51 protein-coding genes, 1 tRNA gene and 1 pseudogene (1 of these 53 cut by a window edge) are annotated in these 57,193 nt (G+C 72.1%); 19 read left to right on the top strand and 34 right to left on the bottom strand.

The genetic code is table 11. The features are described 5' to 3' along the window. Positions 1-417: the 5' portion of a hypothetical protein gene (locus tag P3T29_RS02780; protein ID WP_280714595.1), read on the bottom strand. Its footprint begins 75 nt before the window's first position; the window shows 417 of its 492 coding nt (coding positions 1-417); its start codon is at positions 415-417; its stop codon lies beyond the left edge, outside the window. Between the two features lie 28 nt (positions 418-445). Next, a complete protein-coding gene (locus tag P3T29_RS02775) occupies positions 446-1,009 on the bottom strand; it encodes a DoxX family protein (protein ID WP_280714594.1) in 564 nt (187 codons plus the stop codon). Between the two features lie 126 nt (positions 1,010-1,135). Here P3T29_RS02775 and P3T29_RS02770 point away from each other — a divergent pair, with 126 nt between their 5' ends. After that, complete coding sequence (locus P3T29_RS02770; RefSeq protein WP_280714593.1) at positions 1,136-1,450, top strand: barstar family protein; 315 nt, start codon at positions 1,136-1,138, stop codon at positions 1,448-1,450. Here the strand turns inward: P3T29_RS02770 and eda are convergent. From eda to P3T29_RS02755, 3 genes and pseudogenes are all read right to left on the bottom strand, one after another. After that, on the bottom strand, positions 1,431-2,078 hold the full coding sequence (eda, locus tag P3T29_RS02765) for a bifunctional 4-hydroxy-2-oxoglutarate aldolase/2-dehydro-3-deoxy-phosphogluconate aldolase (RefSeq protein ID WP_280714592.1): 648 nt from the start codon (positions 2,076-2,078) through the stop codon (positions 1,431-1,433). The two genes, P3T29_RS02770 and eda, sit on opposite strands and share 20 nt — an antisense overlap. Continuing rightward, positions 2,075-2,448 (bottom strand): annotated as a pseudogene (locus P3T29_RS02760) (amidohydrolase family protein); the annotation flags it as partial. The pseudogene P3T29_RS02760 and the gene eda, both read right to left, overlap by 4 nt. A gap of 20 nt (positions 2,449-2,468) precedes the next feature. Next, complete coding sequence (locus tag P3T29_RS02755; RefSeq protein ID WP_280714591.1) at positions 2,469-3,749, bottom strand: alanine racemase; 1,281 nt, start codon at positions 3,747-3,749, stop codon at positions 2,469-2,471. A gap of 129 nt (positions 3,750-3,878) precedes the next feature. On the opposite strand from P3T29_RS02755, the gene P3T29_RS02750 reads away from it, so the two are divergent. The 4 genes from P3T29_RS02750 to P3T29_RS02735 all read left to right on the top strand — a co-directional run bounded on the left by P3T29_RS02750 (position 3,879) and on the right by P3T29_RS02735 (position 6,789). After that, a complete protein-coding gene (locus P3T29_RS02750) occupies positions 3,879-4,910 on the top strand; it encodes a sugar kinase (RefSeq protein ID WP_280714590.1) in 1,032 nt (343 codons plus the stop codon). After that, complete coding sequence (locus P3T29_RS02745; RefSeq protein ID WP_280714589.1) at positions 4,907-5,656, top strand: IclR family transcriptional regulator; 750 nt, start codon at positions 4,907-4,909, stop codon at positions 5,654-5,656. Before P3T29_RS02750 ends, P3T29_RS02745 begins: the two co-directional genes overlap by 4 nt. 23 nt (positions 5,657-5,679) lie before the next feature. Then, positions 5,680-6,081: a RidA family protein gene (locus tag P3T29_RS02740; protein WP_280714588.1), complete on the top strand. Its 402-nt coding sequence runs from the start codon at positions 5,680-5,682 to the stop codon at positions 6,079-6,081. A 66-nt stretch (positions 6,082-6,147) separates the two neighbouring features. Then, positions 6,148-6,789 carry a MarC family protein gene (locus P3T29_RS02735; RefSeq protein ID WP_280714587.1) on the top strand — a complete coding sequence of 214 codons (642 nt, stop codon included), beginning with the start codon at positions 6,148-6,150 and terminating at the stop codon, positions 6,787-6,789. Between the two features lie 9 nt (positions 6,790-6,798). On the opposite strand, the gene P3T29_RS02730 is transcribed toward P3T29_RS02735, so the two are convergent. After that, positions 6,799-7,233, bottom strand: coding sequence for an Lrp/AsnC family transcriptional regulator (locus tag P3T29_RS02730; RefSeq protein ID WP_280714586.1), 435 nt, complete (start codon positions 7,231-7,233; stop codon positions 6,799-6,801). A 187-nt stretch (positions 7,234-7,420) separates the two neighbouring features. On the opposite strand from P3T29_RS02730, the gene P3T29_RS02725 reads away from it, so the two are divergent. After that, positions 7,421-8,266, top strand: a complete 846-nt coding sequence (locus P3T29_RS02725; RefSeq protein ID WP_280714585.1) for a tryptophan 2,3-dioxygenase family protein — start codon at positions 7,421-7,423, stop codon at positions 8,264-8,266. A gap of 34 nt (positions 8,267-8,300) precedes the next feature. Further along, positions 8,301-9,527, top strand: a complete 1,227-nt coding sequence (gene kynU / locus P3T29_RS02720; RefSeq protein ID WP_280714584.1) for a kynureninase — start codon at positions 8,301-8,303, stop codon at positions 9,525-9,527. On the opposite strand, the gene P3T29_RS02715 is transcribed toward kynU, so the two are convergent. The 6 genes from P3T29_RS02715 to P3T29_RS02690 form a co-directional block, all read right to left on the bottom strand. Further along, positions 9,502-12,603, bottom strand: a complete 3,102-nt coding sequence (locus P3T29_RS02715) for a TIR-like protein FxsC (RefSeq protein WP_280714583.1) — start codon at positions 12,601-12,603, stop codon at positions 9,502-9,504. The two genes, kynU and P3T29_RS02715, sit on opposite strands and share 26 nt — an antisense overlap. After that, positions 12,593-13,600, bottom strand: a complete 1,008-nt coding sequence (locus P3T29_RS02710) for a MoxR family ATPase (protein ID WP_280714582.1) — start codon at positions 13,598-13,600, stop codon at positions 12,593-12,595. Before P3T29_RS02710 ends, P3T29_RS02715 begins: the two co-directional genes overlap by 11 nt. Positions 13,601-13,616: 16 nt before the next feature. Then, positions 13,617-15,422 carry a trypsin-like peptidase domain-containing protein gene (locus P3T29_RS02705; RefSeq protein WP_280714581.1) on the bottom strand — a complete coding sequence of 602 codons (1,806 nt, stop codon included), beginning with the start codon at positions 15,420-15,422 and terminating at the stop codon, positions 13,617-13,619. A gap of 14 nt (positions 15,423-15,436) precedes the next feature. Further along, positions 15,437-15,778: a CU044_2847 family protein gene (locus P3T29_RS02700; protein WP_280714580.1), complete on the bottom strand. Its 342-nt coding sequence runs from the start codon at positions 15,776-15,778 to the stop codon at positions 15,437-15,439. Positions 15,779-15,923: 145 nt separating this feature from the next. Further along, on the bottom strand, positions 15,924-16,412 hold the full coding sequence (locus tag P3T29_RS02695) for a choice-of-anchor A family protein (RefSeq protein ID WP_348532787.1): 489 nt from the start codon (positions 16,410-16,412) through the stop codon (positions 15,924-15,926). Beyond that, on the bottom strand, positions 16,405-16,617 hold the full coding sequence (locus tag P3T29_RS02690; protein ID WP_280714579.1) for a hypothetical protein: 213 nt from the start codon (positions 16,615-16,617) through the stop codon (positions 16,405-16,407). Before P3T29_RS02690 ends, P3T29_RS02695 begins: the two co-directional genes overlap by 8 nt. Positions 16,618-16,849: 232 nt before the next feature. Here P3T29_RS02690 and P3T29_RS02685 point away from each other — a divergent pair, with 232 nt between their 5' ends. Beyond that, complete coding sequence (locus P3T29_RS02685; RefSeq protein ID WP_280714578.1) at positions 16,850-17,338, top strand: DUF2269 family protein; 489 nt, start codon at positions 16,850-16,852, stop codon at positions 17,336-17,338. A gap of 26 nt (positions 17,339-17,364) precedes the next feature. Here P3T29_RS02685 and P3T29_RS02680 read toward each other — a convergent pair whose 3' ends face one another. The 5 genes from P3T29_RS02680 to P3T29_RS02660 form a co-directional block, all read right to left on the bottom strand. After that, complete coding sequence (locus P3T29_RS02680; RefSeq protein WP_280714577.1) at positions 17,365-18,240, bottom strand: amidohydrolase family protein; 876 nt, start codon at positions 18,238-18,240, stop codon at positions 17,365-17,367. Continuing rightward, entirely contained in the window at positions 18,233-19,861 is a 1,629-nt protein-coding gene (locus tag P3T29_RS02675; RefSeq protein ID WP_280714576.1) for an isovaleryl-CoA dehydrogenase, read from the bottom strand. The genes P3T29_RS02680 and P3T29_RS02675 overlap by 8 nt, the downstream gene beginning before the upstream one ends. Continuing rightward, positions 19,845-20,477 (bottom strand): TetR/AcrR family transcriptional regulator, encoded by a 633-nt coding sequence (locus P3T29_RS02670; protein ID WP_280714575.1) that lies wholly within the window; start codon positions 20,475-20,477, stop codon positions 19,845-19,847. The genes P3T29_RS02675 and P3T29_RS02670 overlap by 17 nt, the downstream gene beginning before the upstream one ends. A gap of 136 nt (positions 20,478-20,613) precedes the next feature. Then, positions 20,614-21,474, bottom strand: coding sequence for a serine protease (locus P3T29_RS02665; protein ID WP_280714574.1), 861 nt, complete (start codon positions 21,472-21,474; stop codon positions 20,614-20,616). A 99-nt stretch (positions 21,475-21,573) separates the two neighbouring features. After that, positions 21,574-22,212, bottom strand: coding sequence for a TetR family transcriptional regulator (locus P3T29_RS02660; RefSeq protein ID WP_280714573.1), 639 nt, complete (start codon positions 22,210-22,212; stop codon positions 21,574-21,576). Positions 22,213-22,325: 113 nt separating this feature from the next. Between P3T29_RS02660 and P3T29_RS02655 the strand changes: the two genes are divergently transcribed. Together P3T29_RS02655 and P3T29_RS02650 are read left to right on the top strand one after the other, a co-directional pair. Beyond that, on the top strand, positions 22,326-22,478 hold the full coding sequence (locus P3T29_RS02655; RefSeq protein ID WP_280714572.1) for a hypothetical protein: 153 nt from the start codon (positions 22,326-22,328) through the stop codon (positions 22,476-22,478). A gap of 20 nt (positions 22,479-22,498) precedes the next feature. Beyond that, positions 22,499-22,762, top strand: coding sequence for a DUF4190 domain-containing protein (locus P3T29_RS02650; RefSeq protein ID WP_280714571.1), 264 nt, complete (start codon positions 22,499-22,501; stop codon positions 22,760-22,762). 84 nt (positions 22,763-22,846) lie between these two features. On the opposite strand, the gene gcl is transcribed toward P3T29_RS02650, so the two are convergent. Both gcl and P3T29_RS02640 read right to left on the bottom strand, forming a co-directional pair. Next, positions 22,847-24,628: a glyoxylate carboligase gene (gene gcl / locus P3T29_RS02645; RefSeq protein ID WP_280714570.1), complete on the bottom strand. Its 1,782-nt coding sequence runs from the start codon at positions 24,626-24,628 to the stop codon at positions 22,847-22,849. 484 nt (positions 24,629-25,112) lie between these two features. Then, entirely contained in the window at positions 25,113-26,033 is a 921-nt protein-coding gene (locus P3T29_RS02640) for an undecaprenyl-diphosphate phosphatase (RefSeq protein ID WP_280714569.1), read from the bottom strand. Positions 26,034-26,369: 336 nt separating this feature from the next. Between P3T29_RS02640 and P3T29_RS02635 the strand changes: the two genes are divergently transcribed. Next, a complete protein-coding gene (locus P3T29_RS02635; RefSeq protein ID WP_280714769.1) occupies positions 26,370-27,902 on the top strand; it encodes an FtsW/RodA/SpoVE family cell cycle protein in 1,533 nt (510 codons plus the stop codon). Positions 27,903-27,981: 79 nt separating this feature from the next. Here P3T29_RS02635 and lpdA read toward each other — a convergent pair whose 3' ends face one another. The 6 genes from lpdA to P3T29_RS02605 form a co-directional block, all read right to left on the bottom strand. After that, complete coding sequence (lpdA, locus tag P3T29_RS02630; RefSeq protein ID WP_280714568.1) at positions 27,982-29,382, bottom strand: dihydrolipoyl dehydrogenase; 1,401 nt, start codon at positions 29,380-29,382, stop codon at positions 27,982-27,984. Between the two features lie 223 nt (positions 29,383-29,605). Then, positions 29,606-31,327, bottom strand: a complete 1,722-nt coding sequence (locus P3T29_RS02625) for a thiopeptide-type bacteriocin biosynthesis protein (protein ID WP_280714567.1) — start codon at positions 31,325-31,327, stop codon at positions 29,606-29,608. Next, a complete protein-coding gene (locus tag P3T29_RS02620; protein ID WP_280714566.1) occupies positions 31,318-32,532 on the bottom strand; it encodes a nitroreductase family protein in 1,215 nt (404 codons plus the stop codon). The genes P3T29_RS02625 and P3T29_RS02620 overlap by 10 nt, the downstream gene beginning before the upstream one ends. Then, a complete protein-coding gene (locus P3T29_RS02615) occupies positions 32,529-34,478 on the bottom strand; it encodes a TOMM precursor leader peptide-binding protein (protein WP_280714565.1) in 1,950 nt (649 codons plus the stop codon). Before P3T29_RS02615 ends, P3T29_RS02620 begins: the two co-directional genes overlap by 4 nt. Next, positions 34,475-36,205, bottom strand: a complete 1,731-nt coding sequence (locus P3T29_RS02610; RefSeq protein WP_280714564.1) for a hypothetical protein — start codon at positions 36,203-36,205, stop codon at positions 34,475-34,477. The genes P3T29_RS02615 and P3T29_RS02610 overlap by 4 nt, the downstream gene beginning before the upstream one ends. Further along, entirely contained in the window at positions 36,202-38,943 is a 2,742-nt protein-coding gene (locus P3T29_RS02605) for a lantibiotic dehydratase (RefSeq protein ID WP_280714563.1), read from the bottom strand. Before P3T29_RS02605 ends, P3T29_RS02610 begins: the two co-directional genes overlap by 4 nt. Before the next feature lie 241 nt (positions 38,944-39,184). Between P3T29_RS02605 and P3T29_RS02600 the strand changes: the two genes are divergently transcribed. Next, positions 39,185-39,364, top strand: a complete 180-nt coding sequence (locus tag P3T29_RS02600) for a hypothetical protein (protein ID WP_280714562.1) — start codon at positions 39,185-39,187, stop codon at positions 39,362-39,364. A gap of 157 nt (positions 39,365-39,521) precedes the next feature. After that, entirely contained in the window at positions 39,522-42,494 is a 2,973-nt protein-coding gene (locus tag P3T29_RS02595) for an AAA family ATPase (RefSeq protein WP_280714768.1), read from the top strand. A 145-nt stretch (positions 42,495-42,639) separates the two neighbouring features. Here the strand turns inward: P3T29_RS02595 and P3T29_RS02590 are convergent, their stop codons facing one another. Beyond that, positions 42,640-43,326, bottom strand: a complete 687-nt coding sequence (locus P3T29_RS02590) for a ribonuclease H (protein ID WP_280714561.1) — start codon at positions 43,324-43,326, stop codon at positions 42,640-42,642. A gap of 177 nt (positions 43,327-43,503) precedes the next feature. Further along, a complete protein-coding gene (locus P3T29_RS02585; RefSeq protein ID WP_280714560.1) occupies positions 43,504-44,721 on the bottom strand; it encodes a DUF4185 domain-containing protein in 1,218 nt (405 codons plus the stop codon). Between the two features lie 390 nt (positions 44,722-45,111). Here P3T29_RS02585 and P3T29_RS02580 point away from each other — a divergent pair, with 390 nt between their 5' ends. Continuing rightward, the gene (locus P3T29_RS02580; protein WP_280714559.1) at positions 45,112-46,143 is read left to right on the top strand and encodes a helix-turn-helix domain-containing protein; all 1,032 of its coding nucleotides are present in this window, start codon (positions 45,112-45,114) and stop codon (positions 46,141-46,143) included. 836 nt (positions 46,144-46,979) lie between these two features. On the opposite strand, the gene P3T29_RS02575 is transcribed toward P3T29_RS02580, so the two are convergent. Beyond that, positions 46,980-47,051 (bottom strand) — tRNA-Val (locus tag P3T29_RS02575). A gap of 189 nt (positions 47,052-47,240) precedes the next feature. Here P3T29_RS02575 and P3T29_RS02570 point away from each other — a divergent pair. The 4 genes from P3T29_RS02570 to P3T29_RS02555 all read left to right on the top strand — a co-directional run bounded on the left by P3T29_RS02570 (position 47,241) and on the right by P3T29_RS02555 (position 50,511). Beyond that, entirely contained in the window at positions 47,241-48,497 is a 1,257-nt protein-coding gene (locus tag P3T29_RS02570) for a hypothetical protein (RefSeq protein ID WP_280714558.1), read from the top strand. Positions 48,498-48,579: 82 nt separating this feature from the next. Then, a complete protein-coding gene (locus tag P3T29_RS02565) occupies positions 48,580-49,125 on the top strand; it encodes a DUF4442 domain-containing protein (RefSeq protein WP_280714557.1) in 546 nt (181 codons plus the stop codon). 25 nt (positions 49,126-49,150) lie between these two features. Then, positions 49,151-49,366: a zinc ribbon domain-containing protein gene (locus P3T29_RS02560; RefSeq protein ID WP_280714556.1), complete on the top strand. Its 216-nt coding sequence runs from the start codon at positions 49,151-49,153 to the stop codon at positions 49,364-49,366. Positions 49,367-49,491: 125 nt separating this feature from the next. Continuing rightward, complete coding sequence (locus tag P3T29_RS02555; protein ID WP_280714555.1) at positions 49,492-50,511, top strand: TerD family protein; 1,020 nt, start codon at positions 49,492-49,494, stop codon at positions 50,509-50,511. 51 nt (positions 50,512-50,562) lie between these two features. Here the strand turns inward: P3T29_RS02555 and P3T29_RS02550 are convergent, their stop codons facing one another. After that, positions 50,563-51,300 (bottom strand): Tellurium resistance, encoded by a 738-nt coding sequence (locus tag P3T29_RS02550; protein WP_280714554.1) that lies wholly within the window; start codon positions 51,298-51,300, stop codon positions 50,563-50,565. 494 nt (positions 51,301-51,794) lie between these two features. Here P3T29_RS02550 and P3T29_RS02545 point away from each other — a divergent pair, with 494 nt between their 5' ends. Next, the gene (locus tag P3T29_RS02545) at positions 51,795-52,865 is read left to right on the top strand and encodes a DUF2637 domain-containing protein (RefSeq protein ID WP_280714553.1); all 1,071 of its coding nucleotides are present in this window, start codon (positions 51,795-51,797) and stop codon (positions 52,863-52,865) included. Positions 52,866-52,998: 133 nt separating this feature from the next. Here P3T29_RS02545 and P3T29_RS02540 read toward each other — a convergent pair whose 3' ends face one another. The 5 genes from P3T29_RS02540 to P3T29_RS02520 form a co-directional block, all read right to left on the bottom strand. Then, the gene (locus P3T29_RS02540; protein WP_280714552.1) at positions 52,999-54,081 is read right to left on the bottom strand and encodes a DUF475 domain-containing protein; all 1,083 of its coding nucleotides are present in this window, start codon (positions 54,079-54,081) and stop codon (positions 52,999-53,001) included. A 108-nt stretch (positions 54,082-54,189) separates the two neighbouring features. Then, positions 54,190-54,765, bottom strand: coding sequence for a TerD family protein (locus P3T29_RS02535; protein WP_280714551.1), 576 nt, complete (start codon positions 54,763-54,765; stop codon positions 54,190-54,192). A 326-nt stretch (positions 54,766-55,091) separates the two neighbouring features. Next, on the bottom strand, positions 55,092-55,667 hold the full coding sequence (locus tag P3T29_RS02530; protein ID WP_280714550.1) for a TerD family protein: 576 nt from the start codon (positions 55,665-55,667) through the stop codon (positions 55,092-55,094). Between the two features lie 328 nt (positions 55,668-55,995). Beyond that, entirely contained in the window at positions 55,996-56,454 is a 459-nt protein-coding gene (locus P3T29_RS02525) for a peroxiredoxin (RefSeq protein WP_280714549.1), read from the bottom strand. Between the two features lie 276 nt (positions 56,455-56,730). Further along, positions 56,731-57,168 carry a DUF3052 domain-containing protein gene (locus P3T29_RS02520; RefSeq protein ID WP_280714548.1) on the bottom strand — a complete coding sequence of 146 codons (438 nt, stop codon included), beginning with the start codon at positions 57,166-57,168 and terminating at the stop codon, positions 56,731-56,733. Between the last annotated feature and the right edge of the window lie 25 nt (positions 57,169-57,193).

Here is a 57,193-nt window from a genome sequence, read left to right as displayed (position 1 = left end):
GGCGGTGCCGGCGGCGACGACCTCGGGGACGTTGACGATGACGGTGTCGACGAGGTTGCCCGACTGGTCGTCGAAGTTGATCTGGACGGTGTAGCGGTAGCTCTGGGTGCCGTGGTTGGTGACGGTGATCGGGACGTCCGAGCGGCCGTCGGAGCCGGTGACCACCGTGCCGAGCTCGATGTCGGTCTTCGCGTCCAGGCCGCCCTTGATGCTCGCGAACGCGGAGGAGGCCGCCGACTCGGCGGAGGCCACAGCGGACCCCAGACCGTTGGCGGCGGAGGCGAGCGCGGAGGCGCCGGAGCGGGCGGCCGCCAACGCCGAGGACGCGGCCGAGGTCGGGTTGCCGCTCGATGAGCAGCCCGCGAGCAACAGGACGGCGGCAACGGTGCCGGCTGACAGGTGGGTCTGACGGATCATCGGTCTCTCCTTGGTCCTGGGGGGGGCTTCAGGAGAGCCCGATGCCGTTCTGCTGGGCGACCTCGTCGGCGGCGCGCTCCTCGCGCCGCCGTACGACGTCCTGGCGGCGGGCCACCACGGTGGCGGCGGAGATCGCGCTCGCGGTGAAGGCCAGCAGGCCGACCCAGGAGCGGTCCAGGGCGTGGCCGGTCGCGTGGTCGAGGGAGTAGCGGCCCGCGCCGGAGATGCCGAGGGCCACGCCGCAGGCTCCGAGGAAGGCCGGGTACTCGTAGCCGCCGGAGGTGGCGAAGAATCCGCCCGGGGCGTGCACGGCGATCGCCCCCGCCATGGTGCCCGCGACGATCGCCCCGGCCGCCGGGGTGGCCAGGCCCACGACCAGCAGCGCGCCGCCGCCCGCCTCACCGAGTCCGGCGGCCAGGGCGCTGCGCCGGCCCGGTACGAAGCCCATGTGCTCCATCGCCTTGGCCGTCCCGTCCAGCCCTCCCCCGCCGAACCACCCGAAGAGCTTCTGCGTACCGTGGGCGACGAGCACCCCGCCGACAGCGGCGCGCAGGGCGAAAAGTCCTAGGTCCTTGCGGTTCAGACAGGTCATGATGAGCCCTCGGATCGTGCCGGCTGATGGCGGGTGTACCTGGTCCGTCTCCCATCCCAGCCCAAGGACGCGGCCCGCTCGACCTGGGGACGCCATCCGGGCGAACCGATCCCGCGAGGACGCACCGTGCCGCAGAAGCAGCCGTCGCTCGAATATCACCTGGACGGCGCAGCCGTCGCCGACGAGCCGTCGTTCTACGCCGCCCTGGGCAGCGCCGTCCGGGCGCCGGACGGGTACTACGGCCGCAACCTGGACGCGCTGGTCGACTGTCTGCGTGGGGGCTTCGGCCCGGAGCCGCCGTTCACGCTCCTCTGGGACGACTCGGCGGCGGCCCGGCGGGCGCTGACCCGGCGGCTGGTGATCGAGGGCCGGGAGCAGTGCTACTTCGACGCCGTGCTGGACGTGCTGCGCGAGGGCGGGGTCACCGTGGTCCTGCGGTAGTCGCCGCGACGAACGCCCGGGCCCGCCGGGTGAGTTCGGGCCAGTCGGCGGCGGCCACCAGGGCCGGGGCGGCCACCTCGCCGCCCGCGCAGACCGCGAGCGCGCCCGCCGCCAGGAAGTCGGCGGCGTTGGCCGCGCCGACACCGCCGGAGGCGATCAGCGGGGCGTCGGGAAAGGGGCCCCGGAGGTCCTTCAGGTAGGACGGGCCGAACGCTCGGGCCGGGAAGATCTTGACGGCGGCGGCGCCGAGATCGAGGGCGTCGGCGACCTCGCTCGGGGTGAGCGCGCCCAGCACGACCGGGACGGGCGCGGCCGCCACGGCCGGGCGCAGGCCGGGGGTGACCAGGTACTGCGCCCCCGCCGCGACCGCCTGTTCGGCCTGCCCGGCGGTGAGTACGGTGCCGACGCCGAGCCGGCAGCCGGTGTCCGCTGCGGCGGCGCGCCGCAGGTGGGTGGTGACGTCCGGCGTGGTGAAGGTGAACTCCACCCAGCGGATGCCGCCTTCGGCGAGCGCGGCGCAGAGCGCGGCGGCGTCGGGGATCACCGGCGCCCGGACGACGGCGATCACCCGGTCGGCGGCCAGCAGCTCGGTGAAGGCCGACGGAGCGGCGAGGGGTTGTGCGGTCACCAGGTGGCTCCTTCGGCGCGGCGGCGCAGCGTGCGGCCCGGCAGGGTGCCGGTGGGGCGGGAGTCGTCGATCACGGGTGTGCCGCCGACCAGGACGTACGGGATTCCGGTCGCCGGGCGGCGGGGGTCGTCGTAGTCGGCGGTGTCCTGGACGGTGAGCGGGTCGAAGAGGACGAGGTCGGCCGCGTACCCCGGGCGGATCAGGCCCCGGCGGCGCAGGCCGAGCCGGCGGGCCGGGCGGCCGGTCATCCGGGCGACCGTCTCCTCCAGCGTGAGGACACCCGACTCCCGGCTGTAGTGGGCCAGGTAGCGGGGGAAGGTGCCCCAGGCCCGGGGTGCGGGCGGGCGCCGGCGAGCAGCCCGTCGCTGCCAACGGCCAGCAGGTCGGGCATCAGAAGAACGTCCGCACCAGGTCGACCACGCGCGGGAGTTCGGCATCGGCGGAGTCGAGGACGGGGAGCATGGTCCACTTGTCGAAGACCGTGCAGGGGTGCGAGAGGCCGAGCCGTACGGTCTCGCCGACCGAGACTTCGACGCCCCCTGCCTCCGTGGGCCGGAGGAAGGCGTGCTGGTCGTTCAGCGCGGTGATCCGTCCACCCGGCAACGGGCCGCGTCCACGGACGAGTTGGGGCTCGGGCAGGCCGTCGTCGTAGGAGAGGTCGCGCTTGCCGCCGTCCAGCAGGGCGAGCCCGGGCTCGGGGCGGGAGACCACTCGCGTCCAGCCGTGCAGGGCGGAACGGAAGGGGGTGGTCGCGGCGGTGCGGGCGAGGGGGGAGATGCCCCGGTAGAAGCCGTCGTCGTGGGCGAAGTAGGCGCCGGAGCGCAGCACCACCCGGGTGCGGTCGTCGGCGAGCGGGGTGAGGAGTTCGGTGACGGTGTCGAAGTACGCGCTGCCGCCCGCCGTGATCCACACCTCCTCGGCCTGGTCGAACAGGCCGTCGGAGTCGAGGAGTTGGTGCAGCTCGGCGAAGCGGGTGAGGTAGCGGGAGACAGCGGCGAGCGAGTCGGCGGTGGCGTCGTGGGCGATGGCGCCCTCGTACCCGCTGATGCCGGTCAGCCGGAGGCCGGGGGCGGCGTGGACGGCGCGGGCCACCGCCTGGGCCTCGGCGAGGGTGCGGCAGCCGGTGCGGGCGCCGGGGGCGCCGAGTTCGACGCAGACGTCCACGGGCGCGGGGGCGCCGCGCAGGGCTTCGTCCATCAGCTCGACGGCGCGGGTGGAGTCGACCCAGGAGGTGAAGCGGAAGCCGGGGTCGGCGGCGGACTCGGCGGCGATCCGGCGCAGCCCGGCGGGGTCGAGCAGGGTGTTGGCGAGGTGGATGCGGCGCAGGCCGAAGGCCAGGCCGACGTTGACCTGCGGGAGGTTGGCGAGGGTGATCGCGACGGCGCCCGCGTCCAGCTGACGCTGCCAGAGGACGGGGGCCATGGTGGTCTTGCCGTGCGGGGCCAGGGCGACGCCCGCCTCGGCGCACCAGCGGGCCATGGTCGCGAGGTTGTGGTCGAGGGCCCCCGCGTCGAGGGTGACCAGCGGGGTGGAGAGGTCGTCCAGGGTGGGCCGGGTGGCCAGGTATTCGGCGACGGTCTTCCCCCAGGCTGCGGCGGGGACCGCCTTGAACCGCCAGTCGAGCCGCTCCTCGGCGAGAGCCGCCACCCGTTCGCGATCGATGAGCCGCATCGGATCCGCCTTCCGGTCTTCAGGTTGCGTTATACGCAACGCTCGTTGCACAGACTGACGCTGCTGATCTAACCTCAGGTCCAGACCACTGGTCAACGCACCCCGACCCGCGCCTCCAGGAGCATCCAGGTGACACCCCGTACCGGCGCCACCGCCGTCTGCCTCGGCGAGTCGATGGCCGTGCTCGCCCCCGAGGCGCCCGGGCCGCTGGAGCAGGCGGAGACCTTCCGTCGCGGCTACGGCGGCGCGGAGTCCAACGTGGCCTGCGGGCTGGCCGGGCTCGGCATCCCCACCGCCTGGATCAGCCGGGTCGGCGCGGACGGCTTCGGCCGCCGCCTGGTCGAGCAGATCGCCGCGCACGGGGTCGACACCTCGGCGGTCGGGTACGACCCGGCCCGCCCCACCGGCCTCTACGTGAAGGAGACCGGCTCGGGCGCGGAGCACCCGTACGACCTGGGCGCCGGGCACAGCCGGCTGCACTACTACCGGCGCGGTTCGGCCGCCGCCGCGATGGGCCCCGAGCTGCTCGCCGACCCGGCCGTCGCGGCGCTGCTGGCCGGTGCGGAGCTGGTCCACCTGACCGGCATCACGCCCGCGCTCTCCGACAGCTGCCACCGCCTGGTCCGCACCCTGCTGGCGGTGCCCGACCGGTTGGTCAGCTTCGACCTCAACTGGCGGCCCGCGCTCTGGGCCGGGCGGGACCGGCAGGCCCTGCGCTTCCTGATGAACGCCTCGGACATCGTGCTGCTCGGCGCCGACGAGGCCCGCGAGGTGCTCGGCACCGACGAGCCCGCCGCCCTGCGCAAGCTGCTGCCGAGACCCGGCGTACTGGTGCTCAAGGACGACGGGCGGCACGCCACCGCGATCGCTCCGGACGGCTCGACCACGGCCGAACCGGCCCTGCGGGTCGAGGTGGTGGAGCCGACCGGCGCCGGGGACGCCTTCGCGGCCGGCTACCTGGCGGGCACGCTGCGCGGCCTGCCGGAGCCCCAACGCCTGCGCCTGGGCCACCTGTCGGCCGCAGCCGCCCTGACCACCCGGGGCGATCTCGGCCCGGTGCCGCCCGCCGCACTGACCGAGCGGCTGCTCGCGGCCGACGAGGCCGACTGGGCGGCCGTCACCGTCGACGCGGACGGCTGCCACCCGGCAGGCCGGCGGTGAGCAGCTCCACCGTCGCCCGCGCGATGCGGCTGCTGGCCGAACTCGGCGAGGGCGAGCGGACCTTGGAGCAGCTCGCCGCAGTCCTGGACGTGCACAAGACCACCGTGCTGCGGCTGCTGCGCCCGATGGAGGACGAGCGGATCGTCCAGCGCGATGCCGCCCACCGCTACCGGCTCGGCCCGCAGCTCTTCGCCCTGGCCGGGCTCGCGCTGGAGCAGCGCGGGATCCGTTCCGTCGCCGCACCGCACCTGCGCGAGCTGAACGCGGCCACCGGGCAGACCGTCCATCTGGCGGCGTACGAGGGCGGCGAGGTGGTCTACATCGACAAGTACGACTCGCGGCACCCGGTACGGATGTACTCCCGGATCGGGCTGCGGGCCGGGCTGCACTGCGCGGCGGTGTCGAAGGTGCTGCTCGCCGACCTTCCGGTGACGGTCCGTCAACAACTCGCTGACAAGATCGAGTTCACCCCGTTCACCGTGAACACGCTCACCACGCCCGAGGCCCTGCTGGCCGAGCTGGACACCGTGGCCGCCCAGGGGTGGGCCCAGGACCACGCCGAGCACGAGTCGTTCATCAACTGCGTCGCGGCGCCCGTCCGGGACGTCACCGGGCGGGTGGTCGCCGCAGTCTCGCTCTCGGTGCCGGACATCCTGCTCCCGTACGAACAGGTGCTGGCGCTGCTCCCGCAACTCCGGGCCACCGCAGCCGCCGTCTCGGCCGACTGCGGCCTCGCCACACACTGACCGACCAACCAGTAAAGAGAGACATGAAGACCGAAGTACGCACCACCGGCGCCCCTGCCCCCGCCTGGGTCTTCTCCCAGGGCGTCCGCAAGGGCCCGATCCTGCAGGTGTCCGGCCAGGGCCCGCAGGACCCGGAGACCTCCGAGTACCTCCACCCGGGCGACGTGCGGGCGCAGACCCGGCGCACCCTGGAGAACGTCCTCGCGGTGCTCGAGGCGGGCGGCGCCACCGTCGAGGACGTGGTGATGTTCCGGGTCTACCTCACCCGGCGGGCGGACTTCGCGGCGATGAACGAGGTGTACGGCGAGTTCGTCGACCGGCACATTCCGGACGGCGGTGTGAAGCCGTGCCGCACCACCGTCTTCGTCGAGCTGCCGCACGAGGCGATGCTGGTGGAGATCGACGCGCAGGCCGTCATCGGCTGACCGGCCACCACCGGGGGCCGGGCGCGGCAGTCCACTGCCGGGCCGGGCCTGACGCATGCTTGGATCATGTCCGCCTTCAATCTGAGCAGCGCCTTCGTCACCTTCTTCGCCGTGGTCGGGCCGCCCAAGGTGCTGCTGGCGTTCGCGCACGTCGCCAAGACCCGGGGGCACGCCGAGCTGCGCAAGCTGACCCTGGTGACCACGGTGGTGGCGGCGGTGGTCGGCGTGACGATGGCGTACACCGCCGACTGGCTCACCACCTTCTTCCACATCAGCGACGAGTCGCTGCAGCTCGCCGGCGGCGTGATCTTCTTCATCTACGCCGTCGCCCTGGTGCTCGGCATCCATCTGGGCGGCAGCAGTGCCGAAGGCGAGGACGGCACGCTCGCCAACCCACTGGCCGAAGGCGTCCGCGAGCTGATGCTCCCGTACGTCGCCAGTCCGCTGGCGATCACCGCCGTGCTGGTCGAGTCGCTGGAGAAGGACAGCTGGTCCTGGCACAGCACCGTCGCGGGCGCCTACCTCGCCGTGGTGGTGATCAACTGCCTCGCCGTCCTACTGCTCTCCCGGCTGCTGCGGCGCACCCACCAGACCTCGCTCGAGGTGCTCTCCCGGCTGCTCGGGCTGCTGCTGGCGGCCGTCGGCGTGGAGCTGTTCCTGAACGGGTTGCAGGGGCTCGGCGTGCACGTCGGCAGCGCCGGGCACTGAGCGGGCCCGTCACGCGGGCTCGACCGGGTGCCAGGGGACCGGGCTGGAGAGGATCATCGAGCTGGACGGCTGCCCGTAGACCGCCAGGCGGTCGATCAGCTGCTCGAACTCGGCCATCCCGGCGACCGCCACCAGCAGCACGCAGCACGCCCCGCCGGTGACCCGGTGCAGCTGCTGCACCTCCGGCCAGGCTGCCACCGCCGGGTCCCGCAGCACACAGCGCGGCCCGTAGCACTGGATCTGCACCAGCGCGGTGACCGCCAGCCCGGCCCGGGCGAGATCGACGTGCGCGTGGTACCCGCTGATCACCCGGTCGGCCTCCAGCCGGCGGACCCGCTCGGCCACCGCCGGCGGGGAGAGGTTGACCCGGCGGGAGAGCTCGTTGAAGGACAGCCGGGCGTCACTCTGCAGCTCGGCGAGGAGGAGGCGGTCGACGGCGTCCATGCGGAACTCCTGATGTTTCTGGGGGCTGATTCTGGTCCGTGAGGCCGAAAGACCGAAAGACCTTTTGAATGGAAGGTGATCCTCCCGATCCGGTGCCCGTCGCCCATTCAAGACGGGAGCGGACGGCCGCACAATAGTGCCGGTCCGCCGCCCGGTGACGGACCGGGAGACTTCAGGAGGAATCGTGATGGGTCAGGACAGTGTCAGTACCCCGAGGCTGTCGTTCGGCCCGGAGCAGGACGGCGCGGACGAGACGCCCGAGACGGGCACCCCGTACGCGCAGTACGTCCGGCTGGAGACCCTGCACAGCCTGCAGCACCCGCGCAGCAAGGTCGACGCCGAGCTGTCGTTCATCATCACCACCCAGGTGATGGAGCTGCTCTTCGACCTGCTGCGGCACGAGTGGACGACCGCCCAGCACGCCCTGCGGGAGGACGACCTGACGGCCGCCTTCGCGGCGCTGCGCCGGGGCACCCACGTCCAGGACGTGCTGATCAGCTCCTGGGACCTGCTGGCGACCATGACGCCGGGCGAGTTCACCTCCTTCCGCGAGGTGCTGGGCGAGGCGTCCGGGTTCCAGTCCTCGGCGTTCCTGCGGCTGGAGTTCATGCTCGGCAACAAGAACGCGTCGCTGCTGGAGATGTACCAGGGCTCCCCCGCCGTGCACGGCGAGCTGACCGTCGCGCTGCACGCCCCCAGCCTGTACGACGAGGCGCTCGCGCTGCTCGCCCGGCGCGGCGTGGCCGTGCCGCACGAGCCGGGCACCGCCCGGTACCGGGCGAACGAGGAGGTCGAGGCCGCCTGGCGGCTGATCTACACCGACCCCGAGCGGGCGGAGCTGGCCCGGCTCGGCGAAGCCCTGCTGGACACCGCCGAGCGGGTGACGCGCTGGCGCCAGCGGCACTACTCCTCGGTCAAGCGCACGATGGGAGCCAAGCCCGGCACGGGCGGGTCCAGCGGGCTGACCTGGCTGAAGCAGTCGGCGGACCAGGACGTCTTCCCCGAGCTGTGGACCGTGAGAAGCGAACTGTGAAGCACCCTGAAGAACAGACTGTGAGGAGCGAGCCGTGACCCGTACCCGCGAGGAGTGCGCCGCACTCGACGCCACCGACCCGCTGGCCGGCTTCCGGGCCGAGTTCTCGCTCCCCGAGGGCATCGTCTACCTGGACGGCAACTCGCTCGGCGCACTCCCCGTCCGCACCCCCGGGCGGGTACGCGAGGTGGTCGAGGCCGAGTGGGGCCGGGACCTGATCCGCAGCTGGAACGACGCGGGCTGGTTCGAGCTGCCGCACACCCTCGGCGGGCGGATCGGCCCGCTGGTCGGGGCCGCGCCCGGCCAGGTGGTGGTCTGCGACACCACCTCCGTCAACCTCTTCAAGGTGCTCGCCGCCGCCCTGCGGCTGCGTCCGGGGCGCCGGACGGTGCTCGCCGAGCAGACGGCCTTCCCGACCGACCTGTACATCGCCGAGGGCGTGACCGGGCTGCTCGAGGGCACGCGCAGCGTGCTGCTGCCGACCATCGCCGACCTGGACCGGCTGCTCGACGATGACGTCGCGGCCGTCGTACTCTCCCATGTCGACTACCGTACCGGCGAGTTGCTCGACATGGACGGGATCACCGACCGGGTGCAGCGGGCCGGGGCCCTGATGATCTGGGACGTCTGCCACTCGGTCGGCGCGCTGCCGATCGAACTCGACGCCTGCGGTGTGGACTTCGCCGTCGGCTGCACCTACAAGTACCTGAACGGCGGCCCGGGTTCGCCCGCCTTCCTGTACGTCGCCGAGCGCCACCAGGCCGCCGCCGCACAGCCGTTGAGCGGCTGGTTCGGCCACGCCCGTCCGTTCGCCTTCGAACCCGGATACGAGCCGCTGACCGGGATCGGGAAGTTCCTGACCAGCTCGCCGTCGATGCTCGGACAGGCCGCCCTCGGCGCGAGCCTGGACGTCTGGGAGAAGGCCGACCTGCGGGCCGTGCGCGCCAAGAGCCTGGCGCTGACCGACCTCTTCATCGAACTGGTCGAGCCGCGGGGGCTGGAGGTGGCCACCCCGCTGGATGCCGACCGCCGGGGCAGCCAGGTGGCCCTGCGGCACCCCGACGGGTACCCGGTGGTGCAGGCGCTGATCGAGCGCGGCGTGATCGGCGACTTCCGGGCACCGGACCTGATGCGGTTCGGCTTCACCCCGCTGTACGTGGGCTACCAGGACGTCTGGGACGCGGCGAACCACCTCGCCGAGGTACTGGAGTCCGGCGAGTGGCGCGCGGAGCGGTTCAACCGCCGGGGGGCGGTGACGTAGCGAAGGCGTTGACGAGGGTGTCCCAGTCCGGCGGCGGCCCGGGCGGGATGCCCGCCGTGTGCGCGACCTCGACGATCCGGGTGGCCAGCCGGTGCACCGCCAACTCGTACCGCTCACGCGGTGGTTGGGACTTGGACAGGCCGAACAGCCCCTCGGACTCGTAGAGTTCGACCCTGCTGTCGACGTACTGCAGCCGGCTCGCCACCTCCGGCAGCTCCGCCCGCCGCACCGGCGCCCACAGCGCCGGGACGATGCCGCTCGACCAGCCCGCCCCGCGCGGGCGCTGCTCGAAGGCCGACCACTCCTTGCCGCACCGCTCGTCGAGGAAGTAGCCCGGCGAGTAGAGCGGGACGAACACCCGGCAGGTGGCGAGGGCCTCGGTGACCCGCGACCGGGCCGCCCGGCCGCCCGGCCCGTCGCTCCGGCCGGTGAGGCCCCGGCCGGTGGAGTTGTGGTCCAGGAAGCCGGCCGGCACCGCCCCGGGCAGGTCGGTCAGTTGGAGGATCTCCTCGGCGAGGTCACCGAAGAGCTGCTCCACCGCGCCGTACGGCTGCGCCTCCCGGGCATAGCTGAGGAAGAAGTACGGCGCGGCGAGCTCGGTGGGCTCCTGGCCGGTGCGGGGCTGCGGGCGGGAGTGCGACGGAGTGGTCAGGCGCCTGGTCGGCTGCCGGCCGGGCGAGGACTGCAGCGACGGGGGCCCGGACACGGCCGGGTTCCGGGAGAGCAGGAAGGACCGCTCGTGCAGCCGGAACCAGAACCGGGTGCGCGAGGTCCGCTGCTCCTCCGCCACCTGCGCCTGGAGGGCGAGCAGCAGGTGGCGCGCGCTCAACTCCGCCTCCCCGCCCGGCTCGCCGTCCCGGAGCAGCTGGTTCAACCGTCCGGCCAGCGAGCGCTCGCCCGGCGGGCGGATGCTGAGCAGCTGGTGCACGGGCTCCTGCGCGCCGAAGGGTTCGAGCGACTCGATGGTCTCGCTGTCCTGCCAACCATCCAGTACCAGCAGCCGGTTGACGGCCCTGCTGTCCGACACCAGGCTCAGCAGTGTGGTCCAGGGCAGCGGCCGGCGGTCGCCCGGCAGCCGGGTGCCCAGCACCAGACCCTCACCCGGCAGGGCCGTCACCTCGCCGCCGACGTAGACCACCAGCGTGTCCTGGGCCTCGCTCGCGGCAGTCCGCAGCGCCCTCAGGAAGCCCTGCAGGTCGTCGAGTCCGAGCCAGAGGTGGTCCGAGCTCAGCCCGACCAGCGCCCGGCTCGACAGGGCCGCTGCCAGACCGGTGAGGTCACCGTGGGCCCTGAAGTCGTCCGGGCTCAGCGGCTCTCCCTCGGCGGCCCGCGAGGTGGTGAGCAGCAGGACCGCCCGGGAGCGCGCCGGGTCGGGCAGGGACCGGGCTGCCGACCCGGCGGCGGCCGGGCCGGAGCCGGACTCGGGCACCAGCCGGAGTACGGGAGCGCGCGGGCCGTCGAGCATCCGCAGCGCGGCGGGGCTTATCAGGGCGAAGGCGTGCCGCTCGGCGGCCATCCTCCCCCCGGGAGCGGCTGCGGATCCGTCGGTCGCGCCTCCCTCGACAGCGGCGCAGCCGGCACCGGCACACTCGGGGTCGGTCGCTGCCAGTGCCGCGAACTCGTTGGGCACCCGGCCCGCCCGGGCGGCGATCTGCTCGCCGACCCTGGCCAGCAGCCCGACCGCCTGGTGGGTGGTCGAGCGCGGCAGCGTCCGGAGCAGCAACTCCCTTACCCCTGACCGGAACTCGAAGTGGTCGCGGCGCCCCTCGCGCTCCTTCAGCAGACCGCTGACCACCACCTCCGCGAGGTGCTGGGGCTGCGGCCGGGCGAAGCTGGCCCGTTGCAGCAGGCGCATCACCGGCAGGGCCGGGGTGGTCAACGCGGTCAGCCCGGCGAGGGTGAACGCCTCCCGGGAGGCGACCGAGCGGAAGCGCAGTATCAGCTCCTCGGCGGCGAGTTCGTCCGGCTCCGGGCCCGCCAAGGCGTCCGCCTCCGGCAGCACCGGCGACGGCCCGACCAGCAACGCGGAGCCGACCACTTGGCCGCCCGCCGGACTGCCCACCAGCCGGGCCCAGTTGCCGAGCCAGCCGGCCCCCGCCTCCAGGACGGGGACGGCGACCTCGCCCCACCTGCGGGTGCCGTCGGCGAACGGGGCGAAGCCGTACGCCGAGTTGGGGACGCCCGCCTCCGGCGCCGAGAGCAGACCCGCCACGGCGGGCAGCGCCGCGAGCTGCCAGAGCCGCTCGGGCAGCGGCTGGACGACGGCAACCGGGCAGCGGCGCGCCAGCGCGTGCAGCGTGCGGTGCCAGCGCAGGCCGGGCACGCCGGGACGCCACTGCGGGCCCATGCAGTCGCTGAGCACCAACACCGCCGTCCGGGCGTCGGAGGGGCGGCGCCGGGCCAGCCGACCGGAGTCGTCCAGACGGGAGAGCCCGACCTGCCGGAAGGCACCGGTCTGCCGTAGCAGGGTGCGGAGTTCGAGGGCGAGCGGGTACCAGACCGCCATGGTCGGGCCGCAGTCCAGCACCAGTTGCAGGTCGAGCCAGCGTTCGGTACCGGGCCGCAGCACCGGCAGCCAGCGCACCGGGCCGGGCCCGCGCAGGGCCTCGGCCAGCCGGTTGGCGGTCGCCGTCTCGTCCAGCAGGGCCCTTTTGGGGTCGGGGACTTGGCGCTTCAGCGGGCGGAGCGCGCGCTGCAGGGCCAGCGGGCGGGCCAGCATCGGGGCGCTGGGGGTGGGCACGGCGGCGGCCGCCACGCCGTCCGCCGGGTCGTCGGAGGGGAGGTGGAGCGCGGTACGCAACGACTGTCCGGCACCCCGGCCCGGGCCGCCCGCGCCACCGGCCGCCGTACCCGGGTCGGCCGCGCCACCGTTGCGGCGGCGGGCCCCGTTCTCGTCGGCGTCGGAGCCGCCGTCCGTCCCGGCGCCGTGCTCACCGCTGCGCGCGGCCAACCAGAGCAGCTCGGCGAGTTCGATCGGGCCCGGCTCGGGGCGGCCGAGCTCGGTGAGCAGCTCGCTCAGCCGGTCGACGGCGGTGGGCGGGGGCGGGTCGGGTGGCCCGGTCTTGTCAGAAGACATCGTCATCCTGGCCCCGGCTGAGGTAGGGCATCACCTGGGCCGCGAGTGCGGCACGGTCGGCGGTCTCGGCGAGTTCGGGGCGGGAGGTCAGGTAGATGGCGTTCAGCAGCTGGTCGGTGGCGAGTTCACCGTCCTCCCGGCGGGCCAGGAAGACCCGCAGGATCTCGTCCACCAACTCGGCGTCGGAGCCGGGGAGATGGGCCTTGACGATGGCCTCCAGCTCGGCGCCCTCGGGTCGGCGCAGCTCCAGCACGACGCAGCGCCGTAGGAAGGCGGCGGGGAACTCGCGCTCGGCGTTGCTGGTCAGGACGGTGAACGGGAAGGCCCGGCAGCGCACCCGCCCCCCACTGACCGGCGCCCGGCCGTGCCCGTCGGCGGTGAGCACCCGGGCCTCGGGCTGCTGCGGTGCGGCGCGGACGAGTTCGTCGATCTCGTACTGGCCGTCCTCCAGGACGTGCAGCAGGTCGTTGGGCAGGTCGAGGTCGCCCTTGTCGATCTCGTCGATCAGCAGCGCCCGTGGTCTGGCGTACGGGAGCAGGGCGGTGCCGAGCGGTCCGAGCCGCAGGTGCTCGTCCAGGCCCGCGCCCTGGTTGTCCGGGCCGACCTGGTTGGCGGCGTACAGGCGGGAGAGCGGGTCGTACTGGTAGAGGCCGTCGCGCAGGGTGGAGCGGCTGGTGATGTTCCAGCGGAGCACCGGGCCGAGCCCGAGTTCCCGGGCGACGGCGTACGGCAGGCTGGACTTGCCGCTGCCCGGTGGTCCGGTGACCAGCAGCGGACGGCGCAGGTAGAGGGCGGCGTTGACCAGTTCGACGGTCTCGGGGGTCGGGCGGAAGGTACTCGCGCGGTGCCAGACGGGCGCTGCGGCGGAGTCGGCCGGGCCGACCGGCGGTTCGAGGGCGGGGCCGCCGTCGAAGGCGCGCCAGGGGGGTGGGGTGGGCAGCTCGGAGAGTCCGTCGTGCGGCTCGTCGGCGCCGCGGTAGATCCGGGTCAGGGGCATGGTGCGGACTCTCCTGCTACTGGCCCGCCGGGAGGCGGGGTTGACGGGCGGTCGGGGCGACCCGGTAGGGCCGGTGCGGGCTGGGCAGTACCTCCGGGTCCTCCCAGAGCAGGACGAGACCGTCGGCCCAGTGCCCGGCCGGGTCGTCGCTCTCCTCCGCCTGGTGGCGCAACTCCTTGATCCGGCGCGGTAGATCGGCTGGTGCGACGTCGGCCAGTTCATCCGCAAGTCTGGCAAGGAATCGCGTGTTGCGGCAGGTCTCGGAGTGGATGTGATCGGTGGTGCAGGCGTGCTGCTGCCAGATCACCGCCGGGGCCCCGGCCTTGAGCGCGGCGGCGAGCAGGGGCTCGTAAGGGGCGCCCTTGGGTGGACCGGGGAGTGCGGGCAGTTCGGTGCGCTCCCCGGGGCGCAGGCGGTGGTAGAGCTTCCGGCCGTCGGGGAGGCTCGCGCAGTGGACCACGTGCAGGACGGTGCCCTGCGCGCCGCGCAGCGGGCCCCACTTGATCTCCAGCTGGCGGCGGTCCGCCGGGTCGGCGCGGCGCTGCTGGTCCACCACGACCACCGCGTGGTCGGCGCCGAGCGGGCCGAAGTCGGCCCGGCGCCGGGTGAAGGTGTGGACGGGCTGGGTGAGCCATTTCCTGGGCAGCGCGAAGATGATCAACTCGGCGCCGTCCGGCTCCAGTTGACCGAGTTCCCGGTCGATCCGGTCCCGGACGAAGCTCTGCAGGCGCGGCCTGGTCACCGTGCTGGCGTGCGGCTCACCCAGCACGCCGTCCCGGATGGTGGAGATCGCGACGTGGAACATCCCCGGCCCGGCACCGCTCGGCCCGATGTCCACCAGGATCGGCCGCCACCGCTCGCCCCGCCCGGCCGTCCCACCGGGCCGGTCCGGGCGCCCGTCGAGCCACCGGTGCAGGCCCTCGCGGAGCGGCCCGGCACCGGCCGCCCCGGCGACCGACTCGGCGAAGTCCAGCACCGGATGCGGGCGGTCCGGCGGGTGCGACACCTCGGAGAGCAGGTACCAGCAGACCTCCCAGAGGCTGCCCGGCCGGGTCGGCGGATCCGGGCAGCCGAGGCTGCCGACCGCCGCCCGGTAGAGTTCGAGCGGATCGGCGCCCACCTCGGCCCCGTCCAGCAGCACGCTCAACTCCCGTACGGCATAAGGTGCCACGGCAGCCCCCGAGAGGTGTTCGGCGAGTTCGGGGACGTACCGGGCGAGCGCCTCGCCGGGCAGCATCTGCCCGAGCCGGACGGCGGGCCGGGCCCGCTCGTCCGTCCCGCGCCAGAGGGTGTCCTGCGCCGCCGTCACCAGGCCGACCACCTCGCCGGTCGCCGCGATCACCACCGGACCGCCGCTGAAGCCCGGGGAGAGCGGCATCCCGGTGCCCTCGTGCTCCAGCTGGACCAGCTCGCCACCGATCCGGAACCCTCCCCTGGTCAGCCGGATCTCGCTGCTGAGCCCGCCGTCGTGCCCGGCGGGGAAGCCGTACGCGGCGAGCTGCGGGGCCTGCAGCCCGGACCAGCTGTGCAGCGGCGCGAAGCGGGCGGGCCCGGCGACGTGCGCGGGCACGGGTTGGTCCAGTTCCAGGACGGCGACGTCCCCGGCCCCGCCCGGGCGAGCCGGCCAGGGGCCGCGCCGCACGACGGTGGCCGGCAGCTCGGGGTCGTCGGGCCGGTTGACCAGGCGTACGGCCGCGCGGTCCTGGCCGTACACCACATGGGCGCAGGTCAGCACCCGCCGGTCGGAGACCAGGATGCCGGCCCCGGTCGTCGGGGCCGGACCGCCGGTGGTGATCCGGGCGAGCCAGAGCACGTCGTGCATCGGCGCGCCCGCCGTCAGGGCTGCGGGTCTCGTCCGGACGACCAGGAGAGTCTGACGGTCAGGTGGGCGTCGGCGGCCGTCCTGGCGATCAACGCCCCTGCCTCGGCGGAGAGTTTGACCCCGAACTCGATCTCGACCTCGTCCGGTTCGAGACTGCCGCCCCGGAACACCGCGAGCGCCGACTCGGCGGCGGCCCGGACACCCGAGAGCGCCTCCTCGAAGGTGTCGACCGCCCGTCCGATCCCCGCACTTCGGCCGACCGGCTGCATCCCGTACGGCACCTCGGCCTCCGCCCCGGCACCTTCGACCCGGACGACGGCACCGCCGGCAGTCAGGAACTCCGCGTACTCCGGCACGACTCCCCCAGTGCGGTTGGCCTGATGGCATCTCAAGTGGCCGACCGATCGTCGCACGCCCTTGGCAGGGACGCACCAGTTCCGGCCAACTTGAGCTTTACCAGATCAGGAGTCGCTAACCGCAGAAGGGGCGCGGGATACCCCGCTAGCTGTGGCCGCCCCGGCGTCGGGCCGCCCACGCCGCCGTACCGCCGACCGCGACCAGGCCGAGTGCACCGAGTCCGGCCGGGAGCGTCATACCGCCACCGGTGGCGGGCAGTGCGGGGCCGGTGCTCGGGGAGCCGGACGGTGCGGAGCTGCTGCTCGCCGGGGTCGTGGTCGCCGAGGTGGATGGTTCAGGCGTCGGTGTGCGGGTGGGGGTGGGTGTCGGCGTGGGTGTCGGCGTGGGGGTGGGGGTCTCGCACTCGGGCAGGTCGCCGGTGAACTGGTAGGCGTGCAGCTCGTAGCCGCCGCTGCCCTCCTGGATGAGGTTGCCCGCGAGGTAGACCCGGCCGTTCACCCCGGGCTGCGAGAGGGTCGTCGTGCCGGCCGGGTTGCCGGCCAGGATCGAACCCTGGAACTGCGCGGAGCCGGTGATCCGGGCATCGGTGGCGGTCGGGAAGTTCCACATCAGCTTCGGCCTGAGCTCAGTCACCGTTGTTCGGCGGCGGGTACGGGCCCGGACAAGCGGGCCCGCTGCAGGCGCCGAGCGGCGGCGGCAGCGGCGCGGCGGTGCCGGGGAGGACGACGACGGCCAGCGGCAGCACCGCCAGGGCGGCCACCACCCCCAGCCGCCGGGGCCTGCTCGGACCGTGCTGGGCAACGTCCAGGGCAGGGCGGTTCGGGGCGCCGCGAAGCACTCGTCCCCCTCCGGGTCGGGTCTGGTCCCGCCCGGGGCCGGGCAGCTGACCCGCGCCAGTCAACGGCCCGGCCGCGGGGCCCGGCCGTCCCCACGCCGGGCACCGGCCGTAGATCCGCCCGGACGGACGAGTACGGGCCGCCGCCGGGGCGCGGATAAGCGGGTGTTAGCGTGCCGGGGGCCTGGATCACCCGATCGGCCCTTCTCCCCGCCGCCCGTAAGGTGTCCTCCCCATGGCCAAGTTCCTGCTGAGCCTGCACGTCCTGGCCTCGATTCTGTTCATCGGCCCGGTGGCCGTAGCGGTCAGCATGTTCCCGCGCCGCGCCCGGGAGGCCCTCGCCGCCGGCGACGGGCAGCCGTCGGCCGCCGCCTCGGTACGGCTGCTGCACCGCATCACCCAGGTCTACGCGCTGCTGGGGATAGCCGTGCCGGTGATGGGCGTGGGCACCGCGCAGGTGATGGGCATCATGGGCCAGACCTGGCTGATCGCCGCCGTCGTGCTGACCGTGCTCGCGGCGGGCTCGCTGCTGCTCTTCGTACTGCCCGCCCAGCAGGCGGTCGTCGACGCGCTGGAGGCCGGCGCCGAGCCGGAGAGCGAGGGGCACACCCGGGCGACCGGCGGCCTGCGGCTGCTGCCGATGACGGCCGGGGTGTTCAACCTGCTGTGGGCCGTGGTGGCCGTGCTGATGGTGATCCGCCCGGGTTCGACGACCGGGGCCTGACCGCCCCGGGTCGCGGCAGCGGCACCTTACGAGATGTCGAACAGCCGGGCCGCGTTGTCGTGGCACACCGCCCGGAGCCAGTCGTCCCCGAGGCCGAGGCCCGCCAGGGAGCGCAGGGCCTCCGCGTACGGGTAGGGGATGTTCGGGAAGTCGGTGCCGAGCAGGATGCGGTCCTGGAGGTCCAGCAGGCGCGGGAGCTGGTCGGGCGGGAAGGGTGCCTGCCGTTCGGTGAACGCGGTGAACGCCATCGTGGTGTCCAGGTGGACGTACGGGTGGCGCTCGGCCAGGTCGAGGAAGTCCCGGTACTCCGGGAGGCCCAGGTGGGCGACGATCAGCCGGAGTCCGGGGTGCCTGGCGAGCACCGCGCCGATCGGGCCCGGCCCGGTGTGCTTGCCCGGCGTCGGGCCCGAGCCGCAGTGCGTGACCACCGGGGTGCCGGTCGCCGCGAGCAGGCCCCACGTCCCGTCCAGCAGCGGATCGGCCGGGTCGTACGCCCCCACCTGGAGGTGGGCCTTGAAGACCCGCGCGCCCTGGGCGAGCGCCGCCCTGACGTACTCCTCGACGCCGGGCTCGGGGTAGAAGGTCGCGGTGTGCAGGCAGTCCGGGGTGCGGGCGGCGAAGTCGGCCGACCAGGAGTTGAGCCAGGCCGCCATCCCGGGCTTGTGCGGGTACAGCATCGCGGTGAACGCGCGGACGCCGAACTCGCGGAGCCTGGCGAGGCGTTGGCCCTCCTCCTCGCGGTAGGCGATGGGCCAGGGGCGGCCGGTCAGCGGACCGGCCGCGTCGAAGTACGCCCAGACCTTCTCCAGTACCCGTTCGGGCATGAAGTGGGTGTGTACGTCGATCAGCCCGGGCAGTCCCAAGTCTCCCCAGAACGCCCGGACTTCATCGGCTTCAGACACGCCGGGCCCGGGCCAGGACGGCTTCGGTGTCCACGCCGACGGGCAGTGTGCCGAACGCTCCGCCGTGGTCGCCGCCGAGCCGGGAGGCGCAGAAGGCGTCGGCCACCGCCGGGTCGCCGTGCCGGACCAGCAGCGAGCCCTGGAAGGTGACCGCCATCAACTCGACCAGCCGTCGGGCCCGGTACTCCAGGTCGGTGAGATCGCCGAGCTGCTTGCGCAGTTCGGCGATGCTCGCGTCCAGCCGCCGGTCCGCGCCCGAGGCCTCGTCCAACTCGGCGAAGAACGCCTCGACGGTCGCGGGTTGGCGGGTCATCGCGCGCAGCGCGTCCAGCGCGGCGACGTTGCCCGAGCCCTCCCAGACCGAGACCAACGGAGCCTCCCGGTAGAGCCGGGGCATGCCGGACTCCTCGACGTACCCGTTGCCGCCGAAGCACTCCAGCGCCTCGGCCGCGTGCATCGGCCCGCGCTTGCAGACCCAGTACTTCGACACTGCGAGACCCAACCGCCGTACCAGGGTCTCGTGTTCGTCCCCGGCGAGCGAGCGGTCGGTGGCGGCGGCCAGCCGCAGGGCGACGATGGTGGCGGCCTCGGACTCGACCACCAGGTCGGCGAGCACGTTCCGCATCAGCGGCTGGTCCACCAGCGCGGCGCCGAACGCCCGCCGGTGAGTGGCGTGGTGGAGCGCCCGGACCGCGCCCAGCCGCATCCCGGAGGCGGCGCCGAGCGTGCAGTCGAGGCGGGTCATGTTGACCATCTCGATGATGGTCCGGACGCCGCGCCCCTCCTCGCCGACCAGCCAGCCCACCGCGCCGTCGTACTCGATCTCGGCGGAGGCGTTGGACTTGTTGCCCAGCTTGTCCTTGAGCCGCTGCAGCAGGATCCGGTTCCGGCTCCCGTCGGGCAGGACGCGCGGCAGCATGAAGCAGCTCAGCCCGCCGGGCGCCTGGGCGAGGGTGAGGAAGAGGTCCGACATCGGCGCCGAGGTGAACCACTTGTGGCCGGTCAGCCGGTAGCTGCCGTCGGCGTGCGGGGTGGCCGAGGTGGTGTTGGTACGGACGTCGGAGCCGCCCTGCTTCTCCGTCATCGACATCCCGGCGATCAGGCCGCGCTTGCCGCTCGGCTCGCGCAGCCCGAAGTCGTACTCGGGCGAGGCCAGCAACGGTTCGAGCCAGGCGGCGAGTCCGGGGGTGGCCCGCAGGGCGGGGACGGCGGCGTACGTCATGGAGATCGGGCAGCTGTGGCCCGCCTCGACCTGGCCCCAGACGTAGAACTTGGCGGCGCGGGCGGTGTGGGCGCCCGGGCGGTCGTCCCGCCAGGGCGCGGCGTGCAGGCCGTGGGAGACGGCGGTGCGCATCAACTCGTGCCAGGCCGGGTGGAATTCGACCTCGTCGATCCGGTTGCCGTAACGGTCGTGGGTGCGCAGGACGGGCGGGTTCTCGTTCGCCAGCCTGCCCCACTCGCCGGCCTCGGCGGTGCCCGCCAGGCGGCCGAGCTCGTGCAGCTCGGGCTCGGCCCAGTCGGCGCCGGCCCGGCGCAGGGCGGCGAGCAGGGTCGGGTCCTCGGCCAGGTCGTGCCCGGACAGCTCGGGCACCTGGTTGGTGACCTCATGCGTCGGCGGCATCGCGTCCTCCTTCTCCTTGGGTGGGGCCTCCCAGGGCGCGCATGGCGAAGGAGACCAGGGCGGGGATCAGGTCGTCGGACGGCGACCCCGTGTCGAGTGGACCGACCAGCGCCTCACCGACCGCGCCGACCAGCGCAGCGGCGGTCAACTCGGGTGGCTGGTCAGGCAGTTGACCATTGGCGATGCCGTCGGAGATCTGCTCGGCGAACAGGTCGCGGAAGGCCCGGCGGAATACCAGGCGCTCGGTCTCGACGATGGCCTCGGCGGGCTCGGCGAGCAGCGCGTACGCCAGCCGGGGCGCCTTGAGCGCCCGCGCGGCGAAGGTCTCGATGACGGCCGTGATCTTGGCGTGCGGGGTGCTCATCCGGGCGGCGGCCTCGGTGACGGCCGCGACCTCCCGGCCCACCACGGTACGGAACAGCTCGGCGGACAGCTCGGCCTTGTTGGCGAAGTGCTGGTAGATGCTGCCGGTCGCGATACCGGCCCGGTGGGCCACCGCCGCCATCGAGCAGCGGGCGTAGCCCCGCTCGCCGAGCAGCGCGACGGCGGCCCGCAGCACCGCCTCGCGCTGGGCGTCGAGCCGGGCCTGCACGGCTGGGGTGCGTCGGTATGCCACGGCAAGAATTGAACCACTGATTCAGAACTTCGAACAGGGACAGCGCGCGGACGAGCTGCGCGAAACGGGCCACCCGGGTGGGTGGCCCGTTCACGAACAGGGCCCTGCCATGGTTACGGCCGGACCACCGGCACGACTACGGCTGGGGCAGCATGCAGCCCGACAGCGTCAGGTCCAGCTGGTTGCCGGGGCCGAAGCAGGCGGGGATGCCGTAGGTCTCTTCGGCGTAGTTGGTGCCCTGGTGGACGGTGATGTTGCCGTTCTCGTCCACCTCGCACGGGTTGTTCAGCGTGCAGGACTCACCGTTCTCGTTACCGGTGTTGTTGACCGCGACGACCTGCCCGGTGCTGGTGTCGATCACGGGCGAGCCCGAGGTGCCGCCGATGGTGTTGCAGGTGGAGGTGTAGCGGACCGAGTCCTTCCAGGTCCAGACATCCTCCTGGAGCTGGTAGACGAAGCCGTCGATGCTGCAGGAGTACACCTTCTTCCAGTAGCCGGAGACCACGTCGATCGAGGTGCCGGCCACGGGGTGGTTCGGCGAGATCGTCAACGGGCTGATGCCGTAACGCGACTTGATCGAGGCGTACGTGGTGCTCAGCTGATACAGCGTCACGTCGGTGTCGGTCATGGTGCTGTAGACGACCTTGGTGGCTCGCAGCGTGGCACGGTTGCCACCACTGGCGGTGAGCAGCGTGAACGTGCGGCTGGACGGCTGATCGGTGATCACCTGGCCCGGGTTCGGCATGCCGGTTTCGAGGCAGTGGCCGTTGGTCAGGACCAGAGCGGGGTCGGTCGGGGCGGAGTTCGGCATCCGCACCACGGAACCGGAACAGTCGTCGAGCGCCACCGTGCCCGCGAAGTTCACGGTCACGGCGGGGACGGCCCTGTGCGCAGCGGCAGCGGCGGCCGTGGCGGCGGAGGCGGGAGCGGCACCGGCCAGGGCGGTGGCCCCGGCCAGCAGCAGTGCGGTGAGCGCGCCGATGAGCGGCTTCTTCATGGGAGTGCCTCTCGGGTGTGGGGGTTTCCCGGATCTCCCAAAGCTGGCGTGGACATGCCGCTGTGTCAAGAGTGCCGCTGCAATCACCAGTTGACCACTTCAGGAATCGAGCCAGTGCACCCGCCCCACGCCGATCAGGCGCAGCTGCGTACGGGCGGTACGGGCGATCCGCCGCTCCGACTCCGACTCGTCCGAGCCCTCCGACCCGGCGTCCAGGAAAGCCGCCGCAGTCGACACCATGTGATCGACATAGAGCTCGGCGAGCATCCGGACATCCTCCGGGCTCCACCCCTCCGACACCGGCTGGGCCCCCAGCGCCCCGGCCACCTCCTCGGCGAAGCGCCGCAGTTCGGCGGCGATCGCCTCCCGCACCGGCTGCACTCCCCCGTGCCGCTCCCGCGCCAGGAAGCGGACGTGCGCCCGATGGTCACGGACGTGCCCGGCGATCACCTCGACCGTCCGGTCGATCCGCGCCTCGGCATCCCCCTGCTCCGCGAGCGCGGACCGGATCATCGCGTGCAGGCTCGCCAGCGACTCCTCCACCAGGGCGACCCCGAGCTCGGCGAGATCCCGGAAGTGCCGGTAGAACCCGGCCGGTGACATGCCGGCCTCCCGCGTCACCTCGCGCATCCCGAGGCTGCTGAGGTTCTGATGCTCCAGCAGACGCAGGCCCGCATCCATGAGGGCGCGCCGACTCTGCTGCTTCTGGGCCTGCCTGACCCCCGAAATGTGACTCACATCATTCAGTAAACAACTGTTTGCCGAGTTGCGCCAGCGTAGAGTGAAGAAGTCAGCGAACACTTGTCATCCCAAGTGATCGCCGAAACTACCATCGCCACGAAGGGCCGGCCATGCTGCTCGCCGTCATCATCGCCATGGGCCTCCTCATGGGAGCCGCCGTCCACACCACCCTCCCGGTCTTCCTCACCGCCTCCGCCGCGATCGCACTCTGGCTGCTCGCCTTCGGAGCCCGCGAGGGCCTCGCCCGGATCAGGCACAACTGAGACAGCAGAGGAGTCCCGCCATGAGCTTCCCCATAAACCGTCAGACCACCGATGACGCAGACCAGATGGCCATCGCCTCGTTCGTCCTCGGCCTGCTCGGACTGCTGATCTTCAACATCGTCCTGGGCCCGGTCGCCCTGACCCTCGGCACCCTCGCCCTGACCCGCCGGACCCAGCGCCGGGGCCGCGCCCTGCTCGGCCTCGCCCTCGGCACCGCCGACCTGGCCGTCCTCGCCCTCACGGTGCTCGGCAGCCACCACACCATCTGGCAGCTCGGCGCCTGAGTCGCGGACGGCCAGGCGGACAGCCGAGGGGCCCGGCGCCGCCGTCACGGCGATGCCAGGCCCCTCAAGGGTGTTCGGGTCGGATCAGACCGTCAGCGGCTTGATCGCGGTCGGCGCATGGCCGGGCTCGGTCGCGAGGTCCTCCCACTCGTTGATGGCGTCGATGCCGGCGCCACCCATCGAGATGTTGGTGACGCGCTCCAGGATGGCCTCGACGACCACCGGGACGCGGAACTCGGCGGCGAGCTTCTTGGCCTGCTCGAAGGCGGGCAGCAGGTCCTCGGGCCGGGTGACCCGGATCGCCTTGCAGCCCAGGCCCTCGACGACCTTGACGTGGTCGACGCCGTAGACGCCCAGCTCCGGCGAGTTGATGTTCTCGAACTCCAGGTTGACCTGGAAGTTGATGTCGAGGTTGCGCTGCGCCTGGCGGATCAGGCCCAGGTACGCGTTGTTGACGAGCACGTGGACGTACGGGATGCGGTGCTGCGCGCCGACCGCCAGCTCCTCCAGCATGAACTGGAAGTCGTAGTCGCCGGAGAGCGCGACGACCGGGGTCTCGGGGTCGGCGGTGGCGACACCGAGCGCGGCCGGGATGGTCCAGCCGAGCGGGCCGGCCTGGCCGCAGTTGATCCAGTGGCGCGGCTTGTAGACGTGCAGCATCTGCGCGCCGGCGATCTGGGACAGGCCGATGGTGGTGACGTAGCGGGTCTCCGGGCCGAAGGCCTTGTTCATCTCCTCGTAGACGCGCTGCGGCTTGATCGGCACGTTGTCGAAGTGCGTACGGCGCTGCAGGGTGGCCTTGCGCTCCTGGGTCGCGGCGGCCCACTCGGTGCGGTCGGGCAGCTTGCCGGCGGCCTTGAGCTCCTTGGCGACCTCGATGAAGAGCTCCAGCGCGGCCTTGGCGTCCGAGGCGATGCCGAAGTCCGGGGCGAAGATCTTGCCGAGCTGGGTCGGCTCGACGTCGACGTGGACGAACTTGCGGCCCTCGGTGTAGACGGCCAGGTTGCCGGTGTGGCGGTTGGCCCAGCGATTGCCGATGCCGAGGACGAAGTCCGAGGCCAGCAGGTTCGCATTGCCGTACCGGTGCGAGGTCTGCAGGCCGACCATGCCGGCGTTCAGCTCGTGGTCGTCCGCGATGATGCCCCAGCCCATCAGGGTCGGGATGACCGGCGTGTTGGTCAGCTCGGCGAACTCGACCAGCAGCTCGGAGGCGTCGGCGTTGATGATGCCGCCACCGGCGACGATCAGCGGGCGCTCGGAGTCCAGCAGGAACTGGATCGCCTTCTCGATCTGCGGGCGGGTCGCGAACGGCTTGTAGACCGGCAGCGGCGCGTACGTCTCGGGGTCGAACTCGATCTCGGTCAGCTGGACGTCGATCGGGAGGTCGATCAGGACCGGGCCCGGACGGCCGGAGCGCATCAGGTGGAACGCCTGCTGGAAGACGCCGGGGACCTGCGCGGCCTCCAGGACGGTCGTCGCGGCCTTGGTGACCGGCTTGGCGATCGAGGCGATGTCGACGGCCTGGAAGTCCTCCTTGTGCAGCACGGCGGTCGGCGCCTGGCCGGTGATGCACAGGATCGGGATCGAGTCGGCGATCGCCGAGTACAGGCCGGTGATCATGTCGGTACCGGCCGGGCCCGAAGTGCCGATGCAGACACCGATGTTGCCGGCCTTGGCCCGGGTGTAACCCTCGGCCATGTGCGAGGCGCCCTCGACGTGGCGGGCCAGCGTGTGGCGGATCTCCCCCGAGGCCTTCAGGGCGGCGTAGAACGGGTTGATGGCCGCGCCGGGAACGCCGAACGCGACGTCAACGCCCTCGCGCTTGAGGATCTCCACTGCCGCGCGGGCGGCTGTCATACGAGGCATCGGGTTACTCCTGCGGTCGGCCCGTGAGGTCGGGTGGTCCTCTCCGTTCCGCAGATCCACCCGTATGCGAGCGATTCCACGATGCGGAAGAGTTGTTTTGGTATGCGGAAGCAAAGTAAGCCGACGGCTGCGCGGCCGTCAAGGGGAGTCCATGGCCGCCCCCGTTCGGTGGCGGGTGGGCCGGCCACCGTCGAGCGGGGGCGGCCGATTTCCGGGCAGGCCGATTCCGTCGGCGGGCGAAACGCCCGGGCAGGAGGGGTCCCAACGGACGCTACCGGCCCGGGTCAGCGGCGCCGACTGTCATTCCGCACAGGAACTCACCGGCCCCGAAAGGCAGTTTCGGCAGATCCGCCGATACGGCCACCGAGGGGAGACGGACCAGAATTCGTACCCGGACAGCAAAGTGCCCCGAAGTCGTGGACTTCGGGGCACAGATGAAGAAACAGATGAAACTGCTGGAACGGGTGAAACAGGCTGCGGGCGATCAGCCGAACTGGAGGTACGCGAGGCTGCCGAGACCGGCGACCGTGCAGTAGATCGCGAACGGGGTGAGGGTCCGCGTCTCGAAGTACTTGGTCAGGAAGCGCACCGCGACGTACCCGGCGACGAAGGCCGCCACACTGCCCGCCAGGACCGGGCCCCGGATGCCGTCGCCGGCCGGGCCGAGCAGGGTGGGCACCTTGAGCAGGGCGGCGGCGGCGATGACGGGGGTGGCCAGCATGAAGGAGAAGCGCGCGGCGTCCTCGTGACCCAGACCCCGGAAGATGCCGGCGCTGATGGTGACGCCGGAGCGGCTGATCCCGGGCAGCAGGGCGAGGATCTCCGCCGCGCCGATCTTGGCCGCCTGGCCGAAGGTGAGCGCGGATATCCGGCGGTCGGAGAGTTCCTCCTCGCTCAGGTGCTCCTCGCCCGGCCCCGCCGCCTGACCGGCCCGGCGGCGACCGCTGCCGCCGCGGCGCAGCCGCTCGGTGACGTACAGCACCAGACCGTTGAGCGTCAGGAAGATCGCCGCCGGTACGGGCTTGCCCAGCGCGGTGCGGAATACGTGGTCCAGCGCGAGCCCGGCGATGCCGACCGGGACGGTGGCGACGATCAGCAGCCAGGCCAGCTTCTGGTCCACGGTCTCTATTCGGCGCTCCCGGACGGAGCTGAACAGGCCGCCGATCACCTTGACCCAGTCACGCCGGAAATAGACGATCAGCGCGAGCGCGGTGGCCAGGTGCAGGCCGATCAGCACGTTGAGGTACGGCGAGTTGTCGGCAGCGACGTTGAGGTCCTGCTTCCAGTGCCCGCCGAGCAGCGCCGGCACCAGGATGCTGTGGCCGAGGCTGGAGACCGGGAATAGCTCCGTGACCCCCTGGAGCAGGCCGACGCCGATGGCTTCGGGGTAGGTCAACAGTGACATCGGAGTCGTTCTCCAAGGTGTTCGCGGGCACGGGTGTTCGCCGGCGGTCGGGGGCCTGCGGCAGCATTTGGAACTTAGGGGTGGGAGTGCGCAGAATCTACTACGGCCCTGTAGACGCCTGACCGGGTACGCGGCACTGTTCACCCACTGGTCCCCAGGGATTCACTAGTCCCTCGTCCGACCCTGTGGGGACACCTGCTCGTCCCCCGGGCGCTCAGGACGTGCAAGGATGCCCGAATCTGTCATCGGCACCCCGGGGAGGGAGTCCACGTGCGAGAAAAGCTGCGGTCCGAGGGGCGCCGGCGCTCCGGGAACCACCGCAACATCGAACTGGTCATGGTGGCCTTCGCCGTGGTGGTCTGCATGGCCGGCTGGATGAGCGCCGAGCTGGCACTGAACAACAAGCTTCCGAGCGACCTGGCCGAGGTCGGCGGCGGCCTCACCGCTCTGGCGCTCGCCCTGCACTTCGTGGTGCGGCGGTTCGCCCGGTACGCGGACCCGCTGATCCTGCCGATAGGAGTGCTGCTCAGCGGCTTCGGCCTGGTGTTGCAGCACCGGCTCGACCAGTCGTACGCCATCGTGCAGTCCGGTAACTACCAGAAGTACCCCAGTGCGCCGGGCCAGATCATGTGGATGGTGATCTCCGCCGTGGTGGCGGCCGTACTGATCATCACCGTCAAGCACCACCGGTTCTTCCAGCGGTACGTCTACGTCCTGATGGTGGGTGCGCTGATCCTGCTGGCCGCACCGGTGTTCTCCACCAGCGACAACTTCGGCGCCAAGCGCTGGATCCAGCTCCCCGGCCTGCCCTCCTTCGAACCGGACGAGTTCGTCAAGCTCGCCATCACGATCTTCTTCGCCGGCTACCTGATGACCAGCCGGGACGCGCTCGCGCTGACCGGGCGCAAGGTCTGGGGGATGAGCCTGCCGCGCGGGCGCAACGCCGGGCCGGTGCTGGCGATCTGGGTGATCAGCCTGCTGGTGCTGATCTTCGAACGTGACCTCGGCACCTCGCTGATCTTCTTCGGGATCTTCGTCGTGATGCTCTACATCGCGACGGAACGCACCAGCTGGGTGGTGTTCGGCCTGCTGATGGCGGTCGGCGGCGCGGCGGTCGTCGGCACCGTGGAGCCGCACGTGCACGGCCGCGTGCTGGCCTGGCTGCACCCGCTGGACGCGTACGTCATGGGGCCCGGCGGCAAGCCCAAGGTGCCGTCCGACCAGGCGGCTCAGGCGCTGTTCAGCTTCGGCACCGGGCACCTCATGGGCACCGGCCTCGGCCAGGGCCGGCCCTGGCTGATCAGCTTCGCCGGGCGCAGCGACTTCATCTTCACCACGGTCGGCGAGGAACTGGGGCTGGCCGGCGTCACCGCCGTCCTGCTGGTCTACACCCTGCTGATCCAGCGTGGCCTGCGGACCGCCGTCGCCCTGAGCGACCCGTTCGGCAAGCTGCTCGCCACCGGCCTCTCGGCGGCGGTCGCGCTCCAGGTCTTCGTGGTCGTCGGCGGCGTGACCGGCCTGATCCCGCTCACCGGCAAGGCTCTCCCCTTCCTGGCCGCCGGTGGTTCCTCGCTGGTCGCGAACTGGCTGCTCATCGCCCTGCTCATCAAACTGAGCGACGCCGCCGGCCGCACCGCCCTGGAGCCGGCCCCGGCCCCGAGCGACGCGCCGATCAGCGGCACCCCGTCCGGCATCCCCGCCCCGGGAGGCCTCCCCACCGGACTGAGCAGCCCGACCCTCACCGGCGGACCCACGCTGACCGGCGGCCCGCCCCTCGCCGACGAGACCATGCAGCTCGGCACCGCGCCCGCGTTCGGCGCCGCGACCACGTTCGGCAGCGCGACCACCTTCGGCACCCCCACAAGGTGACCGCGTGAGGTGACCGCGTAAGGACGGCCCCGGACCTGACCTCAGGTCCGGGGCCGTCCTCGTCGGCGCTGCCCTCCGCTCACATGTTGATCATGTGCCCGGCCAGGCCGTGGATCGCCTCCTTGACGGCCTCGCCCAGCGTGGGGTGGGCGTGGACGTTCCGGGCCAGCTCGGTGACGGTCAGGTCCCACTGCTGGGCGAGCGTCAGCTCGGGCAGCAGCTCGGTGACCTCGGGGCCGATCAGGTGGGCGCCGAGCAGTTCGCCGTGGGCCGCGTCGCTGATGATCTTGACGAATCCGACGGTGTCCCCGAGGCCGTGCGCCTTGCCGTTGGCGGTGAACGGGAACTTCGCCACCCGTACGTCGAAGCCCTGGCTCCGGGCCTGGGCCTCGGTCCAGCCGAAACTGGCGATCTGCGGCTGGCTGTAGGTGGCGCGCGGGATCATCACGTAGTCCAGCTCCATCGTCTCCGCGCCCGCGATGGTCTCGGCGGCGATCACGCCCATCGCCTCGGCCGCGTGGGCCAGCATCAGCTTGGCCGTCACGTCACCGATCGCGAAGATGTGCGGCACCGAGGTCCGGCACCGCCCGTCGATCTCGACGGCGCCCCGCTCGGTCAGCCGCACGCCGGTGCTCTCCAGGCCGTAGCCGCTGACGCGCGGCTGGAAGCCGATCGCCTGCAGGACCTTGTCCGTCTCCAGGACCCGCTGCTCCCCGCCGCTGGACACCGTGACCCGGACCTTCTCACCGGACTCGTCGATCGAGTCCACCCGGGTGGAGGTCATTACCTCGATGCCGAGCCGCCGGTAACGCTTGACCAGCTCGGCCGAGACCTCCTCATCCTCCAGCGGGGCCATCCGGTCCAGGAACTCGACGATCGTCACCTTCACGCCGTAGTTGTGCAGCACATAAGCGAACTCGATGCCGATCGCGCCGGCACCGGCGATGACGATGCTCCCGGGCAGCTGGTCGGAGAGAATCTGCTCCTCGTACGTCACAACCCTGTCACTGAGTGCGGTGCCGGGCAGCAGCCTGGGCGTGGCGCCGGCCGCCAGGATGCAGCTGCCGAAGGTCACCGTCTGCACGGCCCCGTCGGCGCCCACCACCTGGAGGGTGTTCGCGTCCACGAACGTCCCCCGGCCCTCCAGCTGGGTGATCCGGTTCTTCTTCATCAGGTAGTGGACGCCCTTGACCCGGCCGTCCGCGACCCGGCGGCTGCGCTGGAAGGCCTCGCGGTAGTCGAAGGAGATCCGGCCCTCGACCTGGATGCCGTAGGTCTTGGTCTCGTGGGTCAGAATGTGCGCCAGTTCGGCGTTCCTGAGCAGCGCCTTCGACGGGATGCACCCCACGTTCAGGCAGACGCCACCCCAGTACCGCTCCTCCACGATCCCGACGCTGAGGCCGAGTTGGGCACTACGGATCGCGGCGACGTACCCGCCCGGGCCCGCGCCGAGAACAACGACATCGAAGTGTGCGCTCATGGTTCGCCTTCGCCTTCGCCTTGCTGGTAGCTGGTGGCCGGTAGCCGGTAGCCGGCCCGGTGTGCCGAACCGGCCGCGCCACAGGCGACAGCGGCCGGCCGTCAAGATCCAGTGTCGGGCGTCCCAGGGGCGGACGGAAGGATATTCTCCGCCGACCCTCATCGTCACGGACGGTCCACACCGGCCTGAACGGCTCTGGGCGGTCGTCAGGGAGCCGCTCACCTCACTCGGATCGGCGGCGGCTGACCGGCAGGAGGTAGGCGAGCACCTCGTCGACGCCGTCCAGCATGAACAGCTCGTGTGCGACGTCGTCGTAGAAGCCGCCGACCGTTACCAGGGACAGCCGGGTGGCCGCCGCCGTCAGGGCCAGGTTCTGCGCGAGATGTCCGGCCTCCAGGAAGGCGAACCGCAGCGCGCGCAGCCCGTAGCGCTCGCGGAGTGCGCCGAGGTCTACGTAGAGGCCGACCAGCGCGGGCACCGCCGACACGTCGAGGTACTGGCCGGGCAGGGCCTGGCGGCCGAACCCCACGTACGCGGCCGCCAGTTCATCGGTGGTCGGCGCCGCGCCGATCGGCAGCATCGTCCGGCTCACGGGGTCGAGTTCGTACGTGCCTGGGCTCAGCCCCTCGACCTCGCGGACGATGAGCCGCAGCCGGGCGGCGTACGACGCTCCGGCGCTCGGGTACGGGCGGGGCACCCTGCCGTGGGCGTCGGCTTCGGCCTGTCCGGCGTGGGCGGACCACAGCAGGGTGCCGAGTTCCTCCGCGCGCAGGTCCGGGCCGAGTTCGCCGCGCGCGCTCGACCGGCGGGTCATCGCCTCGGCCAGGGGCATGCTCGGCGGCGCTCCGGCCGGCAGGGCCACCGGCGGTCCGGCGAACGGGCTGCGCGGCGGCTGCTGCGGGGCCCGGGGTGCGTTCCTCGGCTGCTGCCACTCCATCCGGCTCGGTGCGAAGTTACTGGCGTCGAGGTAGCGGCGGTCGACGGCGGCCGGATGGTCGGCGAAGAAGTCGGTGGTCCCCTCCGGGGCGAGGAGTGAGGAGGCGATGAACCACTGGAGCGAGCGCTCCTCGTCGGGCAGCACCCCCATCCGGTTGAGCAGCATGTGCAGTTGGGAGGACCACACCTGCAACCAGCGCTCCCGGTCGGCCTCGGTGTCCGCTTCGGCGTCCGGCTCCAGGCGCGCGCGGGCCGTCCTGACGCAGGCGGCCCACTGGTCGCGCAGCCGCGTCCCGGAGCCGTCGGACGCGTGGATGTCGTGCCAGCGCCGGACGACGGCTGCGGACTGGGCCGCCGCCACTTCAAGCGCCGAGCCCTGGACGGTGGTCGGGGCCAGGGCCGTGGCGTCGGGGTGCCGGCGCCAGGCGATCGCGCCGCGACGCAGCCACCGGACGGTGCCGAGCGGGTCCAGGTCGAGCGCGATCGCGGTGGCCAGGATGAAGTCCGTCGCGGCGGCCAGCCGCCTGGCCGGCTCGGGAGTGCGCGCGACGGCGGCCGTGGCGATCGCGCTGGACCGGCAGAACACCTCCTCGGCGATCGGCAACGCGGCGGCGCCGCCGTAGCGTTCGGTCTCCGGCTCGTAGCGGGACTCGCACACCTCGCCGTGCCCGCGCGGGGCCTCCGGGCCGCCGGCTGCCCCACGATCGGCCGGCTCGACGGAGTACGGCGCGGCCCGTACGGCCTCGGCCAGCTGCTCGCACAGCTCCTTCGTGGTCGCCGGGTCGGCGCCCAGGGCCCTGATCCGCAGGTGGTGTCCGTGCTCGGAGTAGCGGACGAAGAACCAGCCCTCGATCCGACCCGCCGCGCACAGGGCCTCCATCAGCGGTGCCAGGGTTCCGGTGACGAAGGCGTCGGTGTGCTCGGGCCGCCAACGCAGGAAGCAGTGCACGCTGCTCCAGGGAGCGGCGGACACGGGAGTGGGGGCCACGGGAGCGGGAGTCAGGGCCATGTCGGCTCCTCCGGGGAAGTCAGGTCGTAACAGAAGTCCAGGGCCCGGGGGCGGCCGATGAGCAGCATGTAGACGGCGTCCTCCCCGGGGTCGGCCCGTATCGCGGCCTCGACGGCGGGTTCGTCGAAGCTGCGTACCGGACGGCAGAACAGTCCCGCCGCAGCAGCGGCCGAACAGACGTGCTGTGCGGCCGCCCCAGCGCTGAGCAGCGTGTCCGGGTACCCGGCGGGGCCCTGCCCGCGTACCACGGCCCCGATATCGGCGGTGATCATCCAGACCACGTTCATACCGGCCACGTCGACGTCTTCCGGGCCGAGTCCGAACGCGGACCGGATCCGCTCGGTGATCCGACCCGGCTGGAGGAGCACCGGCCCGTCGCCGTCCAGCCCGTACAGTCCGTCCGGTACGCCGGTCACCCCTCGGACGGCGAGCCGGTGCCGCAGGCGGTCCCCGGCGGGTGGCGCGGCGAGCGAGCCCTCCGGCGGGCGGCTGTCCCGGATCAGGCGGTGCAGGGTCCCGGCGGGCAGCGGCCTGGGATCCGCCGACAGACCCCGGGGGCTCAGTGCCGAACTGCGGGTGGCGCGCACCCGTTCCCAGGGCCAGGTCGCGGCCGTGCCGTGGCTCAGCGTCACCTCCGACACCACGCCGGATCCGCTCTGTGCCCGTGCGGCCAGCCCGGTGGCAAGGCCCGCCTCGACGAGAGCCGCGCCGAGGTGGCCGGCCTCCAGGAGGGCGAGCGCCTCACGCAGGGTGCCGTAGCCGTCGGGCAGCCGCCCGGGGTCGACGGTCAGCTCGATGTCGGCCGAGGTGACGGTGGACGGATCCGGGAGGCGTGCCGGTCCTTCCAGCAGCAGCCTGACCGGATCGATCGCCCAGCGCCGCCCGCCGAGCCGCAGCGTCGCGTCCACCAGGTACGCGGAGCGCGCGGACGGGTAGGCCCGGTGGTCGTTGTACATGTTCCAGGGCTCCCAGCGGCGGGGGGCCAGCCCTGCGGTCAGCGTCCGCACCAGGGCCGGGCCGAGCAGCGGGATGTCCGCGAGGCGGCTCAGCTCCACGGAGTGCGCCGGTCGGTTCCTGGCGGGACGTACGGTCCGGTGCGACGCCCGGACCGACTTGCCGGGTCCGTGCCCGTAGGCGGTGGCCAGCTCGGTGCGCGTCGGGTCGGCCTCGGTGCGCGCCGGGTCGGCCCGCTCGGCGGGGCTCACGGGAAGGGGTGGGGGTCGAGGGCGAGGTCCTGGTAGCCGGGGCGGGCCGGCAGCCGGCCCAGTCGCCACGGTACGTCCAGCAGCCGTGGCAGACCGAGGGTCCGGCGGTAGACCTGACCGAAGGTCATCGGAAGCGCGCCCGGCACGACCACCTTGGCCGCGTACAGGCCGAGGCTGTCGCGCACGACCGGGTCCGTCTGGTCGACCACGACGACGTCCATACCGGCCCGGACGACCCGGGCGGCCAACTCCGTCAGCAGGGCACCGAGATCGGGTACGGGTTGCGGCCGGCCGGGCCAGACCTCCTGCCACGGTCGGGGAGGCGTCCGGTCCGCGAGCAGGAACTCGAAGCGTGCACGGGCTTCCGGCAGGGTGTACAGGCCGATGTGATCGTCCATTCCGGCCACCAGCACCGGCTGGTCGAGCATCGGCCGCAGGCGGTCCCGGTCGAACTTGGCGGGCCGGGCGCGGGCCTGTTCCGCAGCGTGTTCGAGGTTGACCACCGCCTCGACGGCGGCGGAGCGGATCGCCTCCCGGGGGTCCGGATGGGCTCCGGCCGCGAAGAACGCCTGCGGGGCCGGGGACTCGGTGTCGCGGCAGAGTACGAGCGAGGCCACCACGGGCACGCCGAAGTCGTTGTCGGCCGCGAAGAGCAGCAGGTCGTAGCCGAGCGAGTCGAGCCGATCGACGAAGTGGCCCACCAGCGGGTCGTCGTCGGGCGTCGCCACCCGGGTCAGGGGTGTGCGCGCGTACCAGGCCATCAGGAACGCGTCGCGCTCGGCGACCTCCAGCAGACCGTGCAGCACCGCCTCCTCCAGGCTGTTGCCGAGACCGCAGCCGTTGGAGCTCTCCAGGACGAACCTCGCCGGTCCGCCGCCGTCCGACGCGGCGGGCAGGCCCCAGTACGCCACCTGCTCGGGCACCGCCAGCGCCCGGTCCGCGCCCATCGACCAGCCGTACACCCAACTCATCGACAGATCCGGGGTGTAGCGGGCGAGCCGGAACTCCGGCAGCTCCAGCACGTCCGGTTCGAACAGCCCGAGCCGGGCCGGATCGAGCGCGCGCTCGGGTCCGAGCTCGGCGAAGCTCCCGTGCAGCACCGTGCGCTTGCCACGCGGGATCATCCCGGTCATCCGCTCGACGGCTTCGAACAGCGCGATCCGTTCGGCCTCGGCGAAGGTCGACGAGCGGCCGTATCCGCCCTCGCGCTCCTCCCAGTGGCCGACCACCTCGGCGCTGGCGACGGCTATCGGGTACTTGTCCGGACAGAACACGTTCGCCACCGGCCCCAGCCGCGGGTCCAGCAGCGCGGCGCGCAGCCCTGCCAAGGTCGTGGCCGGGTTGTCCTGACGCAGCCGGTACGGATCGGGCAACGGCCGCCGGGCGGGCGCGAACCTGGCCCCCTCCGCCGTGTCCTCGGGCAGCGGCCCGCAGAGCGGGCAACCACCGTGGCGAGGCCGGGACCGGTGGGTGGTGCAGGTGCCGTCCTCGGTACGGACCGCCCACACTGTGCCCGGCCGACGGGCCGGGTCGGCCAGAGGGCCGGCCAGGGCGGCGGCCAGCGCGTCGGCGGCGAGGGCGGCGAGCAGGGGCAGCACGGTCGGCGCGGTGATGCCGCCGAGGAGCAGGTCGCCCTGGTCCCGTGGGGTACGGCCGCCGATGGTCGCGAGCCGCTCGGTCTCCACGCAGCCCAGGCAGGCGGGGGCGTCGGGGTGCAGCAACGGCCCGATCAGCGCCGTGGATCCGTCGAGCCGGACGGGCAGCAGCGTCGCTCCGGTTCGCCAGGCATGCGCGGAGAGGGCGTCGGCCTGGTCCGGGGTCCACTCGTCCAGTGCCACCACCGCCGGGGTGGTGGCGGTCAGGGCCGCCGCGAGGTCCAGGACCGGCCACGGCTGGCCTGAGTCGGCCAGCTCGGTGGCGAGCAGGTCGCGCAGCCGCTGCGTCACGGCGTGACCTCCAGGGTGACGAACCCGGCTGCCGCCAGCGCCCGGGTCAGTGGGCTGCTCGGCGCGACAGGGGTAAGGGGCGCGCGGGTGCCGAGCAGGCGGCGCAGCTCCTGCTGCAGGACGGTTTCCGCTTCCGCTTCCCCGTCCGCTGCGGCGGTGGGCGTGGCGCCACAGGGTGCGTACATCACCGCCGACGGGTCGCCACCGGCCGCCCGCCACTGGAGCGCTCCCGCTGCGGCCAGCGCGCAGAAGGCCGCCGCGTCCGTCGGGGTGCTCTCCACGGCCCAGCCCAACAGCTCGCTGCCGGTGCGCAGTTCGGCGTGGTGGACGCCGGTGGCCAGTCGGCGTACCCGTAGGTCCGCGTGGACCCCGAAGCGCAGCGTCACGGCCTTGAACCAGCGTCGGGCCTCCGGGGACGCCCACTCGGCGGCGTCGAGCTCGGCGGCGGCCGGCTCCGTGCCCTCCGGACGCCGGTGCTGCTGCCGGTGGACCAGCCGGCGCAGCAGGACACCCTCGGCGTGCGTCGCGTCGGCGCCCACCACCCGGTCCGCTGAGCCGTCCGCCACGCCGGCCAACTGCTCTGCGGCCCCGACGGCAGCGCTCAGCCGGGCCAGACCGGCATCGGTGCCGATGCCGCAGACGACGCCAGCGCCGACGCGGCACCGGGCGAGTCCGGCCGGCAACTGAGGCAGGTCGTGGAGTTCGAGTACGGGCAGTACGCCGGTCTCCCGGTCCGCCAGGGCCTCCACCCGGAGCAGCGCGGCGGCCCGGTCGAGCCATCCGCCGGTCGAGGGTGCCCGCTCGACCGAGGCCAACCACGGGTGGTACTCGGCACGCAGCGGGTCGAGGCGGGCGACCAGGGCTGTCGGATGGCGGAACGTGGCCGCCTCCGTCGAGGGTGCGTCGGCCAGCGGGTCCTCGCCGGGGTCGGGCAGACCGGCGATCGCGCACACCAGGCGATGTGCGGCGGCACCGCCGACCAGTGCGGCGAGGACGGCAGGCGACGGCGCCCCGGCGGACAGCCCGATCCGGTCGGCGATTGCCGCAGCCTCGCTCAGTACCGGATCGTCCGCACCGGACGGAGCTGCGAACACCGGTGTCACAAAGCCGACTTCACCGCCGACGGCAACCGACACCGCCACCTCGGCGGTGGCGAGCAGAACGGGCGACGTCACCTCGGCACCCGCTCGGATCACCGTAACTCCGGCCCCCGCGAGGGCCCGGGCCGCAGCGGCGGCAACCGGACCGGTTCCGCAGACGGTGACCGACGCGGGCCGGAGCCGCTCCCACGCGTCGACGGGATCCGGTGCGACGGCCGCCAGCCAACCGGCGATCCGCTCGGGCGGATCACCGGGTCCGGACGACTCGCCCCAGCCCGGCGGTACCGCGACCAGCATGTCGTGTTCGTCCAGCTGCCCCACCATCATGGCGACCGCCGCCCGGACGGCGGGGTTGGGACCCAACTCCAGCAGCTGTTCGCGGGAACGGCCGCCGGCCAGCGCCACCGAGACCGCCTGCCACAGCCGCCACAGTCCCGAGCCGCCGTTCATGGTGAAGCTCGACCGCGCCCCCCGTACGTGGACTCCGTCCCGCACCGGGCTGGCGTGCACGATCGGGCGCAGGCGCAGCACCACCGCGCGCTCCGGCGCGTCGTCCGGTGCACGATCCGGTACGCGATCCGGTACGTCGTCCTGCACGCGGTCCGCCGCGAGGGATGTGGCTGTCACGGGTGACTCCTGTAGGTCTCGGCGACGATCTCGACGGCGTACGCGCCCACTCTCGGCTCCGGCAACGCCTCTTCGAGGATCACGCCGCCGGGGTAGCGGGCGAGGGTGCGGGAGAGGCAGCGCAGGTGCAGGGCACTGCCGAGGTCCACGTACTGGGACTTGGGCTGTTCGAAGAAGGAGGTGACCGCACTCAGTGCGGTGCCGTCCTCGGGCGGCGCTGCGGCGACGAACACCCGTTCAGGGATACCGAGTTGGGCCCGCCAGCGGGACGTGGCGAGTGCGGGTGGCTCCTGGTCGAGGTCGGCCCGCCAGGCTCGTACCGTCTCAGCCGTGAGCAACCACTTGGCGCGGGAGACGATCACCTCGCGGTAGCGCAGCCGGGGCCGGTACCGGATCCGGCCCACGGCGGTGTCCCGGCTGCGGGTCGGCACCAGGCCCTTGCCGAGGTCGACGATGCCCGACCCCAGGTCGTTCAGCATCGGCATCAGCCGCCTGGGCAGCACGAACGGCGAGAGGAATCCCAGGTACAGGACGTTGACCAGCTCGCCCGTGGCGGCGACCCGCAGTCGCAGTTGATCGTCGGCGTCGTCGTGGACCAGCTGGAGCTGCTCCGGCCGAAGCATTGCCCAGGCCGGGAGATCCGGCAGATCCGACACTTCCTCAGCGACCAGCAAGGGGTGCAGATTGGCGTTGAAGCCGAGCACCGGGCGGATCTGGGCGACCCGTTCCGCGCCGGGGAGCGCGTCCGCGATCCGGGCCGAGACCAGTGCCTTCGCGCTCGGGTCGAGGTGGTCGAGGTACCGGCTGGTGAAGCGTCCCCAGCCGCCGTAGACATGGTTGACGCACAACCGGGTGGCGCCGTCAGCCGGGACGGGCTGGACGAACACCCCGTACGAGGCGGGGCGCCTCCGGAGCCAGCCCGGCCCTCGGCGCGCGGCCTCGGCGACCACCTCCTCCGGCAGCACCACCTCGCCGCCATCCGTTCCGCCGCCCGATCCGCCGCCCGATCCGAAGGCCGTTACTGCGGCAGCCAGTTCGGCGCGCAGTCGCAGCAGCTCCCGCACCTCGCGGCCGACGGGCTGCCCGTCGCCGGGGGCGGCCGCCGAGCCGACCGCCGGGTCGGCCTGATCTACGAGGTCGAGCGCCCGCCAGGTGTCGGTGAACTCGTCGGCGAACTCGCCGACCACGTCGCAGCTGCCGCCGACGCCGAACCGGGCGACGAACCGGTCCCGCGCCATCCGGCGGATCACCGCGTACTCGTCGAACAGCTCGAAAAGGGGCGCGAGTCGGGCGAGGTCCAGTAGCGCTCCGCTGCCGTGACCGCCGCCGAGGTTCTGCACCGTACGGACGGCGACGTCCTCGGTGAGCGGTGCCCGGTGGCCCGTGGGCACCGCGCCGACCAGCGCGAACGCCTGCGACCAGCGGGACCGGATCCTGTCCAGACAAGGGGGCCTGGCCGCTGCGGGCAGCCGCGCGTACCGCTCGGTGTCCGCTCCGATGTCGGCCAGGACCGCCGCCGGTTCGACCAACCCGACCTCGGCCAGCCAGTCGGCGGTCTCGCGGACCACGTCCGCCGACTGCGGATCGACCGGGTACACCGGCTGGAGCAGCCCCTGGTCGATGAGTGAGCCGACGTACGCCGTCGCAGCGCGCTCCGCCTCCTCCCGGGGGCCACCGAGCCGGGCGGCGATACCGCTGGCGAGTGCGCCCGGCTGTATCGCGCCACCGGCCCCGACGGTAGCGAGCACATGGCGCAGCGGTGCGCTCAGCGGCACGGTCACCTGCTCTTCGGGGAGCTCCTGCGCGGAGGTCCCCTCGCCCAAGGGCGTTCGGCGGTAGACCAGTTGTGAGCCGTCCGAACGCAGACCCGGTACGAGCCGGTAGCGCGCCGCCGCACGCAGCTCCGGGCGTCGGAGCACCGCCTGCACCAGGGCTTCCAGCGTCCACCGGTCCACCTGGGTCACCGCCGACGGCTCGGCCGCGCCCGGTAGGCCCGGCCCAGGTACATCGGCGTCCTCGTGCCACTCGTTCCAGCGGCCCCAGCCGACGTGCGAGAACCAGGACAGTGGGGCGGTCTTGGTGACGGCACGCATCGCGTACCGCAGCACGGTGGCCTCGGACTTGCGGGCTCCCCTGTCCGGGTCAGCGCCCTGGGCGGCCGCCCGCCGCACTGCACGCAGCAGATCCGCGCTGGTCAGGGCCACCGCGCGCTGCAGCTCCTCGGCCCGGCAGAGCGCGGCCAGCGCGGTGCGGTCGCTCTCCAGAGCGGGCCCGGTCAGCGCGTCGAGCAGCGCGCCGATCCGGTCGATCTCGTCGCGCGCGGTCAGCCACTCGTCCAGCAATGGCAGTAGCGACGACGGCGACGGCAGCTGCCGGGCCAGGTCCGCCCACGCGGCCCGCAGCGACGGGCGCGGCGATCGGCGGTTGTGCACGTCACGCCGCAGCGGAAGCAGCACCCGCCCACGGGCATCCGGCCGCGCGGAGCCGGCCAGTTCGTAGAGGGCGTCGCAGAGTTCGGGACCGGCCTGTTCGCACCAGGCGGTCAGGCCGACCAACCGTCCGACCTGCGCGCGGTACTCGTCCCCGACCGGCGAGGGCTGCGGGGCGGGGAGCGCCACCGTCCGGACCACGGCGTACGGCGCCACCGACACCGCGCCCGGCGCGGCGGGCGCGACATCGATACCGAGACCGACGCCGAGGCCGAGACCGAGACCGATGCCGACAGGGGTGTCGATCATCTGGTTCTCCTCGGCTGCCGGTCTGGTGAGTGCGAGGCTGGCAGCCGCTCCGGCCCGGCAGCATCGGTAGAAGTACCGAATCAAGTACCGAATCGACTACGTACAACTCCGGCAGGCCGGTTCCGAACCGGTTGCGTAAACCGATTAGGTACTTCTACCGATTGCCGCGCGTGGATGACGGGCCGACAGTGTGCACAGCTGTGATGTGACACACAACCACACGAACGGAAATGGGACAGACGTGAACCAGACGATCAGTCACCTCGACATCAGCACCACCGGCGACGAGTTCGACCTCGCCGACCTCGACCTCGGCGCGCTGACCGTGGTCGGCATGAACGACTCGGCGACGAAGCCCGAGCGGGCCGCCACCTTCAGCATCTGCTCGTGCTGCTGCACCATCCCGATCAAGCTCGAATGACGTGACGGACCGGGCGGGCGCCCAAGGCGCCTGCCCGACCGTCCGGTCAGAGCCAACTACAGACCGTAAACCCCTTCCCGTACGACGGTATGATCACCTCAGACGTCAACGGCCTGGGGGTCTGCACGTGTCCGCTGTGGAATCCGCTGTGGAAGACATGCCGTGCGGCGGATCTGCCCGGCACTCCGGCCGGACACCCTTCATCAGCAGGTCCGCCGAGATCGACCGGCTCGACGCGGTGCTCGACCAGCTGGGCGGGGGCGGCCCGGCGGTCGTCGACATCACCGGTGGGCCGGGCATCGGCAAGAGCAGGCTGCTGGACGAGTTCTGCCACCGCGCCCGGAGTCGTGGCGTGACGGTGCTGCGCGGCCGGGCCACCGAGTACGAACAGCACGTCCCCTTCCAGCCGTTCATCGACGCCTTCGCCGACCTCGACCCCCTGGCACTGCTCAGCACCCCCGCACTGGCCAGGACGGCCGCACCGATCCTGCGCGGCATCGCCGGGGTCCCGGCCCTACCGGCAACGCCGGGTGGCGTCGACCGTTTCGGCCTCTACCAGGCGGCGGCCGGCCTGCTGACCCACCTCGGGCGGACGGGGATCATCGTCGTACTGGACGATCTGCACTGGGCCGACCCCGCGTCGCTCGAGCTCCTCGACCACCTCATCAGACATCCCGTCAGCACCTCGGTGGTGCTGGTCGTCGCGCGCCGCGACCGGCAGGCACCGTCGTCACTCGCGGCCGCACTCACCCGTGGCGTCGACTCGCGAGCGGTACTCCGGATCGACCTGGGGCCGCTCGCCCGGCACGAGTGCGTCCAGCACCTCGCCTCCGACGTGCCGCCCGCCCAGGCCGTGGAACTCTACGCCGCGAGCGAGGGCAACCCGCTGTACTTCCTCTCCCTGCTGCAGGCACACCGCGCCGCACGGCCCCACCCCGGCCACCCCGGCCACCCCGCCTCGCCGTCGGCGGATCGCACCGATCTGCTCCGCGACGCGCCGACCGGGCTCAGCGCACTCCTGCTGGACGAGCTGACGCCGCTGACTCCGGCCGAACGACGGACCATCGAGGCGGTCGCGGTCCTCGGCGACCACGCCACCCCCGAGACACTGCGCCGCACCACCGGACACCAGGACGCGGAACTCGACCAGGAGACGGCTCACTTGATCCGACGTGACCTGATCCGCGCCGGTCCGGACGGCCGGTGGGCACTGCGCCACCCGGTGCTCCGGGGGCTGGTCTACGAGCACACCGACATCCGGCGGCGCGCCGCGTTCCACCAGCGGGCGGCGGCGGCACTGGCCGACGCCGGCGCACCTGCCGTCGAGCGGGCGCACCACGTGGAGCGGTCGCTGACCGGCTGGGACCCGGCGGCGGTCGACGTGCTGATCGAAGCGGCCGGACAGAGCGCCGCGACGGCTCCGGCGAGCGCGGCCCACTGGCTGCGGACGGTGCTGGCGATCCTGCCCGACACACCCTCGTACGCGGTGCGGCGGCGCGAACTCAAGCTGGCACGGGCCCGGGCGCTCGGGGTGACCGGCCGGCTGCGGGAAAGCCGCGATCTGCTGCACGAGCTGATCGGCGAGCCGGGGCCGGCGGGCGACACCGTCCGGTGCGCCTCGGTGGCGCTGTGCTGCCTGACGGAGCGTCACCTCGGCAACTACCGGGAGGCGGCGGCCTTGGTCCGCCGCGAACTGGCCCGGCCGCCCGGCCTTTCGCCCGGTCTGTCACCCGGCCTCTCGTCCACCGAGGTGATCGCACTCGAGGTGGAACTAGGTGCGTGCGCGCTGTTCGCGGCCTCCTACCCGGACATCCGGGCGGAGGTCGCCCGGACCATCGATCACGCCCGGTCCATCGGCGACGAGTCCGGCGAGGCGTACAGCCTCGCGGTGGCCGCAGTCGGCGAGGCGTACGAGGGCGACATGAGCGCGGCCCGGAGCTTCGCCGTGGCGGCCGGCGGCCTGGTGGACGCGCTGACCGACGGCGGTCTCGCCAACCTGTGCGAACCCCTGGGCGGGCTGGCCTGGGCCGAGGTCTTCCTGGAGAACTACCCGGACTCCGAACGCCACGCCGCCCGCGGAGTGGCCATCGCCCGGCGCAGCGGCCAGAGTTACGTGCTGCCGCTGCTGCTGCTCTGCCAGGCGTACGTCCACCTCAACACCTGCAGGCTGCCGTCCGCGCTGGAGCTGACCGAGGAGTCCGAGGCCATCGCGCGGTCGATCGGGAGCAGCGAACTGCTGGCCCTGTCGCTGGCCTCCAAGGCCCGGGTCCTGGTGTACGCCCGTCCCCCCGGCGACCCGAGCGCCCTCGCGATCGCCGAGGAGGCGGTCGCGGCGGCGGGCACGAGCACCAGCTGGTTCGCGTCCACCGCCTGGGGCGTGCTCGGCCTCTCGGCGCTGCGCGTCGGCGACCGGAACCGGGTACGGCAAGCCCTGCTGCACGCGGGTGACGACGGCGAACTGCGCGGGCTGCAACCCTCCATCCGCCCGCACTTCCTGGAGCTGCTCACCGCCGACGCCCTCGCCAGGAACGACCTCGACGCCGCAGCCGGTTGGGCCACCCGCTCCCTGCGGGAAGCGGACCAACTCGGCCTGCCGGCCCAGCGCGGAACCGCACTCTGCGGCCTGGCCCAGGTGGCGGCGGGCCGAGGCGAACCGGCCACGGCCGCCGAGCTGTTCACCGAGGCCGCCCAGGAGAGCGCGCGGTCGGGCGCCCTGCTCCGGGAGGCGTACGCCCTCCTGCTCGGCGCACCCGTCATGAAGGCGGCGGGCGACAGTGCCCGCGCGGCCACCATGTGGCAACGCGGCCTCCAGCTCGCCTCGAACGGCGGCGCGGCCCTACTGGTCGGCCTCGCCGACTCGCTACGCCCCGCGATCCTCGAAGCCCCCGGCGAAGTCCCGCACGGGCTGGCCACACTGACCTCCCGCGAGCTGGAGATCGTCCACCTGGTCACCGAGGGCCTCACCAGCCGGGCGATAGCCGCCCAGCTCTACCTCAGCCCCCGCACGGTCGAAACCCACCTCGCCCGGGTCTACCACAAACTCGGAGTATCCTCCCGAGCCGGCCTGGCCACCCTCGCCGCCCAACGCCCACCACAACCACTCCCGCCCGGGAGCCGTCACGACGGCTGACGCACCGGCCACTTCGGCGCCGGCGCGAGCATTCCGGTCGGCAACGAGCCGAAACCCGAAACGGGCCGGGCAGCCCGGCTGCCCGGCCCTCTGCCGACCGGCCCAGGCGACTCCGGACCGCAGGGGTGCGGGCAGCGCCGGACGCTCATGCTTGGGCGGCCGCGCACTGCGGGTGTCCCCAGCTCTGGCCGACCTTGGTGATCGTGTCGCCCTTGGCGTAGGGGCGGGCACAAGGGCACGTACCGGGGAACCGTGCGGCCAAGGTCGGCCCGCCGCCCTTGGAGCTCTTCGCCGTCGCGGCCGAGGCTGCAGGGCGGCGGCTTCGCGGGGCGGCGGAAGGGGCCGGGTCCGGCGCGGGGAGGTCGACTGCGGTGCCCGCCGCGCCCTGCTGGGTACGGGCAGCGTCGCTGGCGGCCTTGTCGGCGATCGCGTTCAGTGGATCGCCGTTCACCTGGTGCGCGGGAACGTAGACGAAGGTGACGTCCCGCCCCTCCAGGAGCGCGTCGATGCGCTGGATCAGCTCGCGGTTGGCCACCGGCTTGCCGGCGGCGGTCTTCCACCCGTTGCGCTTCCAGCCCGCCAGCCACTTGGTCACCGCGTCGCGGGTGTAAGTGCTGTCGAGCCGCACCTCCAACACCACGCCGGGGTCCGTCGCGGCCAGCAACTGCTCCAGCGCCGTCAGCTCGCCGACATTGTTCGTGTTGTGCCCGAGCGGACCGGCCTGCCAGCGCTGCGGCACTCCGTCACCGTCCGCGATCACATACGCCCAGGCTGCTGGACCGGGGTTTCCCTTGGCAGCTCCGTCACAGGCTGCGATGACTCGTTCGACCATGCACCGATCATCGCAGGCTGTGCGGCACCCTCGAAGTCACCTGGTGTGTCCGGCCAACGGCTCGCTGTCCCGTTGGCCGGACACACTCCCCCGCACAGCCGGATCCGGCAGTCAGGGAGTGGTGACCCGACCCCGGGGCGCGGGCCGGGTGACGGGGGCCGGGTGAGGCGGGCGTGGTTACGGGTTGATCCCGTCGTACTGGAGCACCCGGTACGGCGACGTCCCCTGCTGCCCGTTCCACTGCGAGACGATCAGCGTCAGCGAGTTCGCGTTCGCACTGCCCGGGTGGATGTAGCCGCCGTAGAGGTAGGGGAGCTGCGGCCGGCCCAAGTGGTTCGGCCGCCAGAGGCTGTTGCCGACGATCTGCGGCTTGGGCGCTGTCCAGACCGCGTCGGGGCGGGGCGCGGTGCGGGTGCAGATCGAGTAGTCGGCGACGTCGAAGTAGCTCATGCAGTAGGTGCCGTTGATCCGCTTGACCGAGAACTCCCCGATGTTGTTGCCGGAGAGGATGATCGAGGGCGGGGCCGCCTGGGTCCACTGCCAGGAGCCGCCCAGGTAGGCCCAGTTCTGCTGGGCGCCGAAGTTGCCGGCCCGGAAGTCGTCCGGCTGGATCCGGAAGAGCTGGATCGCGCCGCCGTCGGCGGTGTTGTGGTGGGTGCCGTTCCAGCGCTTGGAGAAGATGTAGAGCCAGCCGTCCGGGTCGATGCCGGCGAAGGACCACATGCCGTACATGGACTGGTTGTTGTGCTGGGTGTCGCCGGCCCAGTGGTACGGGTAGTCCTGCCAGGTCACGCCGTAGTCGTCGGAGTACGCCACCCCGGACATCAGCGAGCCGTCGTAGCCGGCCGGCGAGGTCCAGGTCGCCACCGAGGTGTACTGGATGTAGGTGCGACCGCCGAACTCGATGCAGTCGTTGGGGATCCGGCTGAACTCCCAGCCGTACCCGTTGTCCGTCTGGTGCGCGTAGTTGAACAGCTGGGCGGCCTGGCCGCCGGTGGGCATCGCCCAGGTGAACGAGATCGGCGAGCCGCCGCTGCTGTCGAAGTTCGACTGGGCGAGCATCACCGGCGAGCCGAGATAGGGATCGCGCTGCGCGGAGTTGGCCCAGGAGTCGCCGAAGACGTAGCCCCAGGAGCCGTCGTGCTCGCGGAAGTAGGGGATGCCGAGGTCTCCGGAGCCCAGGCCCTGGGCGCTCGCCGAGTCACCGGGCGTGTCGCACAGGGCGGCGCCGGTCTGCGCCATCGGCGCGACGGCCGCGCGTCGAGCGGCGGGGCCGGCGAAGGCGGAGCCGGCGGTGACGCCGAGCAGGCCCGCGCCCAGGGTCAGGCCGGCGCCGGCGCGGAGCAGCGAGCGGCGGGTGACCTCGCCGCTGTCCGGCTGGGAAGGGTGGGACATCGAGTGATCCTCCAGAGGGTGGGGTGCGGCCACCGATGGGCGGCGAGGCACCGCAGCGGGACTCCGGAGCCCGGATGGCGGGGTGCGGAGTGCGGTGTGCGGTGAGAGCGGCCGCTCGCTGACGGTGTGTGAACTACTGCACACGGCAGATCCGGCGGAAAGCCGAGTCGCGGCGCCCACGAAGCGATTGGATGTTGTCATGGCTGGTGCGAAACGAGGGCGCCACGCCCTATCAAACTCGGCCCGGGGCGCGCCGTCACGGCCTGCTGGCCTGCTCGGACAAAGGCCGGACAAAGGCCGGACGCGTCTGGACGAGGCTGCCCTCGTAGGACCGGACAGCTCGACGGACCGACAAGACGGTAGAGCTCGACAGACAGAAGGGACCAGCAGGTGGGACGGCAGGAACAGCCGCTCGATGCCGACGAAGGCCCCCTGGCGCTCTTCGCCCTGGACCTGCGCGAGCTACGACGCCAGGCCGGCAGTCCGCCCTACCGCCGACTCGCCACCCGCATCAACTACTCCGCCTCCACGCTCGCCGAGGCCGCCGCCGGCCGCCGGCTGCCGAGCGAGGCGGTGTTGGCCGCCTTCGTAACCGCGTGCGGTGGCGACCCGGTGGAGTGGGAACACCGCCGAGTACGCACGCACCGGCTGATCACCCGTCCGCTGGTCGCGGAGCCGGGCGCGGGCACGGAGCCGGGCGCGGAGCCGGGCCCGGGCGCGGAGGTCTTGACAGAAGGTCCACCGGCGTCAGCATCCGACGCAGCGTCGGCGCCACCGCAGGTGTGGCCACCGGCGCCGCGCCGCGTCCTCGGTCCGCTGATCGCGGCGGTGTTCGCCCTCGCCTTCAGCGCCTGCGTCCCGGGTGACTCCGCCGTACCCGGCGCACCCGGCGCATCCGGCGCCTTGGCCACCCTCACCACTACTCGGGCTCCGCTCCAGGGCCTCGCACGGTGGCTGCACCCCGGCACCGACATTCCCGCGCAGTACCAGGGCCTGATCGTCGAGGCCGGCACCAGGTGTCCCGAACCGGAGGTCACCCCGGCTCTGATCGCGGCCATGCTCAAAGCCGAGAGCGGCTTCGACCCGAACCTGAGCGACCCGGTCAAGGACGAGTACGGCATCGCCCGCTGGACACCCCGGGTGCTCCGCTACTACTTGCCGCCCGACCGTCAGGACACCGTTCCGGTACCGCCGTTCACCCCCGAGGACTCGATCCTCGCCGTTGGCCGGATGCTCTGCGCCATCGCCCCGGATCTCCAGGGCGTCCCGGGTGACCCGGCCCTCAACCTCGCCGCCGCCTACCGCACCGCCACCTGGGTGGTGCAGAAGCAGGACCAGGCCAGGCTCGCCGCCATCCGGCCCTACCTGGACCAGGTCGGCGGAAACCTCCAGCGCTACCGCCCGGCGCAGCATCCCTCCTGACCTGGCGCCGCCGAGGACCGAGAAGGCCACAGGTGGCGATCACCGCACTGCCATACGCTCCGGCAGACCCGCGCCCCGTCGTCGTCCCGACGCGACAGCCATCTTTGGCTTCACACACCGACGTTGGACTCCCTCCACCCATCCGCGCAGGCGATCCACGGCTTTTCGGTCGGTGCAGAGGCCGCGTCCAGGCGTCGGACAAGGGCGTCCGGCAGTAGGCGTCATCGCAGGCGTGTGCTGGTGGGGCGGGCAGATTCAACTCGCCCTCCCCCGAGCTGCGGCCTCGGCTTGGACTGTTCGTTGTCCGCCGTCGCCTCGAATGCGGCACGCCATGCCGTGGCGAGTCCGTTCCGGGCGGCGTCGAGAGCGGCAGCGGTGTTGCCACCGGGAACCGCGAAGCGGTGCACGATGTCGTCCAACCAAGCAGGCCCCTTGACCGACCAATCGGCTCAGGGCGTGCAGACTCTGCGCGATGAGCTGTTCCGCCAGCTCCCGCGTCAGCGGGGCACCGCATTCCTGCTGGGCGTCGATCATTGCCTTGGCGGTACCGGCGAGAAGGGCTGGGCCACAGGACGCGAGGTCGGTCACCCCTTGGGCCAGGTGTTGCCTTGGAAGAGATCAGCTACCCCGAAAACCCCGCCCTGACCTGCCAGTTCTCCAGATCGGAGCCACGAGAGGGCCTGAACGCCGCATTCTCGGAGCAGATGTCATCAAGAGCGCCAAAGAGGCTCTGACCTGCGGCGAAACGGGACAGAGAGTGGGGAGCCCGTAAACGCGAGGACGGAGGAAATGCGCCCCGATTTTCCGTTTTGGCCTGAAAATACGGCTGTTTTAGGTGGGCGCGGACGGTTTCGAACCGCCGACATCTGCTTTGTAAGAGCAGCGCTCTACCACTGAGCTACGCACCCCGAGTCGCGGCGCGCCGGGCGGACCGGCGGCGTACGACGAGAGGCAAGACTACCTGGTCCAGCGGGTGATGTGGTGCAGGTTTTGCGATGGGTGGGGCGGGCGGGGTGCCGGGTGAGGGCGGGGATCGGCGAGAATGGGCGTGGATCGGGCGGTGGATCGGGCGTGCGTGGCTCAGCAGGGAGCGTGGCGTGAGGGTGGCCGGCGGCGGTGGCGGGCGGGGCGGCTGGTGGCGGCAGCGGAACGACGGGCAGCAGGCGGCGGCCAGGGCGGCTCGGGATGCGGCGCAGGAGGCGTTCTACGAGCTGGACTCGACCCAGCGTGACGTGCTGCTGGCGGTGGAGACGGTGCGCGCCGCCGAGGACAGCGGTACGGCACGGAAGGCGCTGAGCGACTTCCAGGACATCTCGACCCGGATCGACCAGGTGACGGTGGCCTATCTGGCCGCATTGGACGCCCATGACCTGGACGCCCCGGAGCTCGACCCCTCGGTGGCCTGGCAGGCGCAGCAGCAGCTGGAGCAGGCCCGGCGCGAGCTGGCGGCGAAGCAGACCGAACTGACCAACTTCCTCCAGCGGCTGCAACCGCTGGTGCAGCACGCCGAGGCCCAACTGGTCCGGGTCGCCCCGGCCGTGGAGAAGGCGAAGCGGGCGCTGCTGGCGGCGACGACCGCGCTGGAGGCCGTCCGGGCGGCCGGGCTGAGGGCGGACGACCTGGCGGCCGGGCTTGCCCAGCTCGCCCCGGAGCTCGGACGGCTGAACGAGGGCGTGGCCAAGCACGGGGTCGCCGGGACGCTCCAGCGGGCCGACGACGTCGCGCAGCGCGCCGACGCCGTCCGGAGCGCCGCGGAGCAACTGCCGGAGCGGGCCCGGGAGACCGACCGGCGGCTCGCCAGTCTGCGGACACGTACCCAGGCGCTGGAGACCAGGGCCGGGACGGTCGAGCCCGTGTTGAGCGAGCTGCGGCGGCGCTTCAGTGCCGCGTGCTGGCAGGACCTCCAGCAGGTGCCGACGCAGACCGTCGAGGCGGTACGGCAGGCGCGGCAGCAGCTGTCCGAGGCGGCGCGGGCCCGTGACGAGCAGCGCTGGCCGGACGCCACCACCGCCATCGGAACCGTCCGCACGCTGCTGGAGACCGCCGACGGCTCGGTGGCGGCGGTGGCGGAGCGACTGAGGCAGCTGAACGAGGTCGAGCACGACCCGCACCGGGAGATCGAACGGGCCCGCTTCGCCGTACGCGACGCCCAGCGGCTGGCGATGGCCGGCCGCCAGGCCCCGGATCCGCGCCACGCCACGCCGCTGGACGCGGCGGTGGCCCGGCTGGACCGCGCAGTGGCCTCCCTCGACTCGGCGGGCCGGCACCCGGACTACTGGCACTTCCTCACCGAACTGGCGGCGGTGCGCGAGACGGCCGCGCAGGTGGTGGCGATGATCCGGAGCGGTCACTGACACACCACGCCACTGACACACCACACCCGAGAGTGATCCAGGTCACGTTACTCGCGAGTAACTACCTTGCTAGAGTCGCCTCATGGCAGCACGTAAGCGCGCGATGAGCGCCTCCACCTTCCGGCGCGGGATCAACTTCTGGCCGCCGTTCCTGTTCGCGGGTATCCGCGTCCTGGCCATCGCGGAGGACTTCCGCTCGGCGAAGGTACGGCTGCGCCTCGGGCGCCTCAACCGCAACTACGTCGGCACCCACTTCGGCGGCTCGCTCTTCGCGATGACCGACCCGTTCTGGATGCTGCTGGTGATGGAGAACCTCGGTCGGGGCTACGTCGTCTGGGACAGCGCCGCCGAGATCGAGTTCGTGTCGCCCGGACGCGGTGACGTCTTCGCGGAGTTCGTGCTCACCGAGGACCGGCTGGACGAGATCCGCGAGCTGACGCGGGACGGCAAGAAGGCGCTGGTCTGGTTCGACACCGAAGTCCTGGGCGCGGACGGCACGATCGTCGCACGGGTGCGCAAGCAGGTGTACATCCGGGAGAAGCGTGACCGCCAGGAGGCTCAGCACCGACCGGAGGCAGAACGCCGGCCGGAGGCGGAGCGCCGGCTGGAGAGCCAGCCTGCATCCTGAGCCACCGGCTGGGTACGCTGCCGTCATGCCTCGCTACGACTTCCGCTGCCGCTCCTGCGGAGCCACCTTCGAACTCCGCCGCGCCATGGCCCAGGCCAACGACCCGGCCGTCTGCCCGGACGGCCACTCGGACACCGTCAAGCTGCTCTCCGCCGTCGCCGTGACGGGCAGCGGCACGTCCGCCGCCTCCGCCCCGCCGTCCGGAGGCGGTGGCTGCTGCGGCGGCGGGTGCTGCGGCTGAGACCGACCGGTCCAACCCCGCCGCCCGAGCACAGAGCACCTCCCACCGGACAGCGCACCGGGCGCCTCCGTCAGACCGGGGCCCGCATTGTCCGAATGGGTGGCGAACGGGCAGGATGGTTCGCCATGACGCACGTGATGGCCAAAGGCGCCAACATCTCGCTGACCGCAGCCTCCGTGCGCGCCGTGCTGCGCTGGAACGCGACTCCCGGCTCGCCGGACGTGGACGTGTCCGCGCTGCTGCTCGGCCCGGGCGGCAAGGTCAGGTCGGACGCCGACTTCGTCTTCTACAACCAGCCCAGCCACCCCTCGGGGCTGGTCCGGCACCTGCCCAAGCAGCAGCCGGCCGGCGGGGGCGAGGTGTCCGACCTCGTCGAGGTCGACCTCGCCCAGCTGCCGCCCGAGGTGGAGCGGGTCGTCCTGGCGGCGTCGGCCGAGGGGGGCACCTTCCCGGCGGTCGCCCAACTGCGGCTGCTGCTGCACGACACCGGCAGGGCGACGACGACCGTACTGACCGAGAGCATCGAACCGATCGCCGAGTTCGCCGTCACGGACACCGGCGAGGTCAGCGCACTGGTGGCCGCCGAGCTGTACCGACGGGACGGGGGCTGGAAGTTCCGCGCGATCGGCCAGGGCTACGCCGCCGGGCTCGGCGGGCTGGCCACCGACTTCGGCATCGCGGTCGACGACGAGGACACCCCGGGCAGCCGTCCCACCACCCAGCCGGACCCTCGCGACGAGCCGGGCACATACACGCTGGCACCCGCCGTCCCAATGCCCAGCGCACCGCCCCTGCCCCCGCCGCTCCCCCCGCAGCAGCCCGGCTACACCTACCAGCAGGCCGCCCCGGCGGCGGCGTACGGCTACCCCCAGCAGACACAGCAACATCACCAGCAACCGCAACAGCCGCAGCAACAGCAACAGCAACAGCAACAGCAACCAAGCTACGGCTACCCACCCCAGCAGCCCCCGCCGAGCTACGGGTACGGCTACCCGCCACCGCCGCCCCAGCCCCCGCAGCAACAGGCCGCACAGCAACAGCAAGCCCCCCAGCAGCAGGCCCCGCAACAGCAGCAGCAACCCCACCACCAGGAGCAGGCGCCCATCGTCCTGCCCCTGCAGGGCCCGCAGTTCCAACCCCGCTGACGGCCTGCGAACGACGCCCACACCACGCCCCAACAGCGCTCAAGCGCCTGCCTACTCCGTCTTGTACCCGCGCTGCCACTGCATCCCGAACCCGTACAGCCGGTCCAGGTCCGACTGGAAGCCGTGCACGTACCGCACCTCCCGACGGACCGTCAGCTGGCCGTCCCCGGTGTTCTCGATCAGCACCACCGCACACGAACGGGCCGCCGCCGCCCGCTCGTCCAACTGGATCTCCAGACGGGGACCGCTCTGCGGCACGATGGTGACGGTCGCGTGCGTCTTGTCGAAGGCGGGCGTGTCGTCGTAGATGTAGACGAAGACCAGCAGCCGCTTGAACTGGTCCTTCTTCTCCAGGTTGATGTACATCGTCTCGCCGGAGGGCGCTCCGTACACGTCGTCGCCGCTGAGCTTGATGTACGGCGGCCGCTGCAGATCGCCGAAGAACTTGCCCAGCGGCTGCACCACACCCCTTGTGCCGTCGGCGAGTTCGTACATGCAGGCGAGGTCGAGGTCGACGTTGACCTGCTGGCTCTGGCGCTGCTGGGTGTCGGGCTCCATCGGCCGCAGGATCCGCAGGTCGAAGAGCTTGCGCAGCGCTCCCCTGGTCGACGGCGACGACGCCCTGGTCTGCCAGTGCAGGTTGACGTACAGGTAGCCGGTGGTGGCGGCCTGGCCCGTGATCGCGTGGTGCGGCTGCGACTTGGTCAGCGTGATCTTCTGCTGACCCCCGGAGTAGGTGTTGTCGAAGGTGTTCCGGTCCCCCCTAAGAAAACCCCAGACCGAGACCATCGTGTCCTCCCCAAGCCGCCCTGCCCACCGGCCGACACCCCATGATCCGTCGGCCACCCTCCCATCGTGCCCGGGAAACGGCCTCCAAGACCATAGGACCCGCCCGAGCGTCCCCGAACCGATGCACCGGGACCAGCCACCGAGGCGGGCCGGACCCACCGGACCGAGGCTCCAGAGATACCGTCAGGTCCCCTCGTCACCGGACTGGCAGACCAATAGTCATCTCCCGTACGCTGCGGTTCCCCCGGACGCGATATCGTCTAGCCGCACAGGTGTACTTTCCCTCCTGGACGGGTACGCCCGGCGCCCCGGTGGCAGCGACGCACCGTCAGGCCCGGCGCGCCCGAGGGAGGGCGGCCCTGTGCCGCACAGCGATCACACCCCCCTGCCCGTTCCACGGTGCCGCGGTGGACGGCGGTGGCGCCCCTCGGCGCGGCCGGCCTCCGGCGCCGCTGCCCTGCCCCGAACTGCGGAAAGCCGAGGCCCAACCCGCAATGAACCTCTCCTCCATACAGCTGACCTGGACGATCATCGGCGGCGCAGTCCTGCTGCTGATCGCCGTCCTGTTGGCGACCCTGCGCGTCAAGAGCACCAAGGCCGACGAGGGCGGTGACTCCTGGGAGCGCACCGAGGAGCGCCGCCGCCGCAAGGAGATGGTCTACGGGATCGCCTCCTACGTGCTGCTGTTCTGCTGCGCCGGTGTCGCGGCAGCGCTCTCCTTCCACGGCCTGGTGGGCTTCGGCATGGAGAACCTGGGCCTCTCCGGCGGCTGGGAGTACCTCGTCCCGTTCGGCCTGGACGGCGCGGCGATGTTCTGCTCGGTCCTCGCCGTGCGTGAGGCCAGCCACGGTGACGCCGCACTCGGCTCCCGCCTGCTGGTCTGGGTGTTCGCGGTCGCCTCGGCCTGGTTCAACTGGGTGCACGCGCCGCGCGGTGGCGGGCACGACGGCGCCCCGCAGTTCTTCTCCGGCATGTCGATCTCGGCCGCGATCCTCTTCGACCGCGCGCTCAAGCAGACCCGCCGGGCCGCCCTGCGCGAGCAGGGCCTGATCCCCCGTCCGCTGCCGCAGATCCGCATCGTCCGCTGGATCCGCGCGCCGCGCGAGACCTTCGCCGCCTGGTCCCTGATGCTGCTGGAGAACGTGCGCAGCCTGGACGAGGCCGTCGAGGAGGTCCGCGAGGACCGCCAGGCCAAGCAGGACGCGAAGCTTCGCGCCCGCAACGCCGACCGCCGCGAGCGCGCCGAGCTGAAGGCCATCTCCCGCCAGAGCGGCATGCTCTCCCGAGCCCGGGGCGGCCGTCAGGTGCCCGCACTCACCGCAGCCGGTGCCGGAGACGGCCAGCCCGCTTCGGAGCCTGCCCTAGCCGAAGACCCGATGGCCAAGGTCGGTCCCTCCGCGCTCGAACCCGCGGCGCTGAGCGCCGGACGCCGCCCCCGCGCGGCCGTCAGCAGCTACAGCAGCATCGACCTGACCTCGGACGACGACACGCTGGCGATGCCGAAGCTGGACTCCCTGGACTCGCTGGAGCGCAAGCTCGCCGCCATCGAGCGCCAGCTCGGCTGACCGGCACACCGCAGGCCGCCTACCGCGCCACCACACGAAACGGCCCCTCGCACGCGAACCGTGCGAGGGGCCGTTGGCATGCGGGCGACGACCGATGACCGGCGGCCGGCGACCGGCGGCCACGCTGCGGGCGTCAGTCGGCGGTGCCGGCCCCCAGTTCCTGTTCCCGCCTGTTGCGGACCATCGACGTGACCAGGGCAGCACCGATGAAGGCGACGCCGATCAGTCCGGTGGCGATCTCCGGCACGTGGTACTCGATCGAGACCAGCAGGATCAGCGCCAGCGCACCGATCGCGTAGTGCGCGCCGTGCTCCAGGTAGACGTAGTCGTCCAACGTTCCCTTGCGCACCAGGTAGACCGTCAGCGAGCGGATGTACAGGGCGCCGATGCCCAGGCCCAGGGCGATCTGGAAGATGTTCTGGGAGATCGCGAAGGCCCCGACCACGCCGTCGAACGAGAACGAGGCGTCGAGCACCTCCAGGTACAGGAACAGGAAGAACGCGGCCTTCCCGGCCACCCGGACGATCGACCGTCCGCTCGCGGCCGCCTCTTCCTCGGCGGCTTCCTCGTCCTCCAGGCCCGATTCGAAGACGCTGGAGAGGCCGTTGACGGCGAGGTAGGTGGCCAGGCCGAGCAGCCCGGCGAGCAGGACCGTTTCGGCATGGTCTCCGGCAAACCGGTTCGCCGCCACGGCGAGCAGCACCAGGGCGGTCACCGAGGAGAGTGCGTCGAGCGCGCCGGCCCGCTCCATCGGCCTCTCCAGCCAGCTCAGCCAGTTGAACTCCTTCTCCTCCAGTATGAAGTCGAGAAAGATCATCAGCAGGAAGATGCCGCCGAAGGCCGCGATGGCCGGATTGGCCAGCGCCAGGAATTCGCCGTAGGTGTGGCCGTTGTAGGTCCTGCTCGAGTCCAGAGCCAGCTCGATGACGGTGGCCGGATTCAGATGCGCCGTCAGCCCCACCACCAGCAGGGGGAAAACGAGGCGCATACCGAAGACGGCGATCAGTACGCCGATGGTGAGAAAGATCTTCTGCCAGAACGGATTCATCCGCTTCAGAACGGTCGCGTTGACGACCGCGTTGTCGAACGACAGGGAGATCTCAAGGATCGAGAGGAGCAGGACGACGCCGAATCCCTCGGCCCCCCAGATCAGTCCTGCGGCGATCAGACCAGCAGCCGTAATGGCGAAGGACCATCTGAATGTACGGAGGAACACGGAGTCGGTTACCTTTCGAATTCGAGGAGGACCGGACCCGCGCGTCCTGGCCGGGACGACTTCCCGACCAGGACGACCCGGCGTCAGATCCTGCCCATGGCATTAGCTTTACTGTACGTTTACCCCGAAATCCAGCGCGATGCCACGCAGGCCCGAGGCGTACCCCTGGCCGACCGCGCGGAACTTCCACTCGCCCTGGTAGCGGTAGAGCTCGCCGAAGATCATCGCCGTCTCGCTGGAGGCGTCCTCGGTGAGGTCGTAACGGGCGATCTCCTGGCCGTCGGTGACGTTGACCACCCGGATGTACGCGTTGCCGACCTGGCCGAAGCTCTGCAGCCTGGCCTCGGCGTCGTAGATCGAGACGGCGAAGACCACCTTGTCGACCTGCACCGGCACCTGGTCGAGCCTGACCACGACCACCTCGTCGTCGCCCCCGTCGCCACCGGTGAGGTTGTCACCCTGGTGCTCGACCGAACCCTCCGGGCTCTTCAGGTTGTTGTAGAAGACGAAGTACTCGTCACCCATCACCTTGCCGCCGCTGCAGAGCAGGGCGCTGGCGTCGAGGTCGAAGGGGGCGCCGGTGGTCGAGCGGGCGTCCCAGCCCAGGCCGATCTGGACCTGCGCCAGGTTCGGCGCGGCCTTGGTGAGCGAGACGTTCCCGCCCTTCGCGAGCGTGACACTCATGGCTGTACTTCCTCCAGTTCCCCCGTCGCCGGGGCTCCGTCATCACGGCACGCGACTCTCGCGTGCCCCACGGTGCCGCGGTTGGGCTCACCACAGGTGTATGCCACCGCAGCCCGTAGCGGGTGCTTACCGCCCCGCTGAACTTGCTGAACTCCGCACCTCACAGCTCCGGGACCGGCCACCTGACCGGCCGTCGAGCAGCCGTACGGCCGACCACTCGACCAGCCGTGCGACCGGCCCGGAAACAGCAGAGGCCGGGGCCGGCGGGAGCGTGCTATCCGCTCCGGCCGGCCCCGGCCTACAAGACTATGCGTCAGATCACGAGGTCAGACATTGACCCCGAAGTCCTGGGCGATACCGCGCAGGCCGGAGGCGTACCCCTGGCCGATGGCGCGGAACTTCCACTCCTCGCCATTGCGGTACAGCTCGCCGAAGACCATCGCCGTCTCGGTGGAGGCGTCCTCGGAGAGGTCGTACCGCGCGATCTCCTGGTTGTTGGCCTGGTTGACCACCCGGATGAAGGCGTTCCGGACCTGGCCGAAGCTCTGCTGGCGGTTCTCGGCGTCGTAGATCGAGACCGGGAACACGATCTTCGTGACGTCCCTCGGCACCGTCGCCAGGTTGACCTTGATCGCCTCGTCGTCGCCCTCGCCCTCACCGGTGAGGTTGTCCCCGGTGTGCTGGACCGAGCCGTCCGGGCTGGTGAGGTTGTTGAAGAAGACGAAGTTGCCGTCCGAGCCGACCTTGCCTGTCTCGTTGCAGAGCAGCGCACTGGCGTCGAGGTCGAAGTCGGCCCCCGTGGTGGTGCGGACGTCCCAGCCCAGGCCGACGAGCACGGCCGACAGACCGGGCGCCTCCTTGGTGAGCGAGACATTGCCGCCCTTGCTAAGGCTGACACCCACTTGTCCTCCAAGAATCGGGAGGCACGCCGTGGTGCCCCGGGAAGTGCGGTCCCAGTCGCCCGTCTGCTCGAAAGGCGGAAATTCGGACGACTGTCTCCTGACAACGGCCCGATCGTAGTACCGGGTTCCCTGGTTCGACTGTGACTCGGCCCGGCGTGGCCGCAACTCGTCGAGCGATGTCGACCGATGTCGGCAGGACATCAGCAGACGCCGACCGGCGTCGATCAGTCAGCGTCGATCAGTCAGCCTCGATCAGTCGGCGTCGATCAGCAAGGAGTCACGGCCAGGCCGGGCCGGGGATGCCCCACGGGGGCGGTCAGGGCACCGCTCAGAGCGCGTCGACCGCCGCGAGGTACGCCTGCTCGTCGCGGGCGTCCGGCAGGCCGTTGACGATCGACCAGCGCACCACGCCGGTCTTGTCGATCACGAAGGTGCCGCGCACCGCGCAGCCCTTCTCCTCGTCGAAGACGCCGTACGCCTTGGCGACGTCGCCGTGCGGCCAGAAGTCGGAGAGCAGCGGGTACGCCAGGTTCTCCTGCTCGGCGAAGACCCGGAGGGTGAACGGCGAGTCGACGGAGACGGCGAGCACCTGGACGCTGTCGTTCTGCAGGCGCGGCAGCTCCTTCTGGATCGCGCACACCTCGCCCGTGCAGACGCCGGTGAAGGCGAACGGGTAGAAGACCAGGACGACGTTCTTCTCGCCCTGGAAGTCGGAGAGCTTGACCAGCTCGCCGTGCTGGTTCTTCAGCTCGAAGTCCGGAGCCTGGGTGCCGACCTCGATGGCCATGGTGGGACCTTCCTGAACGGGTGCAAACGGGTACAAGGGATGCCGGGGCTCACGCTGCAGCCACGCGGCTAACGGCATCCTTGCATCCGTTCGGGGTGATTCCGCCGAACGGGTGAGACCGGCGGCGGCCGACCACCCGGATTTCGCCCTGGGTGAACAGGCCGACCGGCGTCACCTACAGGTAGACCCGGGGAAATGACCGGACCCCGCTGGAGAATGCTCCAGCGGGGTCCGGCCCGAGGTCCGGGGGAAAGCCCGAGGTCCGGGGAGAGAAAGTCAGCGCTTGCCGGTCTTCGCCGCCTTCGGGGAAGCCAGGCGAGTGCCCATCCAGTCCTTGGCGAGGGACGCCGAGCTGGTCTGGGCAAGGCCGGCGGTGCTGGCCGCATCGGCGATCTCATGCGCCTCGACGTGCCCGTCACGGCCCGTCTTGGGGGTCAGCAGCCACACCAGGCCGCCGTCCGCCAGGTACTCCAAGGCGTCGACGAGGGAGTCGGTGAGATCCCCGTCGTCTTCGCGGTGCCACAGCAGGACGGCGTCGGCGACGTCGTCGTAGTCCTCGTCGACGAGTTCGGTGCCAGTGACCTCCTCGATGCCCTCGCGGAGCTCCTGGTCACAGTCTTCGTCGTACCCGAGCTCCTGGACGATCTGGCCCTCTGCGAAGCCGAGACGGTGCGCCGGGTTGGACTTGTCCGCGGGGTCCGCGGTCGCGCTCACGGGAATAACCTCCAGTATTCGGCTC

This window comes from Kitasatospora sp. MAP5-34, from assembly GCF_029894335.1.
Taxonomy (GTDB): Bacteria; Actinomycetota; Actinomycetes; order Streptomycetales; family Streptomycetaceae; genus Kitasatospora.
Note: the sequence above shows the minus strand (reverse complement) of the source record. Positions and strands in the feature narration are given on the sequence as shown.

Coding starts and splice junctions, on each gene's coding strand:
- P3T29_RS02775 (WP_280714594.1), bottom strand. CDS start 1,009: ATGACCTGTCTGAACCGCAAGGACCTAGGACTTTTCGCCCTGCGCGCC.
- P3T29_RS02755 (WP_280714591.1), bottom strand. CDS start 3,749: ATGCGGCTCATCGATCGCGAACGGGTGGCGGCTCTCGCCGAGGAGCGG.
- P3T29_RS02740 (WP_280714588.1), top strand. CDS start 5,680: ATGAAGACCGAAGTACGCACCACCGGCGCCCCTGCCCCCGCCTGGGTC.
- P3T29_RS02735 (WP_280714587.1), top strand. CDS start 6,148: ATGTCCGCCTTCAATCTGAGCAGCGCCTTCGTCACCTTCTTCGCCGTG.
- P3T29_RS02730 (WP_280714586.1), bottom strand. CDS start 7,233: ATGGACGCCGTCGACCGCCTCCTCCTCGCCGAGCTGCAGAGTGACGCC.
- P3T29_RS02725 (WP_280714585.1), top strand. CDS start 7,421: ATGGGTCAGGACAGTGTCAGTACCCCGAGGCTGTCGTTCGGCCCGGAG.
- P3T29_RS02715 (WP_280714583.1), bottom strand. CDS start 12,603: ATGTCTTCTGACAAGACCGGGCCACCCGACCCGCCCCCGCCCACCGCC.
- P3T29_RS02710 (WP_280714582.1), bottom strand. CDS start 13,600: ATGCCCCTGACCCGGATCTACCGCGGCGCCGACGAGCCGCACGACGGA.
- P3T29_RS02705 (WP_280714581.1), bottom strand. CDS start 15,422: ATGCACGACGTGCTCTGGCTCGCCCGGATCACCACCGGCGGTCCGGCC.
- P3T29_RS02685 (WP_280714578.1), top strand. CDS start 16,850: ATGGCCAAGTTCCTGCTGAGCCTGCACGTCCTGGCCTCGATTCTGTTC.
- P3T29_RS02675 (WP_280714576.1), bottom strand. CDS start 19,861: ATGCCGCCGACGCATGAGGTCACCAACCAGGTGCCCGAGCTGTCCGGG.
- P3T29_RS02665 (WP_280714574.1), bottom strand. CDS start 21,474: ATGAAGAAGCCGCTCATCGGCGCGCTCACCGCACTGCTGCTGGCCGGG.
- P3T29_RS02655 (WP_280714572.1), top strand. CDS start 22,326: ATGCTGCTCGCCGTCATCATCGCCATGGGCCTCCTCATGGGAGCCGCC.
- P3T29_RS02650 (WP_280714571.1), top strand. CDS start 22,499: ATGAGCTTCCCCATAAACCGTCAGACCACCGATGACGCAGACCAGATG.
- gcl (WP_280714570.1), bottom strand. CDS start 24,628: ATGCCTCGTATGACAGCCGCCCGCGCGGCAGTGGAGATCCTCAAGCGC.
- P3T29_RS02640 (WP_280714569.1), bottom strand. CDS start 26,033: ATGTCACTGTTGACCTACCCCGAAGCCATCGGCGTCGGCCTGCTCCAG.
- P3T29_RS02635 (WP_280714769.1), top strand. CDS start 26,370: ATGGTGGCCTTCGCCGTGGTGGTCTGCATGGCCGGCTGGATGAGCGCC.
- lpdA (WP_280714568.1), bottom strand. CDS start 29,382: ATGAGCGCACACTTCGATGTCGTTGTTCTCGGCGCGGGCCCGGGCGGG.
- P3T29_RS02625 (WP_280714567.1), bottom strand. CDS start 31,327: ATGGCCCTGACTCCCGCTCCCGTGGCCCCCACTCCCGTGTCCGCCGCT.
- P3T29_RS02605 (WP_280714563.1), bottom strand. CDS start 38,943: ATGATCGACACCCCTGTCGGCATCGGTCTCGGTCTCGGCCTCGGCGTC.
- P3T29_RS02595 (WP_280714768.1), top strand. CDS start 39,522: ATGCCGTGCGGCGGATCTGCCCGGCACTCCGGCCGGACACCCTTCATC.
- P3T29_RS02590 (WP_280714561.1), bottom strand. CDS start 43,326: ATGGTCGAACGAGTCATCGCAGCCTGTGACGGAGCTGCCAAGGGAAAC.
- P3T29_RS02585 (WP_280714560.1), bottom strand. CDS start 44,721: ATGTCCCACCCTTCCCAGCCGGACAGCGGCGAGGTCACCCGCCGCTCG.
- P3T29_RS02565 (WP_280714557.1), top strand. CDS start 48,580: ATGGCAGCACGTAAGCGCGCGATGAGCGCCTCCACCTTCCGGCGCGGG.
- P3T29_RS02560 (WP_280714556.1), top strand. CDS start 49,151: ATGCCTCGCTACGACTTCCGCTGCCGCTCCTGCGGAGCCACCTTCGAA.
- P3T29_RS02555 (WP_280714555.1), top strand. CDS start 49,492: ATGACGCACGTGATGGCCAAAGGCGCCAACATCTCGCTGACCGCAGCC.
- P3T29_RS02550 (WP_280714554.1), bottom strand. CDS start 51,300: ATGGTCTCGGTCTGGGGTTTTCTTAGGGGGGACCGGAACACCTTCGAC.
- P3T29_RS02545 (WP_280714553.1), top strand. CDS start 51,795: ATGAACCTCTCCTCCATACAGCTGACCTGGACGATCATCGGCGGCGCA.
- P3T29_RS02535 (WP_280714551.1), bottom strand. CDS start 54,765: ATGAGTGTCACGCTCGCGAAGGGCGGGAACGTCTCGCTCACCAAGGCC.
- P3T29_RS02525 (WP_280714549.1), bottom strand. CDS start 56,454: ATGGCCATCGAGGTCGGCACCCAGGCTCCGGACTTCGAGCTGAAGAAC.